General features: G+C 49.6%; 68 protein-coding genes, 2 rRNA genes and 2 other annotated features. All 70 genes read left to right on the top strand.

What is annotated here, in order from left to right; all coding sequences use genetic code 11:
• The first annotated feature begins 33 nt into the window (after positions 1-33).
• Positions 34-149: ribosomal RNA gene (gene rrf / locus JJU47_RS04075) — 5S ribosomal RNA — on the top strand.
• 139 nt (positions 150-288) lie between these two features.
• Complete coding sequence (locus JJU47_RS04070; RefSeq protein ID WP_228616393.1) at positions 289-756, top strand: CtsR family transcriptional regulator; 468 nt, start codon at positions 289-291, stop codon at positions 754-756.
• 192 nt (positions 757-948) lie between these two features.
• On the top strand, positions 949-1,206 hold the full coding sequence (locus JJU47_RS04065) for a UvrB/UvrC motif-containing protein (protein ID WP_228616391.1): 258 nt from the start codon (positions 949-951) through the stop codon (positions 1,204-1,206).
• Positions 1,206-2,249: a protein arginine kinase gene (locus JJU47_RS04060; RefSeq protein WP_228616389.1), complete on the top strand. Its 1,044-nt coding sequence runs from the start codon at positions 1,206-1,208 to the stop codon at positions 2,247-2,249. Before JJU47_RS04065 ends, JJU47_RS04060 begins: the two co-directional genes overlap by 1 nt.
• A 25-nt stretch (positions 2,250-2,274) precedes the next feature.
• Positions 2,275-4,710: an ATP-dependent Clp protease ATP-binding subunit gene (locus tag JJU47_RS04055; protein WP_228616387.1), complete on the top strand. Its 2,436-nt coding sequence runs from the start codon at positions 2,275-2,277 to the stop codon at positions 4,708-4,710.
• A gap of 54 nt (positions 4,711-4,764) precedes the next feature.
• On the top strand, positions 4,765-6,141 hold the full coding sequence (radA, locus tag JJU47_RS04050; protein ID WP_228616385.1) for a DNA repair protein RadA: 1,377 nt from the start codon (positions 4,765-4,767) through the stop codon (positions 6,139-6,141).
• 115 nt (positions 6,142-6,256) lie between these two features.
• A complete protein-coding gene (locus JJU47_RS04045) occupies positions 6,257-7,321 on the top strand; it encodes a PIN/TRAM domain-containing protein (protein WP_228616383.1) in 1,065 nt (354 codons plus the stop codon).
• A gap of 57 nt (positions 7,322-7,378) precedes the next feature.
• On the top strand, positions 7,379-8,059 hold the full coding sequence (gene ispD / locus JJU47_RS04040; protein WP_228616381.1) for a 2-C-methyl-D-erythritol 4-phosphate cytidylyltransferase: 681 nt from the start codon (positions 7,379-7,381) through the stop codon (positions 8,057-8,059).
• On the top strand, positions 8,056-8,529 hold the full coding sequence (ispF, locus tag JJU47_RS04035; RefSeq protein WP_228616379.1) for a 2-C-methyl-D-erythritol 2,4-cyclodiphosphate synthase: 474 nt from the start codon (positions 8,056-8,058) through the stop codon (positions 8,527-8,529). The genes ispD and ispF overlap by 4 nt, the downstream gene beginning before the upstream one ends.
• Before the next feature lie 48 nt (positions 8,530-8,577).
• Complete coding sequence (gene gltX, locus JJU47_RS04030) at positions 8,578-10,032, top strand: glutamate--tRNA ligase (protein ID WP_228616376.1); 1,455 nt, start codon at positions 8,578-8,580, stop codon at positions 10,030-10,032.
• Positions 10,029-10,232, top strand: a binding site (T-box leader). It overlaps the preceding gene by 4 nt.
• Before the next feature lie 49 nt (positions 10,233-10,281).
• Entirely contained in the window at positions 10,282-10,971 is a 690-nt protein-coding gene (gene cysE / locus JJU47_RS04025; RefSeq protein ID WP_228616374.1) for a serine O-acetyltransferase, read from the top strand.
• Complete coding sequence (gene cysS / locus JJU47_RS04020) at positions 10,940-12,337, top strand: cysteine--tRNA ligase (RefSeq protein ID WP_228616372.1); 1,398 nt, start codon at positions 10,940-10,942, stop codon at positions 12,335-12,337. Before cysE ends, cysS begins: the two co-directional genes overlap by 32 nt.
• The gene (locus tag JJU47_RS04015) at positions 12,334-12,741 is read left to right on the top strand and encodes a Mini-ribonuclease 3 (protein ID WP_024372168.1); all 408 of its coding nucleotides are present in this window, start codon (positions 12,334-12,336) and stop codon (positions 12,739-12,741) included. The genes cysS and JJU47_RS04015 overlap by 4 nt, the downstream gene beginning before the upstream one ends.
• Before the next feature lie 121 nt (positions 12,742-12,862).
• Complete coding sequence (rlmB, locus tag JJU47_RS04010) at positions 12,863-13,600, top strand: 23S rRNA (guanosine(2251)-2'-O)-methyltransferase RlmB (RefSeq protein WP_228616399.1); 738 nt, start codon at positions 12,863-12,865, stop codon at positions 13,598-13,600.
• Positions 13,597-14,142, top strand: a complete 546-nt coding sequence (locus JJU47_RS04005) for an NYN domain-containing protein (protein WP_228616370.1) — start codon at positions 13,597-13,599, stop codon at positions 14,140-14,142. The genes rlmB and JJU47_RS04005 overlap by 4 nt, the downstream gene beginning before the upstream one ends.
• A 201-nt stretch (positions 14,143-14,343) precedes the next feature.
• Positions 14,344-14,985 carry an RNA polymerase sporulation sigma factor SigH gene (sigH, locus tag JJU47_RS04000; RefSeq protein WP_228616368.1) on the top strand — a complete coding sequence of 214 codons (642 nt, stop codon included), beginning with the start codon at positions 14,344-14,346 and terminating at the stop codon, positions 14,983-14,985.
• 127 nt (positions 14,986-15,112) lie between these two features.
• Positions 15,113-15,259, top strand: coding sequence for a 50S ribosomal protein L33 (gene rpmG, locus JJU47_RS03995; protein ID WP_228616366.1), 147 nt, complete (start codon positions 15,113-15,115; stop codon positions 15,257-15,259).
• Between the two features lie 34 nt (positions 15,260-15,293).
• Positions 15,294-15,464, top strand: a complete 171-nt coding sequence (gene secE / locus JJU47_RS03990) for a preprotein translocase subunit SecE (RefSeq protein WP_012727692.1) — start codon at positions 15,294-15,296, stop codon at positions 15,462-15,464.
• A 17-nt stretch (positions 15,465-15,481) separates the two neighbouring features.
• Positions 15,482-16,033 (top strand): transcription termination/antitermination protein NusG, encoded by a 552-nt coding sequence (gene nusG, locus JJU47_RS03985; protein ID WP_024372172.1) that lies wholly within the window; start codon positions 15,482-15,484, stop codon positions 16,031-16,033.
• 148 nt (positions 16,034-16,181) lie between these two features.
• Positions 16,182-16,607: a 50S ribosomal protein L11 gene (gene rplK, locus JJU47_RS03980; RefSeq protein WP_021066593.1), complete on the top strand. Its 426-nt coding sequence runs from the start codon at positions 16,182-16,184 to the stop codon at positions 16,605-16,607.
• A 98-nt stretch (positions 16,608-16,705) separates the two neighbouring features.
• A complete protein-coding gene (rplA, locus tag JJU47_RS03975; RefSeq protein WP_228616364.1) occupies positions 16,706-17,392 on the top strand; it encodes a 50S ribosomal protein L1 in 687 nt (228 codons plus the stop codon).
• Between the two features lie 59 nt (positions 17,393-17,451).
• Positions 17,452-17,605 (top strand) — a sequence feature (ribosomal protein L10 leader region).
• A gap of 45 nt (positions 17,606-17,650) precedes the next feature.
• Positions 17,651-18,157 carry a 50S ribosomal protein L10 gene (gene rplJ, locus JJU47_RS03970; RefSeq protein ID WP_228616362.1) on the top strand — a complete coding sequence of 169 codons (507 nt, stop codon included), beginning with the start codon at positions 17,651-17,653 and terminating at the stop codon, positions 18,155-18,157.
• Between the two features lie 56 nt (positions 18,158-18,213).
• Complete coding sequence (rplL, locus tag JJU47_RS03965) at positions 18,214-18,579, top strand: 50S ribosomal protein L7/L12 (RefSeq protein WP_024372175.1); 366 nt, start codon at positions 18,214-18,216, stop codon at positions 18,577-18,579.
• Between the two features lie 85 nt (positions 18,580-18,664).
• A complete protein-coding gene (locus JJU47_RS03960) occupies positions 18,665-19,261 on the top strand; it encodes a class I SAM-dependent methyltransferase (RefSeq protein WP_228616360.1) in 597 nt (198 codons plus the stop codon).
• A 194-nt stretch (positions 19,262-19,455) separates the two neighbouring features.
• The gene (rpoB, locus tag JJU47_RS03955) at positions 19,456-23,004 is read left to right on the top strand and encodes a DNA-directed RNA polymerase subunit beta (RefSeq protein WP_228616397.1); all 3,549 of its coding nucleotides are present in this window, start codon (positions 19,456-19,458) and stop codon (positions 23,002-23,004) included.
• Positions 23,005-23,026: 22 nt separating this feature from the next.
• On the top strand, positions 23,027-26,626 hold the full coding sequence (gene rpoC, locus JJU47_RS03950; RefSeq protein ID WP_300997430.1) for a DNA-directed RNA polymerase subunit beta': 3,600 nt from the start codon (positions 23,027-23,029) through the stop codon (positions 26,624-26,626).
• Positions 26,627-26,914: 288 nt separating this feature from the next.
• On the top strand, positions 26,915-27,337 hold the full coding sequence (rpsL, locus tag JJU47_RS03945; RefSeq protein ID WP_012727683.1) for a 30S ribosomal protein S12: 423 nt from the start codon (positions 26,915-26,917) through the stop codon (positions 27,335-27,337).
• A gap of 51 nt (positions 27,338-27,388) precedes the next feature.
• Positions 27,389-27,856 (top strand): 30S ribosomal protein S7, encoded by a 468-nt coding sequence (rpsG, locus tag JJU47_RS03940; protein ID WP_021066600.1) that lies wholly within the window; start codon positions 27,389-27,391, stop codon positions 27,854-27,856.
• A 116-nt stretch (positions 27,857-27,972) separates the two neighbouring features.
• Complete coding sequence (gene fusA / locus JJU47_RS03935) at positions 27,973-30,051, top strand: elongation factor G (RefSeq protein ID WP_228616357.1); 2,079 nt, start codon at positions 27,973-27,975, stop codon at positions 30,049-30,051.
• Positions 30,052-30,166: 115 nt separating this feature from the next.
• Positions 30,167-31,354 (top strand): elongation factor Tu, encoded by a 1,188-nt coding sequence (gene tuf, locus JJU47_RS03930; RefSeq protein WP_034781710.1) that lies wholly within the window; start codon positions 30,167-30,169, stop codon positions 31,352-31,354.
• 96 nt (positions 31,355-31,450) lie between these two features.
• Entirely contained in the window at positions 31,451-31,963 is a 513-nt protein-coding gene (locus JJU47_RS03925; RefSeq protein ID WP_228616355.1) for a nucleotidyltransferase family protein, read from the top strand.
• 377 nt (positions 31,964-32,340) lie between these two features.
• The gene (gene rpsJ / locus JJU47_RS03920; protein WP_016508894.1) at positions 32,341-32,649 is read left to right on the top strand and encodes a 30S ribosomal protein S10; all 309 of its coding nucleotides are present in this window, start codon (positions 32,341-32,343) and stop codon (positions 32,647-32,649) included.
• 61 nt (positions 32,650-32,710) lie between these two features.
• Complete coding sequence (rplC, locus tag JJU47_RS03915; protein WP_024372182.1) at positions 32,711-33,337, top strand: 50S ribosomal protein L3; 627 nt, start codon at positions 32,711-32,713, stop codon at positions 33,335-33,337.
• Positions 33,338-33,365: 28 nt separating this feature from the next.
• Positions 33,366-33,989, top strand: a complete 624-nt coding sequence (rplD, locus tag JJU47_RS03910; protein ID WP_228616353.1) for a 50S ribosomal protein L4 — start codon at positions 33,366-33,368, stop codon at positions 33,987-33,989.
• The gene (rplW, locus tag JJU47_RS03905; RefSeq protein WP_024372184.1) at positions 33,989-34,270 is read left to right on the top strand and encodes a 50S ribosomal protein L23; all 282 of its coding nucleotides are present in this window, start codon (positions 33,989-33,991) and stop codon (positions 34,268-34,270) included. Before rplD ends, rplW begins: the two co-directional genes overlap by 1 nt.
• 34 nt (positions 34,271-34,304) lie before the next feature.
• Entirely contained in the window at positions 34,305-35,135 is an 831-nt protein-coding gene (gene rplB, locus JJU47_RS03900) for a 50S ribosomal protein L2 (protein ID WP_228616351.1), read from the top strand.
• A 66-nt stretch (positions 35,136-35,201) separates the two neighbouring features.
• Positions 35,202-35,477, top strand: coding sequence for a 30S ribosomal protein S19 (rpsS, locus tag JJU47_RS03895; protein ID WP_012727673.1), 276 nt, complete (start codon positions 35,202-35,204; stop codon positions 35,475-35,477).
• 20 nt (positions 35,478-35,497) lie between these two features.
• Positions 35,498-35,830, top strand: coding sequence for a 50S ribosomal protein L22 (gene rplV, locus JJU47_RS03890; protein ID WP_024372186.1), 333 nt, complete (start codon positions 35,498-35,500; stop codon positions 35,828-35,830).
• A 13-nt stretch (positions 35,831-35,843) separates the two neighbouring features.
• Positions 35,844-36,503: a 30S ribosomal protein S3 gene (gene rpsC, locus JJU47_RS03885; RefSeq protein ID WP_024372187.1), complete on the top strand. Its 660-nt coding sequence runs from the start codon at positions 35,844-35,846 to the stop codon at positions 36,501-36,503.
• 32 nt (positions 36,504-36,535) lie between these two features.
• On the top strand, positions 36,536-36,973 hold the full coding sequence (gene rplP / locus JJU47_RS03880) for a 50S ribosomal protein L16 (protein WP_012727670.1): 438 nt from the start codon (positions 36,536-36,538) through the stop codon (positions 36,971-36,973).
• The gene (gene rpmC / locus JJU47_RS03875; RefSeq protein ID WP_012727669.1) at positions 36,960-37,163 is read left to right on the top strand and encodes a 50S ribosomal protein L29; all 204 of its coding nucleotides are present in this window, start codon (positions 36,960-36,962) and stop codon (positions 37,161-37,163) included. The genes rplP and rpmC overlap by 14 nt, the downstream gene beginning before the upstream one ends.
• 33 nt (positions 37,164-37,196) lie before the next feature.
• Positions 37,197-37,457 carry a 30S ribosomal protein S17 gene (gene rpsQ / locus JJU47_RS03870; protein WP_016508930.1) on the top strand — a complete coding sequence of 87 codons (261 nt, stop codon included), beginning with the start codon at positions 37,197-37,199 and terminating at the stop codon, positions 37,455-37,457.
• Between the two features lie 43 nt (positions 37,458-37,500).
• Positions 37,501-37,869, top strand: a complete 369-nt coding sequence (gene rplN / locus JJU47_RS03865) for a 50S ribosomal protein L14 (protein ID WP_012727667.1) — start codon at positions 37,501-37,503, stop codon at positions 37,867-37,869.
• Positions 37,870-37,906: 37 nt separating this feature from the next.
• Positions 37,907-38,215 carry a 50S ribosomal protein L24 gene (gene rplX, locus JJU47_RS03860; protein WP_214841851.1) on the top strand — a complete coding sequence of 103 codons (309 nt, stop codon included), beginning with the start codon at positions 37,907-37,909 and terminating at the stop codon, positions 38,213-38,215.
• Positions 38,216-38,247: 32 nt separating this feature from the next.
• Positions 38,248-38,787 carry a 50S ribosomal protein L5 gene (gene rplE, locus JJU47_RS03855; protein WP_016508927.1) on the top strand — a complete coding sequence of 180 codons (540 nt, stop codon included), beginning with the start codon at positions 38,248-38,250 and terminating at the stop codon, positions 38,785-38,787.
• A 20-nt stretch (positions 38,788-38,807) separates the two neighbouring features.
• Entirely contained in the window at positions 38,808-39,077 is a 270-nt protein-coding gene (rpsN, locus tag JJU47_RS03850; protein ID WP_034781694.1) for a 30S ribosomal protein S14, read from the top strand.
• Positions 39,078-39,108: 31 nt separating this feature from the next.
• On the top strand, positions 39,109-39,507 hold the full coding sequence (gene rpsH / locus JJU47_RS03845) for a 30S ribosomal protein S8 (RefSeq protein ID WP_021066614.1): 399 nt from the start codon (positions 39,109-39,111) through the stop codon (positions 39,505-39,507).
• A gap of 33 nt (positions 39,508-39,540) precedes the next feature.
• Positions 39,541-40,080: a 50S ribosomal protein L6 gene (gene rplF, locus JJU47_RS03840; protein ID WP_228616350.1), complete on the top strand. Its 540-nt coding sequence runs from the start codon at positions 39,541-39,543 to the stop codon at positions 40,078-40,080.
• Positions 40,081-40,114: 34 nt separating this feature from the next.
• Positions 40,115-40,477, top strand: a complete 363-nt coding sequence (gene rplR / locus JJU47_RS03835; RefSeq protein WP_012727661.1) for a 50S ribosomal protein L18 — start codon at positions 40,115-40,117, stop codon at positions 40,475-40,477.
• A gap of 20 nt (positions 40,478-40,497) precedes the next feature.
• On the top strand, positions 40,498-40,998 hold the full coding sequence (gene rpsE, locus JJU47_RS03830; RefSeq protein ID WP_021066616.1) for a 30S ribosomal protein S5: 501 nt from the start codon (positions 40,498-40,500) through the stop codon (positions 40,996-40,998).
• A 15-nt stretch (positions 40,999-41,013) separates the two neighbouring features.
• Entirely contained in the window at positions 41,014-41,199 is a 186-nt protein-coding gene (gene rpmD, locus JJU47_RS03825; RefSeq protein WP_024372193.1) for a 50S ribosomal protein L30, read from the top strand.
• Between the two features lie 33 nt (positions 41,200-41,232).
• Complete coding sequence (rplO, locus tag JJU47_RS03820) at positions 41,233-41,673, top strand: 50S ribosomal protein L15 (RefSeq protein ID WP_021066618.1); 441 nt, start codon at positions 41,233-41,235, stop codon at positions 41,671-41,673.
• Positions 41,673-42,962: a preprotein translocase subunit SecY gene (secY, locus tag JJU47_RS03815; RefSeq protein ID WP_228616347.1), complete on the top strand. Its 1,290-nt coding sequence runs from the start codon at positions 41,673-41,675 to the stop codon at positions 42,960-42,962. Before rplO ends, secY begins: the two co-directional genes overlap by 1 nt.
• Positions 42,963-43,040: 78 nt before the next feature.
• Positions 43,041-43,691, top strand: coding sequence for an adenylate kinase (locus JJU47_RS03810; protein WP_034817137.1), 651 nt, complete (start codon positions 43,041-43,043; stop codon positions 43,689-43,691).
• On the top strand, positions 43,688-44,446 hold the full coding sequence (gene map / locus JJU47_RS03805; protein ID WP_228616345.1) for a type I methionyl aminopeptidase: 759 nt from the start codon (positions 43,688-43,690) through the stop codon (positions 44,444-44,446). Before JJU47_RS03810 ends, map begins: the two co-directional genes overlap by 4 nt.
• A 105-nt stretch (positions 44,447-44,551) precedes the next feature.
• The gene (infA, locus tag JJU47_RS03800) at positions 44,552-44,770 is read left to right on the top strand and encodes a translation initiation factor IF-1 (RefSeq protein ID WP_021066622.1); all 219 of its coding nucleotides are present in this window, start codon (positions 44,552-44,554) and stop codon (positions 44,768-44,770) included.
• Between the two features lie 30 nt (positions 44,771-44,800).
• Entirely contained in the window at positions 44,801-44,914 is a 114-nt protein-coding gene (gene rpmJ, locus JJU47_RS03795) for a 50S ribosomal protein L36 (RefSeq protein WP_003156543.1), read from the top strand.
• A 19-nt stretch (positions 44,915-44,933) separates the two neighbouring features.
• Positions 44,934-45,299 (top strand): 30S ribosomal protein S13, encoded by a 366-nt coding sequence (gene rpsM / locus JJU47_RS03790; RefSeq protein WP_024372197.1) that lies wholly within the window; start codon positions 44,934-44,936, stop codon positions 45,297-45,299.
• Between the two features lie 16 nt (positions 45,300-45,315).
• Positions 45,316-45,711 (top strand): 30S ribosomal protein S11, encoded by a 396-nt coding sequence (gene rpsK / locus JJU47_RS03785; RefSeq protein ID WP_021066624.1) that lies wholly within the window; start codon positions 45,316-45,318, stop codon positions 45,709-45,711.
• Positions 45,712-45,803: 92 nt separating this feature from the next.
• Complete coding sequence (locus tag JJU47_RS03780; protein WP_021066625.1) at positions 45,804-46,748, top strand: DNA-directed RNA polymerase subunit alpha; 945 nt, start codon at positions 45,804-45,806, stop codon at positions 46,746-46,748.
• Between the two features lie 24 nt (positions 46,749-46,772).
• Positions 46,773-47,126, top strand: coding sequence for a 50S ribosomal protein L17 (gene rplQ, locus JJU47_RS03775; protein WP_012727650.1), 354 nt, complete (start codon positions 46,773-46,775; stop codon positions 47,124-47,126).
• A gap of 69 nt (positions 47,127-47,195) precedes the next feature.
• Positions 47,196-48,032 (top strand): energy-coupling factor transporter ATPase, encoded by an 837-nt coding sequence (locus tag JJU47_RS03770; protein ID WP_228616343.1) that lies wholly within the window; start codon positions 47,196-47,198, stop codon positions 48,030-48,032.
• On the top strand, positions 48,008-48,886 hold the full coding sequence (locus JJU47_RS03765; RefSeq protein WP_228616341.1) for an energy-coupling factor transporter ATPase: 879 nt from the start codon (positions 48,008-48,010) through the stop codon (positions 48,884-48,886). The genes JJU47_RS03770 and JJU47_RS03765 overlap by 25 nt, the downstream gene beginning before the upstream one ends.
• On the top strand, positions 48,877-49,674 hold the full coding sequence (locus JJU47_RS03760; RefSeq protein WP_366511933.1) for an energy-coupling factor transporter transmembrane component T family protein: 798 nt from the start codon (positions 48,877-48,879) through the stop codon (positions 49,672-49,674). Before JJU47_RS03765 ends, JJU47_RS03760 begins: the two co-directional genes overlap by 10 nt.
• A complete protein-coding gene (gene truA, locus JJU47_RS03755) occupies positions 49,671-50,411 on the top strand; it encodes a tRNA pseudouridine(38-40) synthase TruA (protein ID WP_228616339.1) in 741 nt (246 codons plus the stop codon). Before JJU47_RS03760 ends, truA begins: the two co-directional genes overlap by 4 nt.
• A 154-nt stretch (positions 50,412-50,565) precedes the next feature.
• Entirely contained in the window at positions 50,566-51,003 is a 438-nt protein-coding gene (gene rplM, locus JJU47_RS03750) for a 50S ribosomal protein L13 (RefSeq protein WP_024372202.1), read from the top strand.
• Between the two features lie 25 nt (positions 51,004-51,028).
• A complete protein-coding gene (gene rpsI, locus JJU47_RS03745; RefSeq protein WP_021066631.1) occupies positions 51,029-51,421 on the top strand; it encodes a 30S ribosomal protein S9 in 393 nt (130 codons plus the stop codon).
• Between the two features lie 134 nt (positions 51,422-51,555).
• A complete protein-coding gene (locus tag JJU47_RS03740; protein ID WP_228616337.1) occupies positions 51,556-52,587 on the top strand; it encodes an Mrp/NBP35 family ATP-binding protein in 1,032 nt (343 codons plus the stop codon).
• A gap of 11 nt (positions 52,588-52,598) precedes the next feature.
• Positions 52,599-53,243, top strand: coding sequence for a KinB-signaling pathway activation protein (locus tag JJU47_RS03735; protein WP_228616335.1), 645 nt, complete (start codon positions 52,599-52,601; stop codon positions 53,241-53,243).
• Between the two features lie 356 nt (positions 53,244-53,599).
• Positions 53,600-53,673, top strand: a 16S ribosomal RNA gene (locus JJU47_RS03730); the annotation flags it as partial.

Genomic DNA, 53,673 nt, shown 5'->3' with positions numbered 1-53,673 from the left:
TCTTCAGTTTTCAGGGAACAAGCCCTGAATATGTCTGGTGGCGATAGCGAAGCGGCCACACCCGTTCCCATTCCGAACACGGAAGTTAAGCGCTTCAGCGCCGAAAGTAGTTGGGGGTCTCCCCCTGTGAGGATAGGACGTTGCCAGGCAACACGAGACGGTCAAGCACATGCTTGATCGTCTTTTTTCGTAGCGACGATGCATCGGCATCGTCGCTTTTCGTTTGCCTTTTTTTGAATCAATTATAGAATAAAGTAAAAAGTCAAAGATGGTCAGAGGGTGGTGGAGATGAGAAACATATCTGATGTGATCGAACAGTATTTGAAGCAAGTGCTGAAAGAAAGTCAGGCCGATACGATTGAAATCAAGAGGCAAGACATCGCGAAACGTTTTGAATGTGTCCCGTCTCAAATCAACTACGTCATCAATACACGATTCACGGTCGAAAAAGGGTATCTCGTAGAAAGCAAGCGAGGCGGAGGCGGCTATATTCGCATCCGTCGTGTCATTTTAAGTGAGAAACAAGATCTGTTAGCGAGTTTGATTGATTTCTTACACGAGCAGCCTCGACTGACAGAACAAGTGATTGAGAACATATTAGTCCGTTTATTCGAAGAGGGACTTTTAAACGAACGTGAGGTTCGATTGCTCTTTCATGTGCTATCAGACGAATCACTAGAACTACATGCGGATGACCGTCATTTGATTCGAAGACAGCAGTTGCTTGCATTGATGAAATTGCTAAGTTATCGCTGACGGAGGCAAGAAGACATGTTATGCGAACGATGTAAACGGCGACCCGCCGTCAATGAAATGGTGATTATGGAAGATGGTATCCCGGTCAAACGGAAATTATGCCGAAATTGCGCATTTGAAGTGATGACAGGTTACGTTCCTGTCGTAAAGCGGTGTCCGACATGTCAAATGACACAAAATGAGTTACACCAGTTGCGAAAAGCAGGGTGTGCCAATTGTTACACGGTATTTCGAGACGACTTGATCAAGATGACGCGTCAATATCAACAAGGACATGATCATCACGTCGGATCGATTCCAAATTTGTTGCGGACGCCGGACGAACGAATCGAAGAGCGACTCGTAAAGTTAGCAGGGGAGTTGGAACGAGCCGTCGAACAAGAAGATTATGAACGCGCAGCCCGCATCAAAAAAGAAATGATTCAATTGAAAGGGCAAGGTGAGGCGTGATGGAGACATTCCTCAAACATCCACTTGGTCCAAAGATGAACGAACGCGCGAAACTCGATGACCTCGTCATCTCGACTCGCATTCGGCTCGCTCGTAATCTAAAAGATACGGTCTTTTCTCCAGTGTTATCAAAAGAAGGGCAACGGCAACTATGTGAGCGAGTTGAAGCGTCGCTCGGAGGATTGCAAGGATTTGAATACTTGCGAATGTCTTCCTATGACTCGGTGACACGTCAAGCACTCGTCGAAAAGCATCTCATCAGTCCGACGATTGCAGAAAAAGACGACAGCGCCGTTTTCTTAAGTGAAGATGAAACGATCAGCGTCCTCATTAATGAAGAAGATCATTTACGGATACAGACACTCTTGCCTGGATTTCAAGTAACCGAGGCGTTCGAACTCGCAAAGCGTGTGGACGAACTGTGTGAAGAGTCACTTCCTTATGCGTTCGATGACACGCTAGGTTACTTGACAACATGTCCTAGTAACATCGGAACCGGACTCCGCGCCTCGGTCATGTTACACTTGCCGGGATTGACACTGACAGGACGAATAACTCCTATATTAAAAGAACTTCGCAAACTCGGCTACACGATTCGCGGACGTTATGGAGAAGGCAGTGATGCTGCCGGGCGATTGTTTCAATTATCCAACCAGCGAACGCTCGGCAGCCATGAGTCGCAACTCTTGTCAGACTTTATAGAAATCACGGAACAAGTCATTCAGGCGGAGCGTCAAGCCCGCGAATATGTGCTTGCGAACAACCAAGATGAGCTTGAAGATCAATTTTATCGTTCCTATGGTATTTTGCGTTACGCTAAATTATTGTCGTCGACTGAGGCGATTGAACGCCTGTCGGATCTCCATTTGGCAAGTGACCTCGGACTGTTGTCCGATTGGAGTCCACCTCAATTTCATGATTTGATTGTCCGCATGCAATCAGGTTTCCTACAAAAACATTTCGGGAAAACATTATCTACGAAAGAACGAGATCGGGAACGAGCGACGCTCGTTCGTCGAACGTTAGATCAAGGCTTAGTTTGATTCAACTCTTAAGGAGGTTTTGTCAATGATGTTTGGTCGATTTACAGAACGAGCTCAGCGCGTATTAGCTTTAGCCCAAGAGGAAGCAGTACGGCTTGGCCATCATAATATTGGTACGGAACACATTTTACTCGGATTGATTCGTGAAGGAGAAGGGATTGCAGCTAAAGCGCTGTTTGCCCTCGGAATGACATCTGAGAAGATTCAGCAAGAAGTCGAGGCGTTGATTGGACGCGGGTCTGAGAATGGCTCAACGATTCATTATACGCCGCGCGCGAAAAAAGTGATCGAACTATCGATGGATGAAGCCCGTAAACTCGGTCATTCATATGTCGGTACCGAACACATCTTGCTCGGTTTGATTCGTGAAGGGGAAGGCGTCGCTGCCCGTGTCATGAACAACCTCGGCATCAGCTTGACGAAAGCCCGTCAACAAGTCTTGCAGTTGCTGGGCAACACAGAATCATCGTCTAACGCCTCACAGCCGGGTACAAGTGCTGCGACACCTACACTCGACGGCTTGGCCCGCGACTTGACGCAACAAGCCCGTGAGTCACGTCTCGATCCGGTCATCGGACGTGCAGGGGAGATTCAACGTGTCATTGAAGTGTTGTCACGCCGGACGAAAAACAACCCGGTCTTGATTGGAGAGCCGGGTGTCGGTAAGACGGCAGTCGTCGAAGGACTCGCTCAACAAATCATTAACAATGAGGTACCCGAGACACTTCGCAATAAACGCGTCATGGTTCTTGATATGGGGACGCTCGTCGCCGGTACGAAATATCGCGGTGAGTTCGAAGACCGTTTGAAAAAAGTCATGGACGAGATTCGTCAAGCCGGTAACGTCATCCTCTTCATCGATGAGTTGCATACATTGATCGGTGCCGGTGGGGCCGAAGGAGCGATTGACGCCTCGAACATCTTAAAACCGTCACTCGCTCGTGGCGAGTTGCAATGTATCGGAGCGACGACGCTTGATGAATACCGCAAATATATCGAAAAAGACGCAGCACTCGAACGTCGCTTCCAACCGATCCAAGTGAACGAACCGACAGCGGAAGAGGCTGAACAAATTCTCCTCGGTCTGCGTGATCGCTATGAGGCCCATCACCGCGTGACGATCACGGATGAGGCGGTTCATGAGGCGGTCGTTCTATCTGACCGTTACATTTCGGACCGCTTCCTTCCGGATAAAGCGATTGACCTCGTCGATGAGGCGGCTTCGAAAGTACGTCTTCGTTCATTCACAGCACCTCCGAACTTGAAAGAGCTCGAAGCACGACTCGAGTCGATTCGAAAAGAGAAAGATTCGGCCGTCCAGAGCCAAGAGTTCGAAAAAGCTGCTTCTCTTCGTGATACAGAACAGAAAGTTCGTGAAGAACTCGAGCATCTCAAGTCCGAATGGCAAAACAAGCAAGGGAACGAAAAGCTCGAAGTGACGAAAGACGATATCGCTCAAGTTGTCGCTAGTTGGACGGGTGTTCCGGTCACAAAAATCGCTGAAGAAGAGACAGATCGTCTCCTCAAGCTTGAAGCGATTCTTCACAACCGTGTCATCGGTCAAGACGAGGCGGTCAAGTCGATTTCACGAGCGATCCGTCGCGCCCGTGCCGGGTTGAAAGACCCGAAACGACCGATTGGTTCATTTGTTTTCCTCGGCCCGACCGGAGTTGGTAAAACAGAACTTGCCCGTGCTGTTGCTGAGGCGTTGTTCGGTGATGAAGATGCAATCATCCGGATCGATATGTCCGAGTACATGGAGAAACATGCGACGAGCCGACTCGTCGGCTCGCCTCCAGGATACGTCGGATACGAGGAAGGCGGTCAGTTGACGGAGAAAGTTCGTCGTAAGCCGTATTCGGTCATCTTGCTCGACGAGATCGAGAAGGCGCACCCTGAAGTGTTCAACATCTTGCTTCAAGTGCTCGATGACGGCCGTTTGACAGACTCGAAAGGACGCACCGTCGACTTCCGAAACACGGTCATCATTATGACTTCTAACGTCGGTGCTGCCGCACTTAAACGTAACAAATATGTTGGTTTCACCGTCGAAGATGATGTGAAACGGGAATATACAGAAATGAAGGATAAAGTAATGGAAGAGCTGAAAAAAGCGTTCCGACCTGAATTCCTTAACCGGATTGATGAGATCACGGTATTCCACTCGCTCCAAAAAGAGCACATCCAAGAAATCGTCAAGCTCATGGCTGAGACGCTCACGAAACGGCTCGGGGAACAAGGTATTGATTTCACGTTAACCGAATCAGCGCTTGAGAAGATTGCCGAAGTCGGCTATGACCCTGAGTACGGGGCTCGCCCGCTCCGCCGGGCGCTCCAACGCGAGGTGGAAGATCGCCTCTCAGAATCGATGCTTAGCGGTATCATCGCAAAAGGAAGTAAAGTCGCCCTCGATGTGCAAGACGGGGAATTCGTCGTCCGAAACGAAGGGGTCGTTCAATAATCCGCAGCCCCCTCTCTCCTATGAGGGGGCTTTTTTAAACAGAAAGGAACGCATATGGCTAAACTTAAAACGAAATATGTATGTCAATCTTGTGGCTATGAATCCGCCAAATGGATGGGGCGTTGCCCAGGGTGTAACGAATGGAACACGCTCGTGGAAGAGTTCGTCGAAGAGAAGAAGGCGAAGCGAGGGGCTGCGTTCGTCCATAGTTCATCGAGGCAGTTGAAACCGGAACGTCTCGCGGACGTCGTCTCGCAAGAAGAGACGCGCGTCCATACGAACAGTCAAGAGTTCGACCGTGTGCTTGGAGGCGGGATCGTTCCTGGCTCGCTCGTCCTTGTCGGAGGCGACCCGGGAATCGGGAAGTCGACGATTTTGCTCCAAGTGAGCGCACACTTGGCCCATAGCGGCCGAAAAGTGCTCTACATTTCAGGTGAGGAATCGCTCAAACAGACGAAGCTTCGTGCTGAACGGCTTGGCTTACCGACGCAGGATTTATATGTGCTCGCCGAGACCGACATGTTGATGATTGAGCGAGTCATTGATGAAGAAAAACCTGGATTCGTCATTATCGACTCGATTCAAACGGTCTATATGGACGAGATCCAGTCGGCGCCGGGCAGTGTCGCCCAAGTACGGGAATGTACCGCGGCGTTGATGAAGATCGCCAAGACACGGGGCGTCGCTGTCTTTATCGTCGGACATGTGACGAAACAAGGGTCGATTGCCGGCCCGCGTTTGCTCGAACACATGGTTGATGCCGTCCTTTACTTTGAAGGTGAACGTCATCATACGTTCCGGATTTTACGGGCTGTCAAAAACCGGTTCGGGTCGACGAATGAGATTGGCATCTTTGAGATGAAAGAGAGCGGGCTCGAGGAAGTGCTCAACCCTTCGGAAATCTTTTTAGAAGAACGGACAGCCGGCGTATCGGGTTCGACGGTGGTTGCCTCGATGGAAGGGACGAGGACGGTGCTCGTCGAACTGCAAGCGCTCATCTCCCCGACCTCATTCGGAAACCCGCGGCGGATGGCGACGGGGATTGACCAAAACCGCGTCGCGTTGCTCATGGCCGTTCTCGAAAAACGTTCGGGACTGTTGCTTCAAACGCAAGACGCCTATTTAAAAGCAGCCGGCGGTGTCAAACTAGATGAACCGGCGATCGACTTGGCGATTTGCGTTTCCATTGCTTCGAGTTTCCGGGACCGACCGACCCGACCGACCGATGTTTGTATCGGGGAAGTCGGTTTGACCGGTGAAGTCCGCCGTGTCTCACGAATCGAGCAGCGTGTCGCCGAAGCGGCCAAGCTCGGATTCACACGAGCCATCATCCCGAAAAACAATCTCGGGGGCTGGACGGCCCCATCCGGGATCGACGTCGTTGGAGTCAGCACTGTCGATGAGGCGCTTCAGCTCACCATCCCGTTCTAACGGGCGCCTCCGGCAGTTTTTAACGCTTTGTAACGAACGCTTTCAAAAAAACCGTGTTACAATGAAAGTGTTATTTTTTTGAAATTTAAATTCAAAAGAAAAGGAGGTGGAATGAGTGAAGATTGCAGTGCGAATCGGATTTATTTTGATCGGACTCGTCGTTGGATGGTTCGGGATTATTGAAGCGATGTTTCTTCTCGGAGACCTCGGTGTGAACGTACCCGCATGGTTGACGATTCCATACGTAGCTAGTTTGATTGGTGGACTTATCTTCTTCATTCTCAGTTTATTCTTAACCGATGGGGTCGTGAAATTTATCCGTTTTGTTGAAGAACGTCTAGTCCGGTTGCCGGTCGGGGATATTTTATTTGGCTCTATCGGATTGATCATCGGTCTATTGATCGCCTTTTTGATCAGCGTCTCGCTCGAAGTTACGAACATATTCTTGCTTAGTAAAATCGTTCCAATTTTCGTGACCGCCTTGTTCGGCTATTTTGGATTTGCCGTCGGGTATCGTAAGCGGAACGAATGGATCAAGTTGTTCGTGAAAAGTGAGCGCGAGAAGCCTGCTGCAGAGCCGGTTCGTCGTTCAAACGATAAAATATTGGATACGAGCGTCATCATTGACGGCCGGATTGCCGATATTGCGAAGACAGGGTTCATCGAAGGGACGCTCATCGTCCCGCAATTCGTCATCGGTGAGCTGCAATATATCGCTGACTCGTCGGATACGTTGAAGCGAAATCGTGGCCGTCGCGGTCTCGACATTTTAAAAGAGTTACAAGGCAACGACCGCATCGAAGTCGAAATTTATGATGGCGACTTTGAAGATGTGGCGGAAGTCGACATCAAGTTGATCAAACTGGCTGAACTTAAGAACGGCATCGTCGTCACGAACGACTACAACTTGAACAAAGTGTGTGAAGTCCGGAACGTCCCGGTCTTGAACATCAACGACTTAGCCAACTCGGTGAAACAAATTGTCATCCCGGGAGAAGAGATGGTCGTTACGGTCATTAAAGAAGGAAAAGAACAAAATCAAGGAGTCGCCTACCTCGAAGACGGGACGATGGTCGTCGTCGAAGGGGGACGCAAACTCATCTCGAAGACGTTACCGGTCGTCGTGACGAGTGTACTTCAGACCTCGGCAGGTCGAATGATTTTTGCTCGTCCTGAATAACTGTGAAAAAAGAGATGCGTTCGCGCTCTCTTTTTTCACGAAGAGAGGTGAATCAACATGGTACGTTATTCAGTCGTCATGCCGGCTGCCGGACAAGGCAAACGGATGGGTGCGAATGAAAACAAATTGAGGCTGGCACTTCGCGGGAAACCGATCATCGTCTGGACGGTCGAGGCGTTCGCCCGTGACCCATGGTGCTACAAGATCGTATTGGCGATTCGTCCGGAAGAAGCGCAATGGTTCAAATCGGTGCTCGGTCATATTACGACGCCTATCGCGTATGTGACGGGCGGGAAAGAACGGCAAGAAAGTGTACGGGCAGGGCTGCACGCCGTCGACGCAGATGGGGTCGTGTTGATCCATGACGGGGCTCGGCCGTTCGTGCGCCTCAGTCAGTTGCATGAAGTGGCAGAAGCGGCTCAGACGACCGGGGCCATTTTGGCCGTCCCAGTGAAAGACACCGTTAAACAAGTGGCGGCCGGAACGATTCAACAAACCGTTCCCCGCGAGACGCTCTGGTTGGCGCAAACACCGCAAGCGTTTCCGGTGGCTGAGATTCGGGCGATTCACGACCAAGCGAAAACCGCTCACGTCGTCGGTACCGATGATGCGAGCCTGTTCGAATGGGCCGGTAAAGAAGTGACGGTCATCCAAGGAAACTATCACAACATTAAAATGACGACGCCTGAAGATTTATTGTTTGGCGAAGCGATCTTGACGAAGGAGGACTATCGATGAGAATCGGACAAGGATTTGATGTGCATGCGTTCGCCGAAGGGCGGCCGCTCATTTTAGGGGGAATTGAGATCCCGCATGACCGTGGTTTGCTCGGTCACTCCGATGCGGACGTGTTGCTACACACGATTGCCGATGCGGCACTCGGGGCCATCGCGGCAGGAGACATCGGAAAACACTTCCCGGATACCGACCCGGCGTTCAAGGACGCAGATTCTAAAGTGTTGCTTCAGCACGTCTGGCAACTCGTGAAAGCGGAAGGGTACGTGCTCGGGAACGTCGATGCGACGGTCATGGCCCAGCGGCCCAAGCTTCGTCCTTATATCGACGACATGCGAGCGGTCATCGCTGAGCTACTCGAGGCTGACATCAGTCAAGTGAACGTCAAAGCGACGACGACTGAAAAGCTCGGGTTCACAGGACGTGAAGAAGGAATTGCCGCCCAGGCGGTCATCCTGCTCAACCGCGCTTGACAAAAGTGGTATACTATTTGGGCAGAAGAGAAGAAAGGTGGAAATAGTATGAGTGAAGTGCGTGTACGCTATGCGCCAAGTCCGACGGGTCACCTTCATATCGGGAACGCCCGGACCGCGCTATTCAATTATTTATATGCTCGCCACGCCGGCGGGAAGATGATCTTACGAATCGAGGACACCGACCAAAAGCGGAACGTCGAAAACGGCGTTGAAAGCCAGATGAAATATCTCGAATGGCTCGGGATCGATTGGGACGAAGGTCCAGGTCGCGGTGGCGACTACGGTCCATACTTCCAAATGGAGCGACTTGACCTCTACAACAAGCATGTGAACGAGTTGATGGAGAAAGGCCTTGCTTATAAATGCTACATGACGTCTGAAGAGTTGGAAGCTGAACGCGAAGCCCAAATCGCTCGCGGTGAAGCTCCACGCTACTCGGGCGCGCATCGTGATTTGAGCGAGGACGAACAGGCAGCGTTCGAAGCAGAAGGCCGCAAACCGTCGATCCGCATCCGTGTGCCTGAAGGCGTCACGTACAAATGGACAGATGTCGTCAAAGGTGACGTCTCATTCGAATCGAAAGACTTCGGAGACTGGGTCATCGTCAAGCAGGACGGGATCCCGACATATAACTTTGCCGTCGTCGTCGACGATCATTTGATGAAAATCAGCCACGTGTTACGTGGAGACGACCATATCGCCAATACACCGAAGCAAATGATGGTGTACGATGCGCTCGGATGGGAGTATCCGGCGTTTGGTCATATGACACTCATCTATAACGAAAACCATAAGAAGTTGTCGAAGCGCGATGAGTCGATCATCCAGTTCATTGAACAGTACGCTGACCTCGGTTACCTTCCGGGTGCCTTGTTCAACTTCATCTCACTTCTCGGCTGGTCTCCGGTCGGAGAAGAAGAAATCTTCACGAAAGAACAGTTCATCGAGATGTTCGACGCCGGTCGTCTCTCGAAGAGCCCGGCTGTCTTCGACCAACAAAAGCTCGCGTGGATCAACAGCGTCTACATGAAGCATGCTTCGCTTGACGAAGTGGTGGCACTCAGTTTACCATTCTTACAAGAAGCGGGACGTTTACCAGAGGCGTTGTCTATGGAAGAAGCCGACTGGGCTACGGCGCTCATCGCTCTTTATAAGGAACAGATGACACACGGTGCTGAAATCGTGGCGTTGACAGACTTGTTCTTTAAAGATGAAGTCGAGTACGACGAAGAAGCGAACGCGGTCCTTGCTGGGGAAAGCGTACCGAGCGTCCTCGCCGAGTTCAAGACGCAACTCGAGGCCATCGAAGATTTCACACCTGAAGCAGTCAAAGCGGCGACGAAAGCCACGCAAAAAGCGACAGGTCAAAAAGGGAAGAACTTGTTCATGCCGATCCGTGTCGCGACGACAGGGCAGACGCACGGGCCAGAGCTTCCAAATGCAATCGCATTGATTGGCAAAGAGCGTGTATTGGCACGTCTCTCAACTTTATTAGCTTAAAGGCAATGATGAGGAAAGTAAGCGGATTGACACTTTACAGAGATTAGAACCTAGGCTGGAAGTTCTAGAAGCGTCCCCCGTCGAAGTGCACCTCGGAGCCGTTCCGGCGATACGTAGTCGGGACCGCGACTCGGCGTTAACGAGACTTGAGAGGGGAACTTTCCCAAACAGAGTGGAACCGCGCTTACGGCGTCTCTGTGCCTTGGCACAGGGGCGTCTTTGTTTTTGATATGGAAAAGGAGAACAATTATGGGATTTTGGAAAAGTGTACGAGCAGATATCCGGAACGTGCTCGAGCTCGATCCGGCTGCCCGCTCGAAAGCAGAGGTCATCTTGACGTATCCGGGCCTGCATGCGCTTTGGGCGCATCGGATTGCGCACGGGCTCTGGGCACGTGACGTCAAACTATTGGCGAAATTGATTGCTCAAACGAGCCGTTGGGTGACCGGAATCGAGATTCATCCGGGTGCGGTCATCGGCGAAGGCCTGTTTATCGACCACGGGTTCGGCATCGTCATCGGTGAAACGGCGATTATCGGCAACAATGTCACGATTTATCAAGGGGTGACGTTAGGCGGAACTGGTAAAGAGAAGGGCAAGCGTCACCCGACGATCGGAAATGACGTGTTGATCTCGGCTGGGGCGAAAGTGCTCGGAAACATCACGATTGGCGATTGCGTCAAAATCGGGGCGAGCTCCGTCGTCTTAAAAGACGTCCCGTCCGATTCGACCGTCGTCGGGATTCCAGGAAGGGTCGTCATTCGCAATGGAGAGCGGGTCAAACAACACGACCTCGATCATCGTTTCCCGGATCCGGATCGTGAATGCCAGGAACGGTTAGAGAACGCGGTAGCCGATCTTCAACGAAAGCTAGCTTCACTTGAGAAACGGATGGAGGAGAAGACACATGATTCAGTTTTACAACAGCCTCACGAATAAGAAAGAACCGTTCGTTCCAATCGTGCCGGGGAAAGTATCGATGTACGTGTGCGGACCGACCGTCTACAACTACATCCACGTCGGGAACGCCCGTCCGGCAATCGCATTTGACACGGTCCGTCGCTATTTGACATACCGAGGCTATGACGTGAAGTACGTTTTAAACTTCACGGACGTCGACGATAAAATCATTCGAGCGGCGAACGAGCTCGGGGAAGATGTCACGACGTTGACGAACCGTTATATCGAGGCATATTTGGCCGATACGGGTGCGCTCAACGTCCAACCGGCGGATGTGCATCCGCGCGTCACCGACACGATGGAAGACATCATCGACTTCATCCAGAACTTAGAGACGGAAGGTTACGCTTACGCCTCGGAAGGTGACGTCTACTTCCGGACACGTAAGTTCGAAGAGTACGGCAAATTGAGTCAACAGTCGATTGAAGATTTACGGGCCGGATCGCGTGTCGACGTCGGCGAGAAGAAAGAAGACCCGCTCGACTTCGTCTTGTGGAAAGCCGCGAAGCCAGGAGAGCCAGCGTGGGAGAGTCCGTGGGGTCAAGGGCGTCCGGGTTGGCATATCGAATGTTCCGCCATGGCGAAGAAGCACCTCGGGAAGACGATCGACATTCACGCAGGCGGGCACGACCTCAAATTCCCGCACCATGAGAATGAGATTGCCCAATCAGAAGCATGCAACCATACGAAGTTTGCCAACTACTGGCTTCATAACGGGTTCATCAACATTGAGAACGAAAAGATGTCGAAGTCACTCGGGAACTTCTTGCTCGTCCATGAAGCGTTGAAAGAAGTCGATGCGATGGTGCTCCGCTTCTTCATGTTGTCGGTCCATTATCGCCACCCAATCAACTACAGCCGTGAGCTGATCAGCCAAGCCGCGAACGGATGGGACCGCATTAAAGAAGCGTACCATAACGTCGAGTACCGGTTGTCGGTGACGGTCGGGCTAGAAGAGCCGAGCGAGGCGATGGAACGGAAGTTGACCGGCATCAAGTCGGCGTTCATCGAAGCGATGGATGATGATATCAATACGGCGAACGCCGTCACCGTGCTATTCGACTTGGCGAAAGAAGCCAATATTTATGCGAAGGCAGACCACGTCTCGAAAACAACGCTCCAACATGTGATTGCCTTGTTCGATGAGTTGACGGGCGTTCTCGGTTTGACGCTCTCGGAAGAAAAAGGATTACTCGACGCGGAAATCGATCAATTGATTCAAGAGCGGAACACAGCCCGGGCCGAACGCAACTTCGCGCGGGCCGATGAGATTCGTGACATGTTGAAACAACAGAACATTCAGCTCGAGGATACGGCGCAAGGTGTGCGGTGGAAACGCGTATGAGTTTGAACCCGTCCCAACTGAACGCCCTCGCCCTTGCGTATATGGGCGATGTCGTCTATGAGATGGCGGTTCGGAAACGGCTGCTCGAACGCGGTTTGACAAGACCGAACGATTTGCATCGCGGGGCCGTCCGATATGTGAACGCCTCCGCCCAGGCGGGAGTCGTCACCCATTGGCTCGAGACGGGCATCCTGTCGGAAGAAGAACAGGCGGTCGTTCGTCGTGGGCGAAACGCCAAATCGGGGTCGATCCCGAAGCGGACTGACGTCCACACGTATCGTTATTCGACCGCGTTTGAGGCATTGATTGGTTACACATACCTTACAGAAAGAAGGGATCGTCTTGAAGAACTCATCGAACAAGCGTTCATATGGCTCGAAACCGAGCAACCCGAAACGACATGACGGAGGACGAGCGAACGAAAAACGTTCGTTCGACCGTCCAAGAAATGACCGGGGAGACCGTCCGCATCGTCAGAAACCGGAACGCCCGGACTATCAAGAAGTCGACGTCCTTGAAGAAGGCATCGATTTCCTCTATGGGCGGAACCCGGTCATAGAGGCACTCCGCAGCGGGCGGGATATGAACAAGGTCTTCATCATGGAAGGCCAACAAAAAGGACCGCTCGCCCAAATCATCGCGATGGCGAACGAGGCGTCTGTCCAAGTGTCGTTCGTCCCGAAAACGAAGCTCGAGAAGATGGCCGGCAGTGAACACCACCAAGGTGTCGTCGCGGCCGTCGCGGCTTACGAGTATAAGTCGATTGAGGATATGTTCGCGCTCGCCGAATCAAAAGGCGAGACACCGCTCTTTATTTTGCTCGACGAATTAGAAGACCCTCACAACTTAGGATCGATCTTACGGACGGCTGACGCTGTCGGGGCTCATGGGGTCATCATCCCGAAACGCCGGTCGGTCGGGTTGACACAAACCGTCGCCAAGTCGTCGACAGGTGCGATTGAATACATCCCGGTCGCCCGCGTGACGAACTTGACGCGCACGCTCGAAGAACTGAAAGAAAAAGGACTTTGGGTCGTCGGGACCGACGCGAGTGAGAGTCAGGACTATCGGCGCCTAGACGGCAACATGCCGCTCGTCGTCGTCATCGGAAGCGAAGGCAAAGGGATGAGCCGACTCGTGCGTGAGACGTGTGATTTCCTCGTCCACATGCCGATGGTCGGTCATGTCACATCGCTCAACGCCTCGGTCGCGGCCGCACTTCTGTTGTATGAAGTGCACCGTACACGTCACCCGTTGTCATGAGCCTCAAGCGAGAACTGCTCCTTGTCGACGGCTACAACATCATTGGTGCCTGGCCTCACCTCCGTAAGCTTCGGGATATCGACTTTGACAAGGCCCGCAACGATTTAATCGAGGCGATGGCCGAGTATCAGGCGGTCACGGGTCGTCAAGTGACGATCGTGTTTGACGCCCATATGCGATACGGGCGGGAGTCGAAAGCGAAGCAGAGTCGCGTCGCTGTCGTCTATACGAAAGAGAACGAAACGGCTGACGAATGGATCGAACGGCGGGCTCACGAGCTCGTCGATGATCGTCTCGTGACGCTCTTCGTGGCCACGAACGACTTTACCGAACAGTGGGTCATTTTTGGCCAAGGCGCGCTTCGAGTGCCGGCAGCTGAGCTATTGAAAGATTGGAAGCATGCCCAGTCGCTCATCGAGACCGAGCGGCGAGCTTTAGAAAAGGATCGGTCGAACCGAAAAACGATCGACCTCTCGCCTGACGTGAGAGCACGGTTCGAAGAAATGCGCCGCCGAAAATCAAACGATGACGAACATCACTGACGAGTTCATAAGATGGACTCGTCTTTGTTTTTGATTTGACATTTTTTTGAAAGGAAATGTTGTATACTAATAGATGTATGCGTTACACGAAATGTAATTGACGGAATTTTTAGAATTTTGTTTGACGGTCGTTTTATAGGCTGCCTATAATGGGAGCACAAACTTACATAGTTCATCATCAATTGCCGGGGGGTATGAAACATGAACGGATGGCCATACGAACAGTTTGAAACCATGTCAGACGAAGAGCTCGTCTTTCTGGCGCGTAACGAAGGGGATAGTGATGCTCTAGAATTTCTGATTGAACGTTATCGTTACTTTGTCCGAGCCAAGGCGAGGTCTTATTTCTTGATTGGTGCCGATCACGAGGACATCGTGCAAGAAGGGATGATCGGGCTATACAAAGGCGTGCGCGATTATAAAGACGAGCGGCTCGCCTCTTTTAAGAGCTTCGCTGAAATGTGTATCACGCGGCAGATGATCACGGCGATCAAGACAGCTACGCGTCAAAAGCATATCCCGCTCAATTCGTACGTGTCACTCGATAAGCCGATCTTTGACGATGAGTCGGACCGGACGCTGCTAGACGTTATTTTGCCCCCGCATCCGACCGATCCGCAAGAACTGCTCGTAACGAGGGAAGACCAGTTGTTTATGGAAGAAAAGATGGATGAGCTCCTCAGTGACTTGGAACGAAAAGTACTGCGTCTCTATTTGGACGGGCGTTCGTATCAAGAGATTTCTGACGACCTTGACCGTCACGTCAAATCGATTGACAATGCGTTACAGCGCGTCAAAAAGAAATTTGAGCGTCACGTTGACATCAAAACGTTGACGAGTTAACCGATATTGACCATACGCCTCCTATGTGATACTTTTAAGGCAGCGCCTTGTCCGTAGACGCCATTTTACAGGAGGCGTTTTTTTTTCGCTCTTTTTTAATGGGAGCCGTCGAAAGGGGCGCTTATGAATGGCAAAGAAAGTAAGTCTCGCATGCGCGGATTGCGGGTCACGAGTCTACTCGACGACCAAGAAAGAGGATGTGCAGACGCGGCTTGAGCTGAAGAAGTTCTGCCGTCGTTGCAATGCGCATACGATGCATCGAGAATCAAAGTAACGTTAATTGGCATTCAATGTAGGAGGAAGCTACCATGAACTTTTTGCGTGATGTATGGAAAGAGTTAAAGAAAACGAGTTGGCCGACTCGTAAAGAGCTCACGAAATATACCATCACAGTCATCGCGACAGTCGTCGTGATTGGCCTGTTCGTGTTTGGCGTAGATACTGGTGTCAGTTATCTCGTCAACCTATTGATCAACTAAGGAAAGAGGTGAAAGCCGTGGAGAAACAATGGTTTGTTGTCCAGACGTATTCTGGCTTTGAAAACAACGTCAAAGAAAACTTAGAACGCCGAATCGGTTCGATGAACATGGAAGATAAAATTTTCCGCGTCCTCGTTCCAACCGAAACAACGCAAGAAGAAGTCACATTGAAGAGTGGCGAGAAAAAAATTAAAGAACGTGAAGTGAAAAACTTCCCGGGCTACGTGTTCGTCGAAATGATCATGACAGATGATTCATGGTACGTCGTACGTAACACGCCGAACGTTACCGGCTTCCTCGGCTCGACTGGGGGCGGCGCTAAGCCGATCCCGCTCCAACCTGACGAAGTGACGAACGTGCTTTCGCAGATGGGTCTCATCGAGAAGAAAGACCGTTACAACTACGAGCTCGGCGATCTCGTCCGTGTCAAAGAAGGCGCGTTCGAGAACTTTGAAGGCACGATTGATGAAATCGAAGCGGACAAAGAGAAGCTTAAAGTCGTCGTCGACATGTTCGGTCGCGAAACAAAAATTGAGCTTGATTTCGAACAAGTTCAGAAAATTAACTAAAACCCACTTGCCATCCTGAGAAACGGATGGTACAATCGGAAATGTTTGATGTTGTGCTTTATTTCGGTACAAACTCGACCTAATAGATTGAGTGGGAGGGCGCACAACGTCCAAGAAACCACATTTTAGACTTAAGGAGGTGTGTCTCGTGGCGAAAAAAGTTACTAAACTCGTTAAACTTCAAATCCCAGCTGGTAAAGCAAACCCAGCACCGCCAGTAGGTCCAGCACTTGGACAAGCAGGTGTTAACATCATGGGATTCTGTAAAGAGTTCAACGCTCGTACACAAGACCAAGCCGGATTGATTATTCCTGTAGTCATTACGGTATACGAAGATCGTTCGTTTACATTCATTACGAAAACTCCACCAGCTGCAGTTCTTTTGAAGAAAGCTGCTGGTATCGAGAGCGGTTCTGGTGAACCAAACCGTAAGAAGGTAGCAACGGTTAAGCGTGATAAAGTTCGCGAAATCGCTGAACTTAAAATGCCTGACCTTAACGCGTCGTCTGTTGAAACAGCGATGCTTATGGTTGAAGGTACTGCGCGTAGTATGGGTATTGTAATCGAAGACTAATTTATTAGTCTCTGGGATTGTCGGTGAATATTATGCTCACCTTCAATCCCTTCATTATGTGGGAGGAAATTCCGCTAACCACAAGGAGGAAAAGAATCATGGGTAAAAAACACCAAGAAGCAGCAAAGCTTGTTGATCGCATGAAGTCATACGACCTCGCTGAGGCCGTTGAACTCGTTCAAAAAACAGCTACTGCCAAGTTCGATGAAACAATCGAAGTTGCTGTCCGTCTCGGCGTAGATCCGAAGAAAGCGGACCAACAAATCCGCGGTGCCGTCGTACTTCCACACGGTACTGGTAAAACACAAAAAGTTCTCGTCTTCGCAAAAGGCGAAAAAGTTAAAGAAGCTGAAGCGGCTGGCGCTGACTACGTCGGTGACTCTGAGTTCATCACTAAAATCCAACAAGGATGGTTCGACTTCGACGTAATCGTTGCGACACCTGACATGATGGGCGAAGTTGGTAAACTTGGTCGCGTTCTCGGACCTAAAGGCCTCATGCCTAACCCGAAAACAGGCACAGTCACGTTCGACGTTGCGAAAGCAATCGCGGACATCAAAGCTGGTAAAGTAGAATACCGCGTTGACAAAGCCGGTAACATCCACGTACCAGTTGGTAAGAAGTCATTTGAAGCAACAAAACTCTCTGAGAACATCGAGACAATCATCGAGACACTCATGAAAGTGAAGCCTGCTACTGCAAAAGGAACTTACCTCAAAAACATCGCGCTTTCGTCAACAATGGGTCCTGGAATCCGTGTTGCGACTGCCGACTTCATCAAGTAATCTACTTGAAATAAACTGTTGACAACGTGTGATACCGCTGTTAAAGTAAGACACGTTCAACCGAATATGTTGGATTACCGCAGACAGAAGGTGGACATCGGTCCATAATTCCTTCCGAGGTGTCTTTGCTCGAACTTGAGCCTGTTGTCACAGGTTTACTTTCAAACAATTACGCCCTCGTATGTCTTCATACGAGGGATTTCTTTTTGAAGAGCAGCCTCTCGTCCGGTATAAGAAATGACTAGGAGGTGCAAAAACATGGCAAGCGAAAAAATCGTAGCTCAGAAATCGGTACTCGTCGATGAAATCGCTGAGAAAATGCAAGCAAGCGTTGGGACAATCGTTGTTGACTATCGTGGACTTACAGTTGAAGAAGTGACTACACTCCGTAAATCACTCCGTGACGCTGGAATCGAGTTCAAAGTATACAAAAACGGTCTCCTTCGCCGCGCGGCGACTCAGTCTGGATTTGACGGTCTCGATGAAGTCTTCACAGGTCCTACTGCAATCGCGTTCTCGAACGAGGACGTTGTTGCTCCAGCGAAGATCTTGAACGACTTCTCAAAAGAGCACAAAGCGCTCGAACTTAAAGGCGGAATCATCGAAGGCAAAGTAACTTCACTTGAAGAAGTTAAAGCCCTTGCAGAACTTCCATCACGCGATGGTCTTCTCTCGATGCTTCTCAGCGTCCTTCAAGCTCCGATCCGTGGGCTCGCAGTCGCAACAAACGCAATCGCAGAACAAAAAGAAGAGCAATCAGCTTAATTTTTGCCGCGTAGCGTAACAACAACTTTTTACAACATCAAAGGAGGAAAACCATAATGGCTTTCAACAAAGAGCAATTCATCGAAGACCTCAAATCAATGACGGTTCTCGAACTTAACGAACTCGTAAAAACAATCGAAGAAGAATTCGGCGTATCAGCAGCAGCTCCAGTAGCAGTTGCAGGTGCAGGCGCAGCAGCAGCTGAAGAGCAAACTGAATTCGACGTAATCCTCACAAACGCTGGCGCTGGTAAAATCAACGTCATCAAAGCGGTACGTGAACTTACAGGCCTCGGTCTTAAAGAAGCGAAAGCACTCGTTGACGGAACTCCGGCTCCAGTCAAAGAAGGCGTTTCTAAAGAAGATGCAGACGCAGTCAAAGCTAAGCTTGAAGAAGCTGGCGCAACTGTCGAAGTTAAGTAATCTAACTTTTACTTCACAAGCTATAGAAGCTCGCCATGGCGAGCTTCTTTTATTTCCTTGAAGAATGGGTTAGGAGGTTCAACGCATGGGAGATCATTACTATACGAACGATCCGAGTTCGAAAAGTGCCCCGGAGACGTGGTCGTACGAGTTGCGAGGGAAGACATATCGCTTCACCTCGGACCGCGGCGTGTTCTCGAAAGGGTCGGTCGATTTTGGGTCACGTCTCTTAATCGAGTCATTTGAAGTGCCTCATGTTTCAGGTCGCATTTTAGATGTCGGCTGTGGTTACGGTCCGATGGGGATCTCGCTTGCCGACGCCTCTGGGCGTGAAGCACTCCTCGTCGACGTGAACGAACGAGCGCTTGTCTTATCCGAACAAAACGCCACCCAGAACGGAGTGACGATTGAAACACGAATGAGCCACGCGTATGACGCAGTAGGAGATGAACGGTTCGCAGCGATCGTGACCAACCCGCCGATTCGGGCCGGGAAGCAAGTGGTCCACACGATTTTGCGAGACGCGCACGACCACCTCGTCGTAGGCGGAGCGCTTTATGTCGTCATCCAAAAGAAACAAGGAGCACCTTCTGCGAAGAAGCTGCTTGAAGATGTGTTTGGTCACGTCGAGACGCTTGTCAAAGAAAAAGGCTATTTCATTTTTCGGGCAATTCGCTCTTGACAAACGGTGAAGTCTTGTTGACTCGCTATAACGTATATGCTAACATTATAAAATGCCATTGGAATGGAATTCGCTTGGAACTGCCGCGTTTGCCGCTTTTTAGACGCGGAAAAAGAGCGACATTCAATGACAATGTTCGATTATTACGCCCGAAAAATTCGTTTAAAGAATTGGGGGTCTGAGAGGTGAATCAGTTGACTGGTCAACTTGTTCAGTACGGTCGTCACCGTCAGAGAAGAAGCTTTGCCCGTATCAGTGAGGTATTAGAGCTTCCGAATTTGATTGAAATTCAAACTGCTTCTTACGAGTGGTTCTTACGTGAAGGATTGAAAGAAATGTTTACGGACATTTCGCCAATCTCTGACTTCACTGGAAACCTCGTGCTCGAGTTCATCGACTACTCGCTCAGCGAGCCGAAGTATTCGATCGATGAATCGAAGGAGCGCGACGTCACTTATTCTGCGCCATTGCGCGTGAAAGTACGTCTGCAAAACAAAGAAACAGGTGAACTAAAAGAGCAAGAAGTGTTCATGGGGGATTTCCCGCTCATGACAGAATCGGGAACGTTTATCATTAACGGCGCCGAGCGCGTCATCGTTTCCCAGCTTGTTCGTTCGCCGAGCGTTTATTACAATTCTAAACTCGACAAAAACGGTAAACGTGGTTTTGGTGCAACAGTCATCCCGAACCGTGGTGCATGGCTCGAACTCGAGACAGATGCGAAAGATATCGTTTATGTCCGTATCGACCGTACCCGTAAAATTCCGGTAACGGTGTTGTTGCGTGCCCTCGGTTTCGGAACGGACCAAGAAATTATCGACCTTCTCGGAGACGACGAATACCTTCGTAACACCCTTGAAAAAGATAACACCGAGTCGACGGAAAAAGCGTTGATCGAGATTTATGAGCGTCTCCGCCCTGGTGAACCACCAACGGTTGAAAACGCGAAATCACTTCTCGTCTCACGTTTCTTTGACCCGAAACGCTACGACCTCGCTAACGTTGGTCGTTATAAGATGAATAAAAAACTTCATTTGAAGAACCGTCTTTTCGGACAAAAGTTGGCGGAACCACTCGTCGACCCGGAAACAGGTGAAGTGATCGCCGAAGCCGGCACTGTGCTTGACCGTCGTAACCTCGACCGTGTCCTCCCTTACTTGGAGAACGGACTTGGCTACATGGACGCTGAACCTACGGGTGGCGTCGCGGAAGGCGAGCCGTTCGGTCTTCAATCGATCAAAGTCATCTCACCGGATGACCCAGATGGAGAGCGTATCTTGAACATTATCGGTAACGGCAATATCGACCGCAGCGTGAAACACATCACACCGGCCGATATCATCGCATCGATCAACTACTTCTTCAACTTACTTCACGAAGTCGGAACAACAGATGACATCGACCACTTAGGAAACCGTCGTCTTCGTTCAGTCGGAGAACTTCTCCAAAACCAATTCCGGATCGGGCTCTCCCGTATGGAACGTGTCGTAAAAGAACGGATGTCGATTCAAGATCAAAATGCGATCACACCGCAGGCGCTTATTAACATTCGCCCGGTTATCGCGTCGTTGAAAGAGTTCTTCGGTAGCTCGCAGTTGTCACAGTTCATGGACCAAACGAACCCGCTCGCAGAATTGACGCACAAGCGTCGTCTCTCTGCACTTGGACCGGGTGGTTTGACACGTGAGCGTGCCGGCTTCGAAGTTCGAGACGTTCACTATTCGCACTACGGTCGGATGTGTCCAATCGAAACGCCGGAAGGACCGAACATCGGTCTCATCAACTCGCTTTCGTCTTATGCGAAAGTGAATGAGTACGGCTTCATCGAAGCACCGTACCGTCGCGTTGACCCGGAAACAGGTCTCGTCACGAGCGAGATTCAATATATGACGGCGGATGAAGAAGATCTCTACGTCGTCGCCCAGGCGAACATGCCGCTCACAGAAGAAGGCAGCTTTGCCAACGAACAAGTCCTTTGCCGCTTCCGCGGACAAAACTTGTCAGTTGAGCCGAGCCGAGTCGACTACATGGACGTTTCGCCGAAACAGGTTGTTTCTGCCGCGACGGCATGTATCCCGTTCCTTGAGAACGATGACTCGAACCGTGCCCTCATGGGAGCGAACATGCAACGTCAAGCTGTCCCGCTTCTTCAACCAGATTCGCCGATTATCGGTACTGGTATGGAGTATGTGTCAGCGAAAGACTCTGGGGCCGCGATCATCGCGAAGTACCCGGGTGTCGTCGAGCGCGTCACAGCGCGTGAAATTTTGGTCCGCCGCACGTCTGACGTGAACGGATCAACGGTTTCAGGTGACCTTGACCGCTACAAACTTCAAAAGTACGTTCGTTCGAACCAAGGAACGTGCTACAACCAAAAGCCGATCATCGCTGCTGGTGACCAAGTCGAAAAAGGAGAAATCCTTGCTGACGGTCCATCGATGGATATGGGTGAGCTCGCGCTCGGCCGTAACGTCGTTGTCGCCTTCATGACTTGGGACGGTTACAACTATGAGGATGCGATCATCATGAGTGAACGCCTCGTGAAAGATGACGTCTACACTTCGATTCATATCGAGGAGTACGAGTCAGAGTCACGTGACACGAAACTCGGACCTGAGGAAATCACGCGTGATATTCCAAACGTCGGTGATGACGCGCTTCGCAACTTGGACGATCGTGGGATCATCCGCATCGGTGCGGAAGTCAAAGATGGCGATATCCTCGTCGGTAAAGTTACGCCTAAAGGTGTGACGGAATTGACGGCGGAAGAGCGTCTCTTGCATGCGATCTTCGGTGAGAAAGCCCGTGAAGTCCGTGATACGTCACTCCGTGTACCAAACGGCGGCGACGGAATCATCTTGGACGTCAAGGTGTTCGACCGTGAAAACGGTGACGAGCTCTCGCCAGGCGTGAACCAAATGGTTCGTGTCTACATCGTTCAAAAACGTAAGATTCATGAAGGGGATAAGATGGCGGGACGTCACGGTAACAAAGGTGTTATCTCGCGGATCCTCCCTGAAGAAGATATGCCATACATGCCAGACGGCACACCGATTGACATCATGCTTAACCCACTCGGTGTACCATCGCGTATGAACATCGGTCAGGTACTTGAACTCCACCTTGGAATGGCGGCTAAAAAGCTCGGCATCAAAGTGGCGACGCCTGTATTCGATGGTGCGCGTGAGGAAGACGTATGGGCAACGATTGAAGAAGCTGGAATGGACAAAGATGCCAAGACACGTCTCTATGACGGTCGTACTGGTGAACCGTTCGATAACCGCGTCTCAGTCGGTGTCATGTATATGATCAAACTCGCGCACATGGTTGATGACAAGCTTCACGCACGTTCGACAGGACCTTACTCGCTCGTCACGCAACAACCGCTCGGTGGTAAAGCACAGTTCGGTGGACAGCGCTTCGGTGAGATGGAAGTTTGGGCCCTTGAAGCGTACGGCGCAGCCTACACGCTTCAAGAAATCTTGACAATCAAGTCGGATGACACGGTCGGACGCGTAAAAGCGTACGAAGCGATCGTGAAAGGCGAGAGCGTTCCGAAAGCGGGCGTTCCTGAATCATTCCGCGTCTTGATCAAAGAGCTCCAAGCGCTCGGTATGGAAGTCAAGATGATGTCTGCGGACGATGAAGAAGTCGAAATGAAAGATGAAGATGACGACAACATCCCGAACGCAACATCGGCGTTAGAACAAGTCGTTCAACCGACTGTTACGGAAGAGGAATAAGGCGAAAAGGGAGGTCGGCCCCTTGGTAGATGTTAATCGATTTGAATATATGAAAATCGGCTTGGCTTCACCGGAAAAGATCCGTTCGTGGTCTTACGGGGAAGTCAAAAAGCCGGAAACAATCAACTATCGTACACTTAAACCAGAGAAGGACGGATTGTTCTGTGAACGAATCTTCGGTCCGACGAAAGACTGGGAATGTTACTGCGGGAAATACAAACGGATCCGTTATAAAGGAGTCATTTGTGACCGTTGTGGCGTTGAAGTGACGAAAGCGAAAGTGCGTCGCGAGCGTATGGGCCATATCGAGCTCGCGGCACCAGTTTCGCACATCTGGTACTTTAAAGGGATTCCAAGCCGGATGGGGCTTGTGCTCGATATGTCACCGCGTGCGCTCGAAGAAGTTATTTACTTCGCGTCGTACGTCGTGACCGAGCCAGGTGACACGCCGCTCGAGAAGAAGCAACTCCTCTCGGAAAAAGAGTTCCGTCTCTACCGCGAAAAATACGGTAGCGACTTTAAAGCGGACATGGGTGCGGAAGCAATCCGGACACTCCTTCAAGACGTACAACTCGAGAAGGAAGTCGGAGAACTCCGTGAAGAATTGAAGACGGTTCAAGGTCAACGTCGTACACGTGCGATCAAACGCCTTGAAGTGCTCGATGCGTTCTTCACATCGGGGAATGATCCAGATTGGATGATCCTCGAAGTACTTCCTGTCATCCCGCCAGAGCTTCGCCCGATGGTGCAGCTCGACGGTGGACGCTTCGCAACATCTGACTTGAACGATTTGTATCGTCGAGTCATCAACCGTAACAACCGCCTCAAACGTTTGCTCGATCTCGGCGCGCCGAACATCATCGTGCAAAACGAGAAGCGTATGCTTCAAGAAGCGGTTGACGCCCTCATCGACAACGGTCGTCGTGGTCGTCCGGTCACAGGTCCAGGTAACCGTCCACTTAAGTCGCTTTCACACATGTTGAAAGGGAAACAAGGTCGTTTCCGTCAAAACCTTCTTGGTAAACGGGTCGACTACTCAGGACGTTCGGTTATCGTCGTTGGACCAAACTTGAAGATGTTCCAATGTGGTCTCCCGAAAGAGATGGCCCTTGAACTCTTCAAACCGTTCGTGATGAAAGAACTCGTCGGTCGCGGCATCGCGTCGAACATCAAGAACGCCAAACGCAAAATTGAGAAGATGCAACCAGAAATCTGGGGCGTCCTCGAAGAGGTCATTCGTGAACACCCGGTTCTCTTGAACCGTGCCCCGACACTTCACCGTCTCGGGATTCAAGCGTTCGAACCGATCCTCGTCGAGGGCCGTGCGATTCGTCTACACCCACTCGTTTGTACGGCTTACAACGCCGACTTCGATGGTGACCAAATGGCGGTCCACGTACCACTTTCAGCGGAAGCACAAGCAGAAGCTCGTCTTCTTATGCTCGCGGCACAAAACATTTTGAACCCGAAAGATGGAAAACCAGTCGTTACACCATCGCAGGATATGGTCCTCGGTAACTACTACATCTCGCTTGAACGCGACGATGCCATCGGTCAAGGGAAAATCATGTCGAACGTCAACGAAGCGCTCATCGCGTATCAAAACGGCTACGTCCACTTGCACTCGCGTGTGGCGGTCCCGGCGCGTACGCTCAACAACCCGACGTTCACTGACGAACAAAATGAGAAATTGCTCATCACAACGGTCGGTAAGATGATCTTCAACGAGATCTTGCCGAACACGTTCCCATACTTGAACGAGCCGACGATGGAAAACTTACAGGAAGCAACGCCTGACAAGTATTTCATCGAAAAAGGAGCGAACGTCGCGGAAGAAATCGCCGCCCGTCCACTCGTCGAGCCGTTCAAAAAAGGATTCCTTGGAAAAGTCATCGCGGAAGTGTTCCAGAAGTTTGAAACGACTGAAACGAGCCGCATGCTTGACCGGATGAAAGATCTCGGCTTCAAACACTCGACTAAAGCGGGTGTGACGGTCGGTATCTCGGATATCATCGTTCTTCCGGATAAACAAGAGATCCTCGATGAAGCGCAAACTCAAGTCGACCAAATCATGAAATCGTTCCGCCGTGGTCTCATCACTGAAGATGAGCGCTATGAGCGTGTCGTCCGGTCGTGGAACGAAGCGAAAGATGAGATTCAGTCACGATTGATGAAATCCCTCAACCGCTTGAACCCGATCTTCATGATGTCTGACTCAGGTGCCCGTGGTAACGCGTCCAACTTCACGCAGCTCGCAGGGATGCGTGGTTTGATGGCCGCACCATCTGGCCGCATCATCGAACTTCCGATCAAATCGTCGTTCCGTGAAGGTCTGACGGTTCAAGAGTACTTCATCTCGACGCACGGTGCGCGTAAAGGTCTTGCCGATACAGCCCTTAAGACGGCTGACTCAGGTTACTTGACGCGTCGTCTCGTCGACGTTGCCCAAGATGTCATCATCCGTGAAGAAGATTGTGGAACGGACCGCGGAATCCGCGTTGCCGCTCTCCGCGAAGGCACGGAAGAAATCGAAAACTTGTATGACCGTCTCGTCGGCCGTACAGCGTTCGAGACAGTGGCGCATCCGGAAACGGGAGAAGTCATGGTCGAGAAGAACCAACTCATCACAGAAGACCTTGCCCGCGAAATCGTCGATGCCGGCATCGAACGAGTTGAAATCCGTACTGCCTTTACATGTAACACGTCACACGGCGTATGTAAGAAGTGCTACGGACGCAACTTGGCGACCGGTTCGAACGTTGAAGTCGGGGAAGCAGTCGGAATCATCGCCGCGCAATCGATCGGTGAGCCAGGAACGCAGCTTACGATGCGTACCTTCCACACAGGTGGGGTAGCCGGAGATGATATCACACAAGGTCTTCCGCGTATTCAAGAAGTATTCGAGGCCCGTAACCCGAAAGGGCAAGCGGTCATCTCGGAAATACCGGGTACGGTCATCGACTTCACAGAGTCACGCGACAAGCGTGAACTCACAGTCGAAGGACTCAGCGAGACACGTACGTACACGATTCCGTTCGGAGCACGTCTCCGTGTCCAAATCGGTGATACGGTCGAAGCTGGGGAAGTCTTCACGGAAGGTTCGATCGATCCGAAAGAATTGCTCACCGTCCGTGGTGTATCTGGTGTCCAGAACTATCTTCTCCAAGAAGTTCAAAAAGTATACCGGATGCAAGGGGTAGAAATCGGCGACAAACACGTCGAGGTCATGGTTCGCCAAATGCTTCGTCGCGTCAAAGTCATCGAGTCAGGTGACACGCCGCTTCTCCCAGGTTCGCTCGTCGACATCAGCGTCTTCAAGGAAGCATGTAAAGATGCCCTCCGCGAAGGCAAGAGTCCGGCGACAGCCAAACCGGTCCTTCTCGGAATCACGAAAGCGTCGCTTGAGACAGATTCGTTCCTCTCGGCCGCTTCGTTCCAAGAAACGACTCGTGTGTTGACAGACGCTGCCATCAAAGGCAAGCGTGACTATCTCCTCGGTCTCAAAGAGAACGTCATCATCGGTAAGCTTGTTCCTGCTGGTACAGGGATGCCGGTTTACCGCGATGTCCAACTTAAAGAGGACGCGGCAGAAGTCGCTCTCGAAGACACGACAGTAGAATAAAACGTCTTGACAGCATGGGTTGGCGGTGCTACTATGATTTAGTGCCGCCAATCGGTTGTTGTCGTAGACAACGGTGTCCAGCAGTCGGCAAGCTACTTGGACGTCACCCGATCTTTCTTATAGAAAGATTTGGCTGCTATCTTTGCCACTTTCAAGGTATAACTCACGTTTTTGCGAGGTCATGGAATGCCTACGCCTCGTAAAAGCGTTTCGTTATGACCTTAAATGAACCACCCGGGTCGGTGGGTCTAGAAAATAGCATAATTCAGGAAGGGAGGATCTTCAAAGATGCCTACTATCAACCAGTTAGTCCGTAAAGGACGTAAATCGAAAGTCGTCAAATCTGACTCTCCAGCACTTAACAAAGGTTACAACAGTTTCATCAAGTCACAAACAAACGTGAGCTCGCCACAAAAACGTGGTGTTTGTACACGTGTTGGTACAATGACTCCGAAGAAACCGAACTCGGCGTTACGTAAGTATGCTCGTGTTCGTTTGACTAACCAAATCGAAGTGACTGCGTACATTCCAGGTATTGGCCACAACCTTCAAGAGCACAGCGTTGTTCTTATCCGTGGAGGACGTGTAAAAGACTTACCAGGGGTACGTTACCACATCGTTCGTGGTGCGCTTGACACTGCAGGTGTTGACGGACGTATGCAAGGCCGTTCTAAATACGGTACGAAACGTCCGAAAGCTGCGAAGAAGTAATTCTCGCCAACTAAACTACAACTACTGAAATTTTGAAAGGAGGGTACTCGGATGCGTAAAAACCGTGCAGAACGTCGTGACGTTATCGCAGATCCGATCTACAACTCGAAATTGGTAACTCGCCTCATTAACCGTGTCATGTTAGACGGTAAAAAAGGTACAGCTCAAACTATCATTTACAACGCATTTGGCCTCATCGCTGAACGCTCAGGCAAAGAGCCTATGGAAGTGTTCGAAGAAGCAATGAACAACATCATGCCTGTACTTGAAGTTAAAGCTCGCCGTGTTGGTGGAGCAAACTACCAAGTTCCTGTTGAAGTTCGTCCAGAGCGCCGTACGACACTTGGTCTTCGTTACCTCGTGAACTACGCTCGTCTCCGCAACGAGAAGACGATGGAGCAACGTATCGCTAACGAAATCATGGATGCAGCCAATAACACTGGTGCTTCAGTTAAGAAACGCGAAGACATGCATAAGATGGCAGAAGCGAACAAAGCGTTTGCTCACTATCGTTGGTAATTTAAACGTAAAGACCACTCCACGTCACCAAGCGGTGGCTTAATGGAGTGGCTTTCGGGTATAATCATATCGTGTGCCAGCACACGAAAAACACATGCGGAAGGAGAATACCCAGTATGGCAAGAGAATTCTCCCTAAAGAATACTCGTAACATCGGGATCATGGCTCACATCGATGCCGGTAAAACGACAACGACTGAACGTATTCTTTATTACACAGGTCGTATCCATAAAATTGGTGAAACTCATGAAGGAGCTTCACAAATGGACTGGATGGAGCAGGAGCAAGAGCGTGGAATCACGATCACTTCTGCTGCGACGACTGCACAGTGGAATGGCCACCGTGTAAACATCATCGATACACCTGGACACGTAGACTTCACAGTTGAAGTTGAGCGTTCACTCCGTGTACTCGATGGCGCAGTTGCAGTACTTGACGCTCAGTCAGGTGTTGAACCACAAACAGAAACTGTATGGCGTCAAGCGACGACTTACGGTGTTCCACGTGTCGTATTCGTCAACAAGATGGATAAGATCGGTGCGGACTTCTTGTACTCGGTGAAAACACTTCACGAGCGTTTGCACGCAAACGCACACCCAATCCAACTTCCAATCGGTGCGGAAGACGAATTCAAAGGAATCGTCGACCTCGTCGAAATGAAGACGTACATGTACTCGAACGACCTCGGTACTGACATCGAAGTAATCGATGGCTTCCCAGCTGACATGGCTGATGAAGCAGAAGAACTTCGCGGTCAATTGATCGAAGCGGTCGCGGACTACAACGAAGAGTTGATGATGAAATACCTCGAAGGCGAAGAGATCTCAATCGACGAACTCAAAGCTGGTATTCGTAAAGCAACGCTCAGCGTAGAATTCTACCCTGTACTCGTTGGTTCAGCCTTCAAAAACAAAGGTGTTCAATTGATGTTGGACGCTGTTGTTGATTACCTCCCGTCACCAGTTGACGTTGAGTCAATCAAAGGGGTTAACCTCGACACAGACGAAGAAATCACACGTGAACCTTCGGACGAAGCGCCGTTCTCGGCACTCGCGTTCAAAGTCATGACTGACCCTTACGTCGGTAAATTGACATTCTTCCGCGTGTACTCTGGTACAGCACAAGCTGGTTCGTATGTGAAGAACTCGACTAAAGGTAAGCGTGAGCGCCTCGGTCGTATCCTTCAAATGCACGCGAACAGCCGTGAAGAAATCCCAATGGTATTCGCTGGTGACATCGCCGCTGCCGTTGGTCTTAAAGATACAACGACTGGTGATACGCTTTGCTCAGAGAAAGACAACGTCGTTCTCGAGTCAATGACATTCCCAGAACCGGTTATCTCGGTCGCAATCGAGCCTAAATCGAAAGCAGACCAAGACAAGATGGGTCAAGCCCTCGCGAAACTCGCAGAAGAGGATCCAACTTTCCGCACTGAAACAAACCAAGAGACTGGTCAAACGATCATCTCTGGTATGGGTGAGCTTCACCTTGATATCCTCGTTGACCGTATGCGTCGCGAGTTCAAAGTAGAAGCAAACGTCGGTGCACCACAAGTTGCTTACCGTGAGACAATCCGTGGCGCTGCGAAGATCGATTCGAAATTCGTTCGTCAGTCGGGTGGACGCGGTCAGTACGGTCACGTTGTCGTAGAATTCGAGCCGAACGAAGAAGGCGCTGGATTCGCATTCGAGAACAAGATCGTCGGTGGTGTTGTCCCACGTGAATACGTCCCAGCTGTTCAAAACGGGATTGAAGAAGCTCTCGAAAACGGTATCCTTGCTGGTTACCCAGTAGTTGACGTTAAAGCTGCCCTCGTCTTCGGATCGTACCACGATGTCGACTCGAACGAGATGGCGTTTAAAGTTGCTGCTTCGATGGCGGTTAAACAACTTAAGGAACAAGCGAAAGCTGTTATTCTTGAGCCAATGATGCGTGTTGAAGTTGTTATCCCAGAGGAATACTTGGGAGACATCATGGGTGACGTTACGTCACGCCGTGGACGCGTAGAAGGTATGGAAGCTCGCGGAAACGCACAAGTCGTTAAAGCGATGGTTCCACTTTCGGAAATGTTCGGATACGCAACGTCGCTCCGTTCACGTACACAAGGACGTGGAACGTACTCGATGCACTTCGACCACTACGAAGAAGTACCGAAGTCAATTGCTGAAGAAATCATCAAAAAAGCGAACGGCTAATAACGGTTGTAACGCTGAATTGATTGTTGTAAGCTAAGGAGGACGTATGTTAAAAGTAGCCTACGTCTTCCTAGTTAAATAAAAAACTAATTGTCTAATAGAGGAGGAATCTAGAATGGGTAAAGAAAAATTCGACCGTTCTAAACCGCACGTTAACGTTGGTACAATCGGCCACGTCGACCACGGTAAAACAACTTTGACTGCAGCGATCTCAGCTGTACTTTCAAAAGCACAAGGGAAAACAGCTACAAAGTTTGACGCAATCGATGGTGCTCCTGAAGAGCGTGAGCGCGGTATCACAATCGCAACAGCTCACATCGAGTACGAAACAGACAAACGCCACTATGCACACGTTGACTGCCCAGGTCACGCTGACTATGTTAAAAACATGATCACTGGTGCTGCACAAATGGACGGCGCGATCCTCGTTGTTTCTGCAACTGATGGCCCAATGCCACAAACACGTGAGCACATCCTTCTTTCACGTCAAGTAGGTGTTCCTTTCATCGTCGTATTCATGAACAAAGTTGACATGGTTGATGACGAAGAACTCCTCGAGCTCGTTGAAATGGAAATCCGTGAACTTCTTTCTGAGTACGACTTCCCAGGCGACGACCTCCCTGTAATCAAAGGTTCAGCACTTGGCGCGCTTAACGGCGAAGCACAGTGGGAAGAAAAAATCATGGAACTCATGAACGCTGTTGATGAGTACATCCCTGAGCCAGTTCGTGACACGGACAAAGAATTCATGATGCCAGTTGAGGACGTATTCTCAATCACTGGTCGCGGTACTGTAGCGACTGGTCGTGTTGAGCGTGGTGTTCTCCGCGTCAACGACGAAGTTGAAATCGTTGGTCTTACAGAAGAAACTAAGAAAACTGTATGTACTGGTGTAGAGATGTTCCGTAAGCTTCTCGACTACGCTGAAGCTGGCGACAACATCGGTGCCCTTCTCCGTGGTGTATCACGTGAAGACATCGAGCGTGGACAAGTACTTGCTAAGCCAGGTTCAATCACGCCGCACTCGAAGTTCAAAGCTTCGATCTACGTTCTTTCTAAAGAAGAGGGTGGCCGTCACACGCCATTCTTCGCGAACTACCGTCCGCAGTTCTACTTCCGTACAACTGACGTAACAGGTATCGTTCACCTTCCAGAAGGTACTGAAATGGTAATGCCAGGAGACAACATCGAGTTGACGATCGAATTGATTTCTACAATCGCGATCGAAGACGGAACACGTTTCTCAATCCGTGAGGGTGGCCGTACTGTAGGTGCTGGTTCGGTAACAGAAATCATCGAGTAATCGGTGACTCAAGCAGTCCGCTTTATGCGGGCTGCTTTTTTTATTTGCCTACACATCGTGTTAGAATGGGACATATTGCAGAAGGAAGGAGTGAAGATGATGAAAGCAAAACTCGAGACGCTCTGTCGACTGAATGGAATCGCGTGTCGGATTGGGGGTTCTACTTTGCTCCGCCATCATGGGCTAGTGGAAACGGCCAACGACTTGGACGTCTTTGTCGAACCGGATCAATTCGAGCGATTGGACAACGTGCTGCGCCGTGCCGGAGAGAAGCTTGATTCGACACCGCATCCGGATTATATGACGACTTACTTTGGTGAGTATGTGTTTGAAGGTGTGGACATCGATGTGATGGCAAGTTTCCGTATGAAATGTACCGATGGGATTTATACGCATCCTTTCATGGAACCGCAAGATGGATGGATGCGACTAGAAGAGTGGGTCGTCCTTTACACCGTGATGGGACGGGCGGAAAAAGTCGATCTGCTGCATGACTACTTTCAGACGGTCCCGTTAGACGAAACGGTGATCCAAACGTGCTTGAAACGGGCGCCCGCCTCGATTGTCGAGAGTGTGACGACACGCTTCCGTGACTTGATGAAACGCTAGGCGGAGTTGGCACGAGGGTTCGGTTCGAAAATAGTTCAACAAAAGAAGGAAAATAGCTTGCAAAAGGTCAGGAATCTTGTTACATTAGTGAACGTTGAATAACTCATCAGACATCCGGCACGTCTTTAAAATCAAATCTTGCAATTCGTTTGCAGATTCGATATAATGATTAAGTGTTTGTGCGAGTGGTGAGAGACTTTACAGCAGAAAACGGGTCCAATCGTTGATTTGCAATGATCGGATACCTCTGCTGACACAAGCACGCTGCGATGAAGCGGGAGGTTATGACACGCCAGGCAGCTTTGCCATGGCCGGTGTGGAAATTTCCGCGGAGAACTGTCTATTTTTAAAATAGGCGACAAAGGAGGGAAACTTACATGGCAAATGAAAAAATCCGTATTCGTTTAAAAGCATACGACCATCGCGTTCTCGATCAATCAGCTGAGAAAATCGTTGAAACTGCGAAGCGTTCAGGTGCAAAGGTTTCGGGACCAATCCCGCTTCCAACTGACAAATCGATCTACACGATCCTTCGTGCCGTTCACAAGTACAAAGATGCTCGTGAGCAATTCGAAATGCGTACACACAAACGCTTGATCGACATCGTTAACCCAACACCAAAAACGGTTGATGCGCTTATGCGCCTCGAATTACCATCAGGTGTTGACATCGAAATCAAACTTTAATTCTTCATATAGTAGATACTAGCCAGAAGAGACAATAATTATTAAACAGGAGGTGTATCTCATGGCTAAAGGAATCTTAGGAACAAAACTCGGTATGACTCAAATCTTCAACGAAGCAGGCGAAGTCGTACCAGTAACAGTAGTTGCTGTCGAAGGAAACGTCGTGCTTCAACTTAAAACAGTTGAAACAGACGGTTACGAAGCAGTTCAACTCGGTTTCAGCGACGTGAAAGAATCACGTCAAAACAAACCGGCAAAAGGTCACGCTGCGAAAGCAAACGCGACACCTAAGCGCTTCATCAAAGAGATTCGTACTTCAGTAGAAGGATACGAAATCGGTCAAGAGATCAAGGCGGACATTTTCGCTGCAGGTGAATTAGTAGACGTTACAGGTACTTCAAAAGGTAAAGGATTCCAAGGTGCAATCAAGCGTCACGGACAATCACGTGGACCAATGGCCCACGGTTCGCGCTACCACCGTCGTCCTGGTTCGATGGGTCCTGTAGCTCCTAACCGCGTATTCAAAGGGAAACTTCTTCCTGGTCAAATGGGCGGAGAGCGTAAAACGATTCAAAACCTTGAAGTTGTTAAAGTTGACGTGGAACGCGGCCTTGTACTCGTTAAAGGCGCAATCCCAGGCGCTCGCAAGTCGAACGTCATCATCAAAACAGCGGTAAAAGGTAACTAATTAACTGCACGGAAAGGAGGAATTACGAATGCCTAAAGTAGCTTTGCTTAACCAAACAGGTTCACAAGTTGGCGAAATCGAATTGGCAGAAGCCATCTTCGGTATCGAGCCAAACGAATCAGTACTTTATGACGCGATCGTCATGCAACAAGCATCACGCCGTCAAGGTACTCACGATACGAAAGGTCGCTCGGAAGTACGCGGTGGCGGCCGTAAACCATGGAAACAAAAGGGAACTGGTCGTGCGCGCCAAGGTTCGATCCGCTCACCACAATGGGTTGGTGGTGGAACAGTCTTCGGTCCAACTCCACGTTCATACTCTTACAAGCTTCCTAAGAAAGTTCGTCGTCTTGCACTTCTCTCGGCTTTGTCGACTAAAGTACAAAACAACGAAATGATCGTCCTCGAAGGCCTTGCTTTCGATGCACCAAAAACAAAAGACATGGTTGCTGTTTTAAGCAGCTTGTCAGTAGAACGTAAGGCTCTTGTAGTCACAGCGGACTACAATGAGACTATCGCTCTCGCAGCTCGTAACATCCCAGGAGTGACTGTGATCGAAGCAGCAGGCGTGAACGTTCTTGACCTCGTTGCTAACGACAAAGTCATCTTCACTAAAGATGCGGTTGCGAAGGTAGAGGAGGTGCTTGCATAATGGCACAAGCATACGATATCATCAAACGCCCGATCATCACTGAACGTTCAGTTAGCCTCATGGAAGCTAACAAATACGTTTTCGAGATCGAAGTTAAAGCGACTAAATCGCAAGTAAAACACGCTATCGAAACAATCTTCAATGTGAAAGTTGCTTCGGTAAACACAATGAACATGAAACCGAAAGCGAAACGTGTCGGTCGTCACTCTGGTTACACATCACGCCGTAAAAAAGCGATCGTAACTCTTGCTGAAGGCAACACAATCGACTTCCTCGGTTAATTGACTACTTTACAAGAAAAGGAGGGAATCCTCGATGGCAATTAAAAAGTTTAAGCCGACCACTAACGGTCGCCGTAACATGACATCTCTCGACTTTGCAGAGATCACTACGAATCGCCCTGAAAAATCGTTAACTGAAAAGCTTTCGAAAAAAGGCGGACGTAACAACCAAGGTCGTTTGACTGTACGTCACCAAGGTGGCGGGCACAAACGTAAATACCGTATCATCGATTTCAAACGTAACAAAGATGGCATCGTCGGACGCGTTGCAACGATCGAATACGATCCAAACCGTTCAGCAAACATCGCCCTCATCAACTATGCAGATGGTGAGAAACGTTACATCCTCGCTCCTAAAGGGATCAAAGTAGGCATGGAAATCATGGCTGGCCCAGAAGCGGACATTAAAGTAGGGAACGCGTTACCACTCGTAAACATCCCTGTCGGTACTACTATCCACAACATCGAGCTTAAGCCTGGTAAAGGCGGTCAGCTTGTTCGTGCGGCTGGTGCATCGGCACAAATCCAAGGACGTGACGGCAAGTACGTCATCGTTCGTCTTCAATCAGGTGAATCACGCTTGTTCCTCGGCACTTGCCGCGCGACAATCGGTTCAGTTGGTAACGAAGAACACGAACTCGTAAACATCGGTAAAGCAGGACGTTCACGTTGGTTAGGCAAACGCCCAACAGTACGTGGTTCTGTAATGAACCCGGTTGATCACCCACACGGTGGTGGTGAAGGTCGTGCGCCAATCGGTCGTTCGGGCCCACTTACTCCTTGGGGTAAACCAGCTCTTGGTCTTAAAACACGTAAGAAAAACAAATCGAGCGACATGTACATCCTTCGTCGCCGTAAGAAATAATCACTACATGATTCTCGGGCGGTTCGAAAGAGCCGTTCCCGAATCATTCCAAAGGGAGGTTCTATCATGGGTCGCAGCTTGAAAAAAGGTCCATTCGCAGATCACCATTTGCTCGCTAAAGTTGACAAACTCAACGAATCTGGTGAAAAGCAAGTTATTAAAACTTGGTCACGTCGCTCGACGATCTTCCCAGAATTCATGGGTCACACGTTCGGTGTACACGATGGTCGTAAACACGTACCAGTATTCGTGACAGAAGACATGGTTGGTCACAAACTTGGTGAGTTCGCTCCAACACGCACGTACAAAGGTCACGGATCAGACAAGAAAACGAAACGGTAATTTGAGGGGAGGTCAAATCCATGCAAGCTAAAGCATCAGCTAATATGGTCCGTCTTGCTCCTCGCAAAGCACGTCTCGTTGTAGACTTAATTCGCGGGAAACAAGTCGGCGAAGCGCTCTCTGTCCTTGCTCACACGAACAAGGCAGCGTCGCCAGTCGTTGAAAAAGTATTGAAGTCGGCGATTGCTAACGCAGAGCACAACTACGATATGAACATTGAGAACCTTGTTGTCACAGAAGCTTTCGTCAACGAAGGTCCAACACTCAAACGCTTCCGCCCACGTGCGATGGGTCGCGCAAGTCGTATTAACAAACGCACAAGCCACATTCACATCGTGGTAACTGAAAAATAAGGAGGGATATGTAGTGGGTCAAAAGGTAAATCCGCACGGTCTTCGCGTTGGTATTATCAAAGACTGGGATTCGCGTTGGTACGCTGAGAAAGACTACGCAGATCTCCTTCATGAAGACTTCGTTATTCGTGAATACATCGAAAACAAAATGAAGGATGCTAGTGTTTCTAAAGTAGAAATCGAACGCGCTGCAAATCGCGTGAACATTTCGCTTCACACTGCGAAGCCAGGTATGGTTATCGGTAAAGGTGGTTCGGAAATCGAGTCACTCCGTAAAAATATCACTAAACTTGCAGAAGGCAAACGTGTTCACATCAACGTTGTTGAAGTGAAAAACGCGGACGCTGTTGCAAAACTCGTTGCTGAAAACATCGCTCGTCAATTGGAAGGTCGCGTATCTTTCCGTCGTGCAATGAAGCAATCAATTCAACGTTCGATGCGTACAGGCATCAAAGGGATCAAAACAGAAGTTTCTGGTCGTCTTGGTGGCGCTGATATCGCTCGTTCAGAGAAGTACTCGGAAGGAACAGTTCCACTTCACACACTCCGTGCCGACATCGACTACGGAACAGCTGAAGCAGACACAACTTATGGTAAAATCGGAATCAAAGTCTGGTTGTACCATGGTGAAGTTCTTCCAACTAAAAACAACACAGCGAAAAACGCTGAATAATAAACACTCTTTCAGGAAGGAGGCAACACACTATGTTGTTACCTAAACGCGTGAAATATCGTCGTGTACACCGTGGTAAAATGCGCGGGAATGCAAAACGCGGCACAACAGTACATTTCGGTGAATTCGGTCTCCAAGCTCTCGAAGCGAGCTGGATCACAAACCGTCAAATCGAATCAGCACGTATCGCAATGACACGTTATATGAAACGTGGTGGTAAAGTGTGGATCAAGATCTTCCCACACAAACCATACACGAAAAAGCCTCTCGAAGTCCGAATGGGTTCGGGTAAAGGTGCTCCAGAAGGCTGGGTAGCTGTAGTTAAGCCTGGCAAAGTAATGTTCGAAATCGCAGGTGTATCTGAGGAAGTGGCACGTGAGGCGCTTCGTCTTGCATCGCACAAACTTCCAGTAAAATGTAAGTTCGTGAAACGTGAAGAAAATGGTGGTGATACGAATGAAAGCAACTGATCTCCGTCAATCAACAACTGAAGAGCTCAACGGTAAAGTAGGCGAGTGGAAAGAAGAACTCTTTAACCTTCGTTTCCAATTAGCTACAGGTCAGCTTGAGAATCCTGCTCGTATCCGTGAAGTACGCAAGTCGATTGCGCGTGCTAAAACGATTCTTCGTGAACGCGAACTCGGCATCAACAACGGCTAATCTAATCGGATTCTTGAAGAGGAGGTAACACTCATGGAACGCAATAAGCGTAAAGTACTCACTGGACGCGTCGTGTCTGACAAAATGGACAAAACGATCGTCGTTGCAGTTGAAACAAAAGTACGTCATAAGCTTTATGGAAAACGTGTAAACTACACGAAGAAATTTAAAGCACACGATGAGAACAATGTCGCTAAAGTAGGCGATGTGGTCCGCATCGCGGAGACACGTCCGCTTTCTAAAGACAAACGTTTCCGTCTCGTAACAGTAGTAGAAGAATCAGTAATCATCTAATAACAGTTCGGATCTATAAACATCCGGAGGGAGGTACACTCGCATGATTCAACAAGAATCTCGCTTGAAAGTAGCAGACAACTCTGGCGCGCGTGAACTGTTGACAATTAAAGTCCTCGGTGGTTCAGGTCGTAAGACTGCCAACATCGGTGACATCATCGTCGCGACGGTAAAACAAGCAACACCAGGTGGCGTTGTTAAAAAAGGTGACGTTGTCAGAGCAGTTGTCGTTCGTACAAAACGCGGCGCTCGTCGTAAAGATGGTTCGTACATCCGTTTCGATGAGAACGCAGCAGTCATCATCAAAGATGACAAGAGCCCACGCGGCACTCGGATCTTCGGGCCAGTTGCACGTGAACTTCGTGAAAAAGAATTCATGAAGATCGTTTCGTTGGCACCGGAAGTACTTTAATTTCCAATTTCAATCCTATAAGGAGGTGCGCAAAACGATGCATGTTAAAAAAGGCGATACAGTCCAGGTAATGTCTGGTAAAGATAAAGGCAAGCAAGGGGTTATCCTCAAAGCTATGCCAAGCAAGAACCGCGTAGTCGTTGAAGGGGTTAACGTGATGAAAAAACACGCTAAACCATCACAAGCGAATCCACAAGGCGGTATCCTTGAAATCGAAGCACCAATTCACGTCTCGAACGTCATGCCACTCGACCCTAAAACGGGCAAACCAACTCGTGTTGGTTTCAAAGTAGTCGATGGTAAAAAAGTTCGTGTCGCGAAATCGGGCGAAGTACTCGATAAATAAGAAGAACGTGACGAAAGGAGGTCCATTTGACTATGAACCGTTTGCAAGAGAAGTATAAAAGCGACATCGTGAAAGCGATGATGGATAAATTCAACTATGACTCGGTTATGCAAGTGCCACAAGTCGACAAGATCGTTATCAACATGGGTGTAGGTGACGCTGTTTCGAACTCGAAAGCTCTTGACATGGCTGTGGAAGAATTATCAATTCTTTCAGGTCAAAAACCACTCGTAACGAAGGCTAAGAAATCAATCGCTGGTTTCAAACTTCGTGAAGGCATGCCAATCGGTGCGAAAGTAACTCTTCGTGGCGAGCGCATGTACGATTTCCTCGACAAATTGGTAACTGTTTCACTTCCACGTGTACGTGACTTCCGCGGTGTATCGAAGAAAGCATTCGACGGACGCGGTAACTACACGCTTGGTGTGAAAGAGCAACTTATTTTCCCTGAGATCGATTACGATAAAGTAACTAAAGTACGCGGTATGGATATCGTTGTTGTTACAACAGCGAACACAGACGAAGAAGCACGTGAATTGCTCACACTTCTCGGCATGCCATTCCAAAAATAATCTAAAGGGAGGTCGACAACATGGCTAAAAAGTCAATGGTGAATCGCGAACACAAACGCGAGAAACTCGTTGCCCAGTACGCTGAGAAACGTGCACAATTAAAAGCTGAAGGCGATTATATCGGACTCAGCAAATTGCCACGTAACTCGTCACCTGTACGTCTTCATAACCGTTGCCGTATCACAGGTCGTCCACATGGTTACATGGGTAAATTCGGGATCAGCCGTATCAAGTTCCGTGATCTTGCATACAAAGGTCAAATCCCTGGTGTTAAAAAAGCAAGTTGGTAATCCACTAACAGTGTGAAAGGAGGTACATCGCATGGTAATGACAGACCCTATTGCAGATATGCTTACACGTATCCGTAACGCTAACATGGTGCGCCATGAAAAATTAGAGCTTCCAGCTTCTAATATCAAACGTGAGGTTGCAGAGATCCTCAAGCGTGAAGGTTTCATTCGCGATGTTGAATATATCGAGGACGCTAAACAAGGTACACTTCGTCTTTTCCTTAAATATGGAGCAAGCAACGAACGTGTTATCACTGGTCTCAAACGTATTTCGAAACCAGGTCTTCGTGTATATGCAAAAGCAGATGAAGTACCAAAAGTGCTCGGAGGACTCGGTATCGCAGTTCTTTCGACATCAAAAGGTCTTATGACTGATAAAGAAGCTCGCCAACAACAAGTCGGCGGCGAAGTGCTCGCCTACATCTGGTAAGTCACTTTTCTAACAAGAACGGAGGTGTAATCAATGTCACGTATTGGTAAAAAACCAGTTACGATTCCAGCTGGCGTTACTGTAACAGTTGCAGAAGACAACACGGTCACAGTAAAAGGTGCTAAAGGTGAACTTTCGCTTTCAGCTAACCCAGCATTGGAAGTCAAAGTTGAAGAAAACGAATTGACTGTCGTTCGTCCGGATGACTCGAAAGAGAACCGTACGATCCACGGTACGACACGTGCCCTTATCGCCAACATGGTGGAAGGTGTGTCTAACGGATTCCAGAAAACACTTGAGATCTCAGGGGTTGGTTACCGTGCTGCTAAGCAAGGGAACAAACTCGTCCTCAGCCTCGGTTACTCGCACCCAATCGAGTACGTTGCTGAAGAAGGCATCGAGATCGAAGTTCCTTCAAACACGCAAATCATCGTTAAAGGGATTAGCAAAGAGCGCGTCGGTCACGTCGCAGCTCAAATCCGCTCGTACCGTGCTCCAGAACCTTACAAAGGTAAAGGTGTTCGTTACTCTGATGAACGTATTCGCCGTAAAGAAGGTAAGACTGGTAAGTAATTCGTCACGAAATGAACGGAAAGGAGTGGCATAAATGATCACAAAAGCAGATAAAAATGCAGTTCGTAAAAAGCGTCATGCTCGTGTACGTCGTACGATCACGGGGACAGCAGCTCGTCCACGTTTGAACGTATTCCGCTCAAGCAAACACATTTACGTACAACTCATCGACGACGCGGCACAAACAACGCTTGTGTCAGCATCTTCGAAAGATAAAGCTCTCGATCTTACAAACGGTGGTAATGTTGAAGCAGCGAAAGCTGTCGGTAAACTTGCTGCTGAACGTGCACTCGAGAAAGGTATCGACACTGTTGTGTTCGACCGTGGTGGATACCTCTATCATGGCCGCGTCAAAGCTGTTGCTGAAGCAGCTCGTGAAGCAGGTCTTAAATTCTAATAAAAAGGAGGGGACACTCGATGCGCCAGTTAGACGTTAACATGGAACAACTCGAAGAACGCGTTGTTACCGTAAACCGCGTCGCGAAAGTCGTGAAAGGTGGCCGTCGCTTCCGTTTCGCCGCTCTCGTTGTCGTAGGTGACAAGAATGGTCACGTCGGTTTCGGTACAGGTAAGGCACAAGAGGTGCCTGAAGCGATCCGTAAGGCTATTGAAGCCGCTAAGAAAAATATGGTTCAAGTACCAATGGTCGGTACAACAATTCCACACGAAATCACAGGAGTATTCGGAGCAGGTCGTGTATTCATGAAACCAGCTTCTGAAGGTACTGGGGTTATCGCAGGTGGTCCGGTTCGTGCCGTACTCGAACTTGCAGGTGTAGGTGACATCCTTTCGAAATCGTTAGGTTCGAACACACCAATCAACATCGTCCGCGCGACGGTTAAAGGCTTGACAGAGCTTAAAAAAGCAGAGGAAGTTGCTAAACTACGCGGTAAAAGCGTAGAAGAACTTCTTAAATAAGGGAGGGAATTAGACATGGCGAAACTCGCAATCACCCTCACACGCAGCATTATTGGCCGTCCTGAGGATCAGCGTGTAACAGTGCGTACACTTGGTCTTCGCAAAATGCATCAGACAGTCGTTGTCCCTGACAACGTCGCGATGCGCGGTATGGTCAAAAAAGTGTCGCACCTTGTGACTGTAAAAGAAATCAACGAATAATTAATAGATCTTACTAAATAAGGAGGTGCCACTATGAAACTCCATGAATTGAAGCCAACTCCAGGTTCACGTCACGAACGCAACCGTGTCGGTCGCGGTATGGCGACTGGTAACGGTAAAACTTCTGGCCGTGGACACAAAGGTCAAAAAGCTCGTTCGGGCGGTGGCGTTCGTCCAGGATTTGAAGGTGGGCAAAACCCACTTTACCGTCGTCTTCCAAAACGCGGTTTCAACAACCCTACTCGTAAAGAGTATGCAGTTGTTTCCCTAGACACGCTTAACCGTTTCGAGGCAGGTACTGAAGTAACTCCAGAACTCTTAATCGAGACTGGTGTTGTCAGCTCTGCTAAAGACGGGATCAAAGTACTTGCTAACGGCAAGCTTGAAACAAAATTGACTGTAAAAGCCAACAAATTCTCGGGTGCAGCGAAAGAAGCGATCGAAGCAGCTGGCGGTTCAGTTGAGGTGATCTGATGTTTCAGACGATCTCCAATATGTGGCGCGTGAAAGATATTCGACAGCGTATTCTCTTCACACTCGCAATCATCATCATTTTCCGCATCGGGGCCCATATCCCGGTGCCGATGGTGAATACGGATGTGTTGCGTTTTGACTCAGGTGGTCTTTTAGACTTCTTGAACTTGTTTGGAGGAAATGCTTTACAGAACTTCTCCCTGTTCGCAATGGGGATCATGCCGTACATTACGGCATCGATCGTCGTGCAACTCTTACAAATGGACGTCGTCCCGAAGTTTGCCGAATGGGCAAAACAAGGTGAGGCGGGTCGTAAGAAGTTAGCGACGGTCACGCGCTATGGAACGATCATCTTAGGATTTATTCAAGCGACGTCATTGTCGTTCGGATTCAACCGTCTCTACCCAGGTCTCGTCAACGAGACGTGGGGAACGGCGACCTACTTTGTGATCGCGATTGTACTCACTGCAGGTACAGCGTTCTTGATGTTCTTAGGTGAGATGACGACGGAGAGAGGTGTTGGGAATGGTATTTCCATCATTATCTTCGCCGGTATCATCGCTGGGTTCCCAAGAATCTTCACGCAGATTTATGAAACGAAACTCCAAAATGCTGGAGATGCGTTATTCATCAACATTGTTTACTTGGTTGTATTGGCGTTGGTCATTTTGGCTGTGACGGTTGGGATCATTTATGTTCAACAAGCGGCACGCAAAATTCCGATCCAATATGCGAAACGCACGGCGAACCGTACCCCAGTGGGCGGTCAGTCGACGCACTTGCCGATCAAGCTAAACGCAGCAGGTGTTATCCCGGTTATCTTCGCGATTTCCTTTATGGTGACACCACCAACTGTTGCAAGCTTCATTGCTTCGCCGGAAACGACGCAGAAGTTGCAGTCTTACTTTGATACGACAGCTCCAATCGGAATGTCGATTTACGTAGCACTCATCATCGCGTTCGCTTACTTCTACACGTTTGTTCAGGTTAACCCGGAACAAATGGCAGAAAACCTGCAGAAGCAAGGTGGTTATATCCCTGGGATTCGTCCTGGGGCGCAAACAGAACAGTACATCACGAAGTTGCTTTATCGATTGACGTTCTTCGGAGCGATCTTCTTATCGTTCGTCGCGATCATGCCGACAATCTTCATTAAACTTGCCGGTCTTCCAACTTCGGTGCAAATCGGAGGGACGAGCTTGTTGATCGTCATCGGGGTAGCCCTCGAAACGATGAAACAAATCGAAAGCCAACTCGTAAAACGACACTACAAAGGCTTTATCCGTTAAAGCGGAAGGAAGGGTAAACCCTTCCTTCCTGTCGTGTTACGACCTGTTCGTGAAAAACAAAACTGGAGGCTAACTGAGATGAATCTAGTACTCATGGGCTTACCGGGTGCAGGGAAAGGTACTCAAGCGGCTAAAATCGTCGAAGAGTATCAAATCCCACACATTTCGACAGGCGACATGTTTCGTGCGGCAATCAAAGGCGGAACGCCACTCGGAAAAGAAGCAAAATCGTTCATGGACAAAGGTGAACTCGTACCGGATGAGGTAACAATCGGAATCGTACGTGAGCGCTTGAGTCAAGATGATACGAAAAACGGCTTCTTGCTCGATGGATTCCCGCGTACTGTTGCTCAAGCAGAGGCACTCGAAAGTTTGCTTAAAGATTTGGGAAAACAGATTGACCACGTCGTCAACATTGATGTGGATGCGGAAATTCTCGTCCCGCGTTTGACAGGTCGTTGGATCTGCCCGACGTGTGGTGCGACATATCACGTGATCTTCAATCCACCAAAAGTGGAAGGCATTTGTGATGTGGATGGGTCGGCTCTCATGCAACGTGAAGACGATAAAGAAGAAACGGTTCGCCGTCGCCTTGACGTCAACATCGAGCAATCGAAACCACTCATTGACTTTTACGCTGAAAAAGGGTATCTTCGTACATTGGATGGAGATCGTCCAATCGATGTTGTTTACGCCGATGTCAAAGCGTTACTCGGTGATACTGAATGATCATCACGAAGACGCCTCGTGAAATTGCGATTATGCGTGAGGCTGGGCAAATTGTTGCTCGAACGCACCAGGTGCTCAAAGAGCACATCAAACCAGGAATCACGACGCTTGACCTCGACCGGATTGCGGAAGATTACATTCGCAGCCAAGGTGCAACACCTTCGTTCAAAGGCTACAACGGGTTTACCGGTAGCGTTTGTGCATCGGTGAATGAAGAACTTGTTCATGGCATTCCCGGAAAGCGGGTACTGAACGATGGAGATATTATCTCAATCGATATCGGTGCTTACTATAACGGATACCATGGAGACTCGGCCTGGACTTATCCAGTCGGGACAATCTCGGAAGAGACACAGCGGTTACTTGACGTAACTGAAGAAAGTCTGTATAAAGGATTGGAGCACGCCAAGGCTGGACAGCGATTAACGGATATCTCACATGCGATTCAAGCGTATGTTGAGTCACACGATTTTTCGGTCGTCCGCGAATACGTCGGTCATGGTGTTGGACAAAATTTGCATGAAGAACCGCAAATCCCACACTATGGTCCACCGGGGAAAGGGCCACGCCTGAAGACTGGAATGACGTTAGCTATCGAACCGATGGTGAACGCTGGTCAACGCTATGTTCGGACACTGGCTGACAACTGGACAGTTGTGACAGTGGACGGTAGCATGTGCGCCCACTTTGAGCACACCATCGCCATCACAGACGATGGATACGAGATTCTAACGAAACTCGATTCCGGTGAATGAGGCTCTATTGCTTCGTGCTGATCCGTTATGGATCCTTCTCTCACAGTACAATGCGATAGATCGTCTGTGCTCCTAAATATCTTCATATAGAAAGGGGAATAAATGATGGCGAAACAAGATGTCATTGAAGTGGAAGGCACTGTTGTCGAACCACTTCCAAACGCAATGTTTAAAGTGGAGTTAGAAAACGGCCACACGGTGCTCGCGCACGTCTCAGGGAAAATTCGGATGCACTACATTCGAATCCTTCCAGGTGACCGCGTAACTGTCGAGTTGTCTCCGTACGACTTGACTCGCGGGCGGATTACGTACCGTTACAAGTAACTCCGATTTTTCCAGGAGGAGGGTATAATCATGAAAGTAAGACCGTCGGTAAAACCGATCTGCGAAAAATGTAAAGTTATTCGTCGTAAGGGTAAAGTAATGGTAATTTGCGAAAACCCGAAACACAAACAAAAACAAGGTTAATCTAAGAGGAGGTGCACACATGGCACGTATTGCTGGTGTAGATATTCCACGCGAAAAACGTATCGTTATTTCGCTCACATACATCTTTGGTATTGGTAAAACAAGAGCACAAGAAATTTTGAAGGCTGCAAACGTATCTGAAGACTCACGCACACGTGATCTTACAGAAGACGAAATCAACCGTATTCGTGAAGCAATCGACGGAATCAAAGTTGAAGGTGACCTTCGTCGTGAAGTTTCACTCAACATTAAGCGTTTGATCGAGATCGGCGCATATCGCGGTGTCCGTCACCGTCGTAGTCTCCCTGTTCGCGGTCAAAACACGAAGAACAACTCGCGTACTCGTAAAGGCCCACGCCGTACAGTAGCGAACAAGAAGAAGTAAAGGAGGGAATTGAACAATGGCGAAACGTAAGCAAAACGTACGTTCTAAACGTAAAGTTAAAAAACATGTTGAAGTCGGTGTGGTACACATCCGTTCTACATTCAACAACACAATCATTACAATCACTGACACGCAAGGTAACGCGATCTCATGGGCTACTTCTGGTAACCTTGGATTCAAAGGATCACGTAAATCAACACCGTTCGCAGCACAATTGGCTGCTGAAACTGCAGCGAAAGTTGCAATGGACAACGGTATGCGTACAGTAGAAGTTAACGTTAAAGGTCCTGGTGCTGGACGTGAAGCGGCTATCCGTGCCCTCCAAGCTACTGGTCTTGAAGTAACTGCAATCCGTGACGTAACACCAGTTCCGCACAACGGTTGCCGCCCTCCAAAACGTCGCCGCGTATAATCGCTTGAGCGTGTGATGGGCTTACCTAGCACGGACAGCATATACAATGCAGTGCAAACTGCATGGCAGGATACACTCAAGGAGGGGTTCAGATGATCGAGATTGAAAAACCAAAGATCGAAACGGTCGAAATCAGCGAGGATGCTACGTTTGGTAAATTCGTAGTCGAACCGCTTGAACGTGGATATGGCACGACTCTCGGTAACTCACTACGTCGAATTTTATTGTCATCGCTCCCTGGTGCAGCGGTAACGGCAGTTCAAATCGATGGCGTGCTTCACGAGTTCTCTACGATTGACGGTGTCGTCGAAGACGTCACACAAATCGTATTAAACCTGAAGAAGTTAGCGCTCAAAGTGTACTCGGACGAAGAGAAGACACTTGAGATTAACGTTTCAAGTGCCGGTGCTGTCACTGCGGCAGACATTACCCATGATAGCGACGTTGAAATCTTGAATCCTGAGCTCCACATCGCGACTCTCGCTGACAACGCGACGCTTCGCATGCGTTTGACTGCTCGCCGTGGTCGTGGTTACGTCCAGGCAGAAGATAACAAACGTGACGATATGCCGATTGGGGTCATTCCAATCGATTCGATCTACACACCGATTCAACGCGTGAACTACGAAGTAGACAAAACACGTGTCGGTCAAGATGCTAGCTTCGATAAGCTTCTATTAGACGTGTGGACAGATGGTTCAATCCGTCCGGAAGAAGCGGTATCGCTCGGGGCGAAAATTTTGACAGAACACTTGAACATTTTTGTTGGGTTGACGGATGAAGCTCTCAATGCAGAAATTATGGTCGAGAAAGAAGAAGACCAAAAAGAAAAAGTACTCGAAATGACGATTGAAGAACTCGATCTCTCAGTTCGTTCGTACAACTGCTTGAAGCGCGCCGGCATCAACACTGTTCAAGAACTCGCAAACAAATCAGAGGAAGAGATGATGAAAGTTCGTAACCTCGGACGTAAATCACTCGAAGAAGTTCAACTCAAGTTGGACGAGCTCGGTTTGGGCTTGCGTAAAGAAGACTAAGTTCAACCGAAGGAGGGAAATGTAATGGCTTATTCGAAACTCGGCCGTACAAGCTCGCAGCGTAAGGCACTTTTGCGTGATCTTGCAACTGACCTTATCATCAACGAGCGCATTCAAACAACTGAACAAAAAGCGAAAGAACTTCGCCCAGTCGTTGAAAAATTGATCACTCTTGGGAAACGTGGCGATCTTCATGCCCGTCGTCAAGTAGCTTCATTCGTTCGCAAAGAGAACGCTGGAGAAAAAGACGCAATCCAAAAATTGTTCGAAGACGTGGCACCACGCTACGCTGAACGTCAAGGTGGATACACACGCATCATGAAAGTCGGCCCACGCCGCGGTGACGGTGCTGAAGTTGTAATCATCGAACTCGTCTAATTCATTAGGCAGTCAACAGGGCATGCGGTGACGTATTGCCCTGTTTCCACATCGGAAAGGAGTCGACAGATGGAAACGCAGATTATGGTACGCGATATCGTGTTTCGTTACCCGGGACAGACCGAGCCAGCCTTAAACGGGCTGTCACTCGATGTATACAAAGGGGAATGGCTCGCCATCGTCGGCCATAACGGTTCTGGTAAGTCGACTTTAACGAAGCTGTGGAACGGGCTTTTGCTTCCTCAAGAAGGAGAAGTCCGGGTAGAGACACTTGATCCGACGAACGCCACAGACGTGTGGGACGTTCGAAAACTGGTCGGTGTCGTCTTCCAAAATCCCGACAACCAGTTTGTCGGGGCGACCGTGCGCGATGATGTGGCATTCTCTCTCGAAAACATGGGACTTCCACGTCAAGAAATGGTTCGTCGAATTGATGACAGTCTAGCGCGCGTTGGATTATCGGAACTAGCGGACCGTGAACCGCATCAGTTATCCGGTGGACAAAAGCAGCGTGTTGCGATTGCTTCGGCTCTCGCAATGCGCCCGCATGTCCTCGTGCTCGATGAAGCGACCTCGATGCTTGACCCGATTGGGCGTAAAGAGGTGTTACAAACGGTGCAACAGCTCGTCTCAGAAGGGATGACCGTTGTCGCCATTACCCACGAGCTCGACGAAGTGTTGTTTGCTGACCGTATTATTGCCCTGTCGAAAGGCGAAATCGCCATGACCGGGACACCTGAAGACGTGTTTCAACATCCGGACGCGTTACGTGCCATCCAACTCGATGTGCCGTTCATTGTCAGGATGCAACTCGAACTGAAGGAACGAGGCATTCCACTCGATCGTCTGATGCTACAACATTCGGAGTTGGTGAATCATCTATGCCGATTAGCATTGAAGAAGTGACTTACCTATACCAATTGAATACTCCGTTTGAACGAACCGCGCTGCGCGATGTGAATGTAAGAATTCCGTCGGGGGCGCTTGTTGCGTTTCTTGGCCATACCGGCTCAGGAAAGTCGACGCTCGTTCAACATTTGAACGGACTATTGCGACCGTCGAAAGGGAAAGTCGTCGTCGACGATATCGAAGTCCGGGCGATCACAAAACGACGTGACAAAAAACAAAGCTTACTCCCGCTTCGGCGCCGCGTTGGGCTCGTCTTTCAATATCCCGAACATCAACTGTTCGAAGAGACGGTCGAACGCGACGTCATGTTTGGTCCGCGTAATTTTGGTGCGGCCGAGGCCGAAGCGAAAGAGCGGGCTCATGCCGCTCTCCGTCTCGTCGGTTTAGACGAGGCGCTATGGACACGTTCCCCGTTCGACTTGTCAGGGGGACAAATGCGCCGTGTGGCGATTGCAGGCGTGCTCGCAAGCCGTCCTGACGTGTTGGTCGTCGATGAACCGACAGCCGGGCTCGATCCACTCGGGCGCCGGGAGATGCTCAGTTTGTTCAAACGGTTGAAAGAAGAACTCGAGTTGACGCTCATTCTCGTCTCGCACGACATGAATGACGTCTTGACGTACGCCGAACGTGTCGTCGTCATGGAACGAGGCGCGGTTGCCTTCGATGGGGATCCATTCGTCTTGTTCCGCGACGAAGCGCTCGTTCAGTCGTTGCAACTGGATGTTCCACACGTCCTCGCGCTAGCGCTCGAACTCGCGCCCGCGTTCGGAGAACCGGCTCCGTCGTTACGGACAGAGAGTGAGTTGGCGGATTGGATTGCGGCCCAGCTGCAAAAGGAGGGATCCGTGTGATCATCGGACAATACATTCCGGGGCACTCATGGCTTCATACGCTCGATGCCCGGGCGAAGACGTTATTTATTCTCTTGTTCATCCCGGTCGTCTTTTTGGCGGACAACTTATGGACGAACGTGTTCTTGCTCGCGTTCACACTGTTTGCGGTTAAACTGTCGCAACTGTCTTGGCGCTACTTATGGAACGGGTTGCGGATGATTCTGTTTCTCATCATCTTCACGCTCCTCTTGCAACTGTTCTTCAATCGGGACGGGGACTTGCTCGTCTCGTTCGGACCGTTCGCGATTTACTCGGAAGGGATTCGCATGGGGCTGATCGTCTCGCTTCGTTTCTTTTATCTCGTCATGTTAACGACACTCGTCACGCTCACGACGACACCGATGGAACTGACGGATTCGATTGAGGCCGGACTCCGTCCGCTCGAACGCTTCAAAGTCCCGGCGCACGAGATCGCCCTCATGCTGTCCATCTCTCTTCGGTTCTTGCCGACGCTCGCTGACGAGACAGACCGAATTATGAAAGCGCAGCAGGCCCGGGGCGTGGATTTAAAGAGCGGCCCGATCAAAGACCGTCTCAAAGCGGTCGTTCCCCTTATGATCCCGTTATTCGTATCGGCGTTTAAGCGTGCTGAGGACCTCGCTACGGCGATGGAGGCCCGTGGGTACCGTGGGGGCGAAGGGCGGACGAGATGGCGGGAGATGACGTGGCATCGCCGTGATACGGCATTACTCGTCTCGTTCGTCGTATTGACGCTTATGTTGTTAGGATTGCGAGGGATTGGATGAGACGAATTAAAATGACGATCGCCTATGACGGGACGAACTATGCCGGTTATCAAGTCCAGCCCAACGGCAACACGATTCAAGCGGAAGTGGAGGCGGTCTTGAACCGGATGCATGGCCGAGCGGTTAAAGTCGTGGCTTCAGGGCGTACCGATGCGCGCGTCCATGCGAAAGGGCAAGTGCTGCACTTTGACACCCATCTCGGTATGCCGGCCGACCGTTTCGTCAAGGCGTTGAATGCGATGTTGCCGGATGACATTCTCGTCAAGACCGCTATCGACGTAGAGACAGACTTTCACGCCCGCTACGGAGCGAAGCGGAAAGAGTATCGCTATTTCGTAAGGGCGGAAGCCGATCCGTTCCGACGCCATCATGCCGTGACGGTAACGTATGATCTTAATATCGAACGGATGCGGGAAGCGCTCGTCCATTTAGTCGGCACGCACGACTTCACGTCGTTCTCCGTGACAAAAGCGGAAGTGAGTGACCGTGTGCGAACGATCTATGAGGCGGGACTCGTAGAAACGGAGGACGAGATGTATTTTCGTTTCGTCGGTTCGGGCTTCTTGTACAACCAAGTCCGAATCATGGTCGGGACGTTGCTCGAGGTCGGCAGGGGCAAGTACGAGCCGGCCGATATCGTCCGGATGTTAGGCGAAAAAGACCGCCGCGCCGCTGGAATTACGGCGCCGCCGCACGGCCTTTATTTATGGAACGTGAATTATGAAAAAGTAGATTGACATTCCCTTTATAAAATCGTATTATATTCATTGGCATTTCATTTTCATATTGAGAGATGAACCACAATCTTAGCCCCGTAAACTAGGATTATGATAAAGCATCACCCAAGCAGTAAAAAAATTTAGTGAACAGACATTTTAGGAGGTATTCCACATGCGCACGACATTCATGGCAAAAGCATCTGAAGTAGAACGCAAATGGCTCCTTATCGACGCAGAAGGCAAAACACTTGGTCGTTTGACTAGTGAAGTAGCATCACTTCTTCGCGGTAAGCACAAGCCAACTTTCACACCACACGTTGATTGCGGAGACCACGTCATCATCATCAACGCTGAAAAAATCCACTTAACTGGTAACAAGTTGAATGACAAGATCTACTACCGTCATTCAGGTCATCCAGGCGGTTTGAAATCACAAACTGCAAAAGAGCTTCTTGCAAAACGTCCAGAGCGTATGCTTGAACTCGCGATCAAAGGGATGCTTCCAAAAGGATCACTCGGTCGTCAATCATTCAACAAACTCCACGTTTACGCTGGAGCTGAGCACAAGCACGAAGCACAAAAACCAGAAGTTTACGAACTTCGCGGTTAATCGGGACACAGGGAGGAACTAAACGATGGCAGATGTACGTTACTACGGAACAGGCCGCCGCAAACACTCGGTGGCTCGCGTTCACCTCGTTGCAGGTGACGGTAAAGTTGTTGTAAATGGCCGCGATATTTCAGAATACTTCGGTCATGAGACTTTGATCATGATGGCTAAATCACCACTCGTATTGACTGAAACAGAAGGTAAATACGATGTAATCGTTAACGTTAACGGCGGTGGATTCACTGGACAAGCTGGAGCGATTCGCCACGGCGTATCACGTGCGCTTCTTCAAGCGGACCCAGAATTCCGTCCAAGCCTCAAAGAAAAAGGCTTCTTGACTCGTGACGCACGTATGAAAGAGCGTAAAAAATACGGTCTTAAAGCAGCACGTCGCGCACCACAGTTCTCGAAGCGTTAATCTTCGGGCAAGTCTTTACTCTCCTCCTTTCGGGTGGAGAGTTTTTTTGTATGCAAATTTGCCGATTTCTGTTCCCTCAAGAAAACGCTTTTTTTGATATACTGTTAGCGAGACAGAAATTAGGGGGAAATGACATGCTTACAGTAGAACAAGTTCGCGAAGAGTTAGCAGGGTTGGTCGATCCGACGATCAACCGTACGCTTGGAGATACAGCTGGTGTGAAGGACGTCCGTATCAAAGAGGATTATGTCAGTGTGAAAGTCGCGCTCGGTCAGACAGGAAGCGGTGAACAACTGCAGTTACAACAAGAGATCGTGACGCTCCTCAAAGGCAAAGGGTTTAAGACGGTTGGGCTTCGATTTGAGGCGCTCAATGATGAGAGCTTGAAAGAAGCGACGAAACCCGCCATTTTGCGTGAGAACTCCGGCACCACGTTCATCGCCATCGCATCGGGTAAAGGTGGCGTCGGCAAATCGACCGTCTCTGTCAACTTGGCCGTCGCCTTGGCGCGAGCGGGCAAGAAAGTCGGATTGATCGATGCAGACATTTACGGGTTCAGCGTACCGGACATGCTCGGGATTGAAGAGCGTCCTGTCGTTCGTGGTGAGAAGATTATCCCGGTCGAGCGGTTCGGTGTCAAAGTCATTTCAATGGGCTTCTTCGTCGAAGATAACGCTCCGGTCATTTGGCGGGGGCCAATGCTCGGGAAAATGCTCAACAACTTCTTTAATGATGTGGAGTGGGGCGATCTCGACTACTTGTTGCTCGATTTACCACCGGGCACAGGAGACGTCGCGCTTGACATCCATTCGATGCTCCCGTCTTGCCAAGAGTTGATTGTCACGACACCACACGCGACCGCGGCCTTCGTCGCCGCACGTGCCGGCGCGATGGCGATCAAGACGAACCATAAAGTTCTCGGCATCATTGAGAACATGGCGTATTTCGAAAGCAAAGTGACCGGTGAAAAAGAATATGTCTTTGGCCATGGCGGCGGTGAGAAATTATCAGAGGCGCTGAAGAGCAAATTGCTCGCCCAAATCCCGCTCGGTCAGCCGTATGAAAACGACGAAGACTTTGCGCCGTCAGTCTATCGTGACGGCCATCCGTTTGAAACGACGTACAACGATTTGGCGCAAGCGGTGATTCAGCAAATAGAAGGGTGAATGGTTAACAGATGAAGGTACAAGGGTTTTTACGGTTATTTTGGACGACGCTCGTCTTCGGGACGTTATTCGGGTTCTTGATGAACTTGTTGGCGAACCCGGGCTATTTAGTGAGCCAATCATGGGGGGCCATCGTGACAGCGCTCAGTTATTCAAGTACATGGACCGGCATCAGCATGATGGGGTTCTTCGCTTATTTGATTGTTCATCGTGTCGGGTTGGACTTGTTTCGCGGACCGAGGCTTTGGAATCGTGTCCAAGTCCTCTTAATCGCCTTCGCGTTGTTTGATGCGGTCTACTTCCGTATACTTGCCTTTGGCAACGATCATATGTGGCGTTACATCGGCGAGATGGTCGTGTTGGTTATCGTCTCGTGGATCGTCGCGACGAGCAAAGCGAAGCAAACGAACGCGAGTGCGTTCATTCCGACACTCTTCTTGATGGTTGTCATCACGTTGATTGAATGGATTCCCGCGCTTCAAACGACAGATGAAGTGGCACTGTTATGGCCGGCGCTGGCGACACTCGTGTTCGCGAACGCTTACCAAGTGTTGATGCTTCATCGGTTCCAGGCGCCTGCAGAGGAACCGGTAGAAGCACGGCAGCAAAAAGGTACGAACAAAACGAAAAAACGTGTAGCCTCGAAGTCGTCTTGAATGAAAAGTGGAGAAGGGAGAACGTCCGATTGGATGTCCTTCCTTCTTTTTTTCGCCTTGGACAGAGTGAGGCGAATCAAATTTAAGAAATGATAAAGTTTTTTTAGAAAAACAGTTGACGAAAATGGGGGGCGCTGATATATTAATAAACGTCGCTGCTGTTCAAGTTTGAACAACAGAAAGCGAGTGAAAAAAATAATAAAAAGTGGTTGACTTTAAATAGTCAAATCGCTATTATTAAAAAGTCGCTAACACGACAACGAATTGGTCTTTGAAAACTGAACGATGAGGCAAAAAAAGTTTTACAAGTTTTGATTGAAGCGCAAGCTTCGTCATTTTCAAGAGCTATATCAAATTCTTTGGAGAGTTTGATCCTGGCTCAGGACGAACGCTGGCGGCGTGCCTAATACATGCAAGTCGAGCGCAGGAA

It is taken from the genome of Exiguobacterium sp., assembly GCF_020832205.1.
Lineage (GTDB): Bacteria > Bacillota > Bacilli > Exiguobacteriales > Exiguobacteriaceae > Exiguobacterium.
This window is presented reverse-complemented; position numbering and strand designations above follow the sequence as displayed.

Excerpts from the sequence above, each read along its gene's own strand:
- rpsE (WP_021066616.1), top strand. The coding sequence starts at position 40,498 with ATGCGCCAGTTAGACGTTAACATGGAACAACTCGAAGAACGCGTTGTT.
- rpsQ (WP_016508930.1), top strand. The coding sequence starts at position 37,197 with ATGGAACGCAATAAGCGTAAAGTACTCACTGGACGCGTCGTGTCTGAC.
- rplE (WP_016508927.1), top strand. The coding sequence starts at position 38,248 with ATGAACCGTTTGCAAGAGAAGTATAAAAGCGACATCGTGAAAGCGATG.
- rpmJ (WP_003156543.1), top strand. The coding sequence starts at position 44,801 with ATGAAAGTAAGACCGTCGGTAAAACCGATCTGCGAAAAATGTAAAGTT.
- JJU47_RS04005 (WP_228616370.1), top strand. The coding sequence starts at position 13,597 with ATGAGCCTCAAGCGAGAACTGCTCCTTGTCGACGGCTACAACATCATT.
- JJU47_RS04060 (WP_228616389.1), top strand. The coding sequence starts at position 1,206 with ATGGAGACATTCCTCAAACATCCACTTGGTCCAAAGATGAACGAACGC.
- JJU47_RS03770 (WP_228616343.1), top strand. The coding sequence starts at position 47,196 with ATGGAAACGCAGATTATGGTACGCGATATCGTGTTTCGTTACCCGGGA.
- rplF (WP_228616350.1), top strand. The coding sequence starts at position 39,541 with ATGTCACGTATTGGTAAAAAACCAGTTACGATTCCAGCTGGCGTTACT.
- JJU47_RS03810 (WP_034817137.1), top strand. The coding sequence starts at position 43,041 with ATGAATCTAGTACTCATGGGCTTACCGGGTGCAGGGAAAGGTACTCAA.
- rpmG (WP_228616366.1), top strand. The coding sequence starts at position 15,113 with ATGGCAAAGAAAGTAAGTCTCGCATGCGCGGATTGCGGGTCACGAGTC.
- map (WP_228616345.1), top strand. The coding sequence starts at position 43,688 with ATGATCATCACGAAGACGCCTCGTGAAATTGCGATTATGCGTGAGGCT.
- JJU47_RS04055 (WP_228616387.1), top strand. The coding sequence starts at position 2,275 with ATGATGTTTGGTCGATTTACAGAACGAGCTCAGCGCGTATTAGCTTTA.
- rplW (WP_024372184.1), top strand. The coding sequence starts at position 33,989 with ATGGCACAAGCATACGATATCATCAAACGCCCGATCATCACTGAACGT.
- radA (WP_228616385.1), top strand. The coding sequence starts at position 4,765 with ATGGCTAAACTTAAAACGAAATATGTATGTCAATCTTGTGGCTATGAA.
- rpmC (WP_012727669.1), top strand. The coding sequence starts at position 36,960 with ATGAAAGCAACTGATCTCCGTCAATCAACAACTGAAGAGCTCAACGGT.
- tuf (WP_034781710.1), top strand. The coding sequence starts at position 30,167 with ATGGGTAAAGAAAAATTCGACCGTTCTAAACCGCACGTTAACGTTGGT.
- rplR (WP_012727661.1), top strand. The coding sequence starts at position 40,115 with ATGATCACAAAAGCAGATAAAAATGCAGTTCGTAAAAAGCGTCATGCT.
- rplP (WP_012727670.1), top strand. The coding sequence starts at position 36,536 with ATGTTGTTACCTAAACGCGTGAAATATCGTCGTGTACACCGTGGTAAA.
- rpsM (WP_024372197.1), top strand. The coding sequence starts at position 44,934 with ATGGCACGTATTGCTGGTGTAGATATTCCACGCGAAAAACGTATCGTT.
- JJU47_RS03925 (WP_228616355.1), top strand. The coding sequence starts at position 31,451 with ATGATGAAAGCAAAACTCGAGACGCTCTGTCGACTGAATGGAATCGCG.
- cysE (WP_228616374.1), top strand. The coding sequence starts at position 10,282 with ATGGGATTTTGGAAAAGTGTACGAGCAGATATCCGGAACGTGCTCGAG.
- secE (WP_012727692.1), top strand. The coding sequence starts at position 15,294 with ATGAACTTTTTGCGTGATGTATGGAAAGAGTTAAAGAAAACGAGTTGG.
- fusA (WP_228616357.1), top strand. The coding sequence starts at position 27,973 with ATGGCAAGAGAATTCTCCCTAAAGAATACTCGTAACATCGGGATCATG.
- rpsS (WP_012727673.1), top strand. The coding sequence starts at position 35,202 with ATGGGTCGCAGCTTGAAAAAAGGTCCATTCGCAGATCACCATTTGCTC.
- truA (WP_228616339.1), top strand. The coding sequence starts at position 49,671 with ATGAGACGAATTAAAATGACGATCGCCTATGACGGGACGAACTATGCC.
- rplD (WP_228616353.1), top strand. The coding sequence starts at position 33,366 with ATGCCTAAAGTAGCTTTGCTTAACCAAACAGGTTCACAAGTTGGCGAA.
- rplX (WP_214841851.1), top strand. The coding sequence starts at position 37,907 with ATGCATGTTAAAAAAGGCGATACAGTCCAGGTAATGTCTGGTAAAGAT.
- rpsL (WP_012727683.1), top strand. The coding sequence starts at position 26,915 with ATGCCTACTATCAACCAGTTAGTCCGTAAAGGACGTAAATCGAAAGTC.
- rplO (WP_021066618.1), top strand. The coding sequence starts at position 41,233 with ATGAAACTCCATGAATTGAAGCCAACTCCAGGTTCACGTCACGAACGC.
- rplM (WP_024372202.1), top strand. The coding sequence starts at position 50,566 with ATGCGCACGACATTCATGGCAAAAGCATCTGAAGTAGAACGCAAATGG.
- JJU47_RS03960 (WP_228616360.1), top strand. The coding sequence starts at position 18,665 with ATGGGAGATCATTACTATACGAACGATCCGAGTTCGAAAAGTGCCCCG.
- rpsJ (WP_016508894.1), top strand. The coding sequence starts at position 32,341 with ATGGCAAATGAAAAAATCCGTATTCGTTTAAAAGCATACGACCATCGC.
- JJU47_RS03740 (WP_228616337.1), top strand. The coding sequence starts at position 51,556 with ATGCTTACAGTAGAACAAGTTCGCGAAGAGTTAGCAGGGTTGGTCGAT.
- rplJ (WP_228616362.1), top strand. The coding sequence starts at position 17,651 with ATGGCAAGCGAAAAAATCGTAGCTCAGAAATCGGTACTCGTCGATGAA.
- rplC (WP_024372182.1), top strand. The coding sequence starts at position 32,711 with ATGGCTAAAGGAATCTTAGGAACAAAACTCGGTATGACTCAAATCTTC.
- cysS (WP_228616372.1), top strand. The coding sequence starts at position 10,940 with ATGATTCAGTTTTACAACAGCCTCACGAATAAGAAAGAACCGTTCGTT.
- rpsH (WP_021066614.1), top strand. The coding sequence starts at position 39,109 with ATGGTAATGACAGACCCTATTGCAGATATGCTTACACGTATCCGTAAC.
- JJU47_RS03780 (WP_021066625.1), top strand. The coding sequence starts at position 45,804 with ATGATCGAGATTGAAAAACCAAAGATCGAAACGGTCGAAATCAGCGAG.
- rpmD (WP_024372193.1), top strand. The coding sequence starts at position 41,014 with ATGGCGAAACTCGCAATCACCCTCACACGCAGCATTATTGGCCGTCCT.
- ispF (WP_228616379.1), top strand. The coding sequence starts at position 8,056 with ATGAGAATCGGACAAGGATTTGATGTGCATGCGTTCGCCGAAGGGCGG.
- rpsI (WP_021066631.1), top strand. The coding sequence starts at position 51,029 with ATGGCAGATGTACGTTACTACGGAACAGGCCGCCGCAAACACTCGGTG.
- gltX (WP_228616376.1), top strand. The coding sequence starts at position 8,578 with ATGAGTGAAGTGCGTGTACGCTATGCGCCAAGTCCGACGGGTCACCTT.
- infA (WP_021066622.1), top strand. The coding sequence starts at position 44,552 with ATGGCGAAACAAGATGTCATTGAAGTGGAAGGCACTGTTGTCGAACCA.
- JJU47_RS03765 (WP_228616341.1), top strand. The coding sequence starts at position 48,008 with ATGCCGATTAGCATTGAAGAAGTGACTTACCTATACCAATTGAATACT.
- rpsN (WP_034781694.1), top strand. The coding sequence starts at position 38,808 with ATGGCTAAAAAGTCAATGGTGAATCGCGAACACAAACGCGAGAAACTC.
- rplQ (WP_012727650.1), top strand. The coding sequence starts at position 46,773 with ATGGCTTATTCGAAACTCGGCCGTACAAGCTCGCAGCGTAAGGCACTT.
- rpsG (WP_021066600.1), top strand. The coding sequence starts at position 27,389 with ATGCGTAAAAACCGTGCAGAACGTCGTGACGTTATCGCAGATCCGATC.
- rplB (WP_228616351.1), top strand. The coding sequence starts at position 34,305 with ATGGCAATTAAAAAGTTTAAGCCGACCACTAACGGTCGCCGTAACATG.
- secY (WP_228616347.1), top strand. The coding sequence starts at position 41,673 with ATGTTTCAGACGATCTCCAATATGTGGCGCGTGAAAGATATTCGACAG.
- rplN (WP_012727667.1), top strand. The coding sequence starts at position 37,501 with ATGATTCAACAAGAATCTCGCTTGAAAGTAGCAGACAACTCTGGCGCG.
- rpsK (WP_021066624.1), top strand. The coding sequence starts at position 45,316 with ATGGCGAAACGTAAGCAAAACGTACGTTCTAAACGTAAAGTTAAAAAA.
- rplV (WP_024372186.1), top strand. The coding sequence starts at position 35,498 with ATGCAAGCTAAAGCATCAGCTAATATGGTCCGTCTTGCTCCTCGCAAA.
- rplL (WP_024372175.1), top strand. The coding sequence starts at position 18,214 with ATGGCTTTCAACAAAGAGCAATTCATCGAAGACCTCAAATCAATGACG.
- JJU47_RS04015 (WP_024372168.1), top strand. The coding sequence starts at position 12,334 with ATGAGTTTGAACCCGTCCCAACTGAACGCCCTCGCCCTTGCGTATATG.
- ispD (WP_228616381.1), top strand. The coding sequence starts at position 7,379 with ATGGTACGTTATTCAGTCGTCATGCCGGCTGCCGGACAAGGCAAACGG.
- JJU47_RS03735 (WP_228616335.1), top strand. The coding sequence starts at position 52,599 with ATGAAGGTACAAGGGTTTTTACGGTTATTTTGGACGACGCTCGTCTTC.
- rplA (WP_228616364.1), top strand. The coding sequence starts at position 16,706 with ATGGGTAAAAAACACCAAGAAGCAGCAAAGCTTGTTGATCGCATGAAG.
- sigH (WP_228616368.1), top strand. The coding sequence starts at position 14,344 with ATGAACGGATGGCCATACGAACAGTTTGAAACCATGTCAGACGAAGAG.
- JJU47_RS04070 (WP_228616393.1), top strand. The coding sequence starts at position 289 with ATGAGAAACATATCTGATGTGATCGAACAGTATTTGAAGCAAGTGCTG.